This window comes from Streptomyces albireticuli, assembly GCF_021228125.1.
GTDB classification, from domain to species: Bacteria; Actinomycetota; Actinomycetes; order Streptomycetales; family Streptomycetaceae; genus Streptomyces; species Streptomyces albireticuli.
Map to the genome: position 1 here is coordinate 114,625 of NZ_JAJQQS010000021.1, position 52,157 is coordinate 166,781.

General features: G+C 71.7%; 49 protein-coding genes and 5 tRNA genes. 17 read left to right on the forward strand and 37 right to left on the reverse strand.

Going from position 1 to position 52,157, the window contains the following annotated elements:
- Positions 1-23: 23 nt before the first annotated feature.
- Complete coding sequence (gene ftsY / locus LUZ64_RS30805; protein ID WP_095579106.1) at positions 24-1,259, reverse strand: signal recognition particle-docking protein FtsY; 1,236 nt, start codon at positions 1,257-1,259, stop codon at positions 24-26.
- 230 nt (positions 1,260-1,489) lie between these two features.
- Between ftsY and LUZ64_RS30810 the strand changes: the two genes are divergently transcribed.
- Complete coding sequence (locus tag LUZ64_RS30810; protein WP_095579105.1) at positions 1,490-2,959, forward strand: purine-cytosine permease family protein; 1,470 nt, start codon at positions 1,490-1,492, stop codon at positions 2,957-2,959.
- A gap of 439 nt (positions 2,960-3,398) precedes the next feature.
- On the opposite strand, the gene LUZ64_RS30815 is transcribed toward LUZ64_RS30810, so the two are convergent.
- From LUZ64_RS30815 to LUZ64_RS30830, 4 genes are all read right to left on the reverse strand, one after another.
- On the reverse strand, positions 3,399-4,817 hold the full coding sequence (locus LUZ64_RS30815; protein ID WP_095581723.1) for a sugar porter family MFS transporter: 1,419 nt from the start codon (positions 4,815-4,817) through the stop codon (positions 3,399-3,401).
- Between the two features lie 198 nt (positions 4,818-5,015).
- Positions 5,016-8,564 carry a chromosome segregation protein SMC gene (smc, locus tag LUZ64_RS30820; RefSeq protein WP_095581722.1) on the reverse strand — a complete coding sequence of 1,183 codons (3,549 nt, stop codon included), beginning with the start codon at positions 8,562-8,564 and terminating at the stop codon, positions 5,016-5,018.
- 298 nt (positions 8,565-8,862) lie between these two features.
- Entirely contained in the window at positions 8,863-9,069 is a 207-nt protein-coding gene (locus LUZ64_RS30825) for a hypothetical protein (RefSeq protein WP_087926066.1), read from the reverse strand.
- Between the two features lie 437 nt (positions 9,070-9,506).
- Positions 9,507-9,788, reverse strand: a complete 282-nt coding sequence (locus LUZ64_RS30830) for an acylphosphatase (protein ID WP_095581721.1) — start codon at positions 9,786-9,788, stop codon at positions 9,507-9,509.
- Between the two features lie 339 nt (positions 9,789-10,127).
- On the opposite strand from LUZ64_RS30830, the gene LUZ64_RS30835 reads away from it, so the two are divergent.
- Positions 10,128-10,952 carry a CAP domain-containing protein gene (locus LUZ64_RS30835; protein ID WP_232389966.1) on the forward strand — a complete coding sequence of 275 codons (825 nt, stop codon included), beginning with the start codon at positions 10,128-10,130 and terminating at the stop codon, positions 10,950-10,952.
- An 11-nt stretch (positions 10,953-10,963) separates the two neighbouring features.
- Here LUZ64_RS30835 and mutM read toward each other — a convergent pair whose 3' ends face one another.
- The 10 genes from mutM to LUZ64_RS30885 form a co-directional block, all read right to left on the reverse strand.
- Positions 10,964-11,851 (reverse strand): bifunctional DNA-formamidopyrimidine glycosylase/DNA-(apurinic or apyrimidinic site) lyase, encoded by an 888-nt coding sequence (mutM, locus tag LUZ64_RS30840; RefSeq protein WP_095581130.1) that lies wholly within the window; start codon positions 11,849-11,851, stop codon positions 10,964-10,966.
- A 94-nt stretch (positions 11,852-11,945) separates the two neighbouring features.
- The gene (rnc, locus tag LUZ64_RS30845) at positions 11,946-12,749 is read right to left on the reverse strand and encodes a ribonuclease III (RefSeq protein ID WP_095581131.1); all 804 of its coding nucleotides are present in this window, start codon (positions 12,747-12,749) and stop codon (positions 11,946-11,948) included.
- Positions 12,750-12,768: 19 nt separating this feature from the next.
- On the reverse strand, positions 12,769-12,942 hold the full coding sequence (gene rpmF / locus LUZ64_RS30850) for a 50S ribosomal protein L32 (protein ID WP_030087884.1): 174 nt from the start codon (positions 12,940-12,942) through the stop codon (positions 12,769-12,771).
- Between the two features lie 2 nt (positions 12,943-12,944).
- Entirely contained in the window at positions 12,945-13,541 is a 597-nt protein-coding gene (locus LUZ64_RS30855; protein ID WP_211305005.1) for a YceD family protein, read from the reverse strand.
- A 244-nt stretch (positions 13,542-13,785) separates the two neighbouring features.
- A complete protein-coding gene (locus LUZ64_RS30860) occupies positions 13,786-14,916 on the reverse strand; it encodes a cell division initiation protein (RefSeq protein WP_095581133.1) in 1,131 nt (376 codons plus the stop codon).
- Positions 14,917-15,016: 100 nt separating this feature from the next.
- Positions 15,017-15,526, reverse strand: a complete 510-nt coding sequence (gene coaD / locus LUZ64_RS30865; RefSeq protein ID WP_087930387.1) for a pantetheine-phosphate adenylyltransferase — start codon at positions 15,524-15,526, stop codon at positions 15,017-15,019.
- Complete coding sequence (gene rsmD, locus LUZ64_RS30870) at positions 15,523-16,122, reverse strand: 16S rRNA (guanine(966)-N(2))-methyltransferase RsmD (RefSeq protein WP_095581134.1); 600 nt, start codon at positions 16,120-16,122, stop codon at positions 15,523-15,525. Before rsmD ends, coaD begins: the two co-directional genes overlap by 4 nt.
- A gap of 88 nt (positions 16,123-16,210) precedes the next feature.
- Positions 16,211-16,729, reverse strand: a complete 519-nt coding sequence (locus tag LUZ64_RS30875) for a hypothetical protein (RefSeq protein ID WP_095581135.1) — start codon at positions 16,727-16,729, stop codon at positions 16,211-16,213.
- A 131-nt stretch (positions 16,730-16,860) separates the two neighbouring features.
- A complete protein-coding gene (recG, locus tag LUZ64_RS30880; RefSeq protein ID WP_095581136.1) occupies positions 16,861-19,065 on the reverse strand; it encodes an ATP-dependent DNA helicase RecG in 2,205 nt (734 codons plus the stop codon).
- Between the two features lie 37 nt (positions 19,066-19,102).
- On the reverse strand, positions 19,103-20,806 hold the full coding sequence (locus LUZ64_RS30885) for a DAK2 domain-containing protein (protein ID WP_095581137.1): 1,704 nt from the start codon (positions 20,804-20,806) through the stop codon (positions 19,103-19,105).
- A 358-nt stretch (positions 20,807-21,164) separates the two neighbouring features.
- Here LUZ64_RS30885 and rpmB point away from each other — a divergent pair, with 358 nt between their 5' ends.
- Entirely contained in the window at positions 21,165-21,350 is a 186-nt protein-coding gene (gene rpmB, locus LUZ64_RS30890; protein WP_087926075.1) for a 50S ribosomal protein L28, read from the forward strand.
- A gap of 185 nt (positions 21,351-21,535) precedes the next feature.
- Here rpmB and thiD read toward each other — a convergent pair whose 3' ends face one another.
- Entirely contained in the window at positions 21,536-22,369 is an 834-nt protein-coding gene (thiD, locus tag LUZ64_RS30895) for a bifunctional hydroxymethylpyrimidine kinase/phosphomethylpyrimidine kinase (protein WP_095581138.1), read from the reverse strand.
- Positions 22,370-22,379: 10 nt separating this feature from the next.
- Positions 22,380-23,378: a thiamine-phosphate kinase gene (locus LUZ64_RS30900; RefSeq protein WP_095581139.1), complete on the reverse strand. Its 999-nt coding sequence runs from the start codon at positions 23,376-23,378 to the stop codon at positions 22,380-22,382.
- A gap of 137 nt (positions 23,379-23,515) precedes the next feature.
- On the opposite strand from LUZ64_RS30900, the gene LUZ64_RS30905 reads away from it, so the two are divergent.
- Both LUZ64_RS30905 and LUZ64_RS30910 read left to right on the forward strand, forming a co-directional pair.
- Positions 23,516-23,749, forward strand: coding sequence for an Lrp/AsnC family transcriptional regulator (locus tag LUZ64_RS30905; protein WP_087926078.1), 234 nt, complete (start codon positions 23,516-23,518; stop codon positions 23,747-23,749).
- A gap of 20 nt (positions 23,750-23,769) precedes the next feature.
- Positions 23,770-24,270 (forward strand): DUF3515 domain-containing protein, encoded by a 501-nt coding sequence (locus LUZ64_RS30910; RefSeq protein WP_095581140.1) that lies wholly within the window; start codon positions 23,770-23,772, stop codon positions 24,268-24,270.
- Here the strand turns inward: LUZ64_RS30910 and LUZ64_RS30915 are convergent.
- From LUZ64_RS30915 to LUZ64_RS30925, 3 genes are read right to left on the reverse strand one after another with little or no spacing between them, the layout of a single operon-like run.
- The gene (locus tag LUZ64_RS30915; RefSeq protein ID WP_095581141.1) at positions 24,267-25,415 is read right to left on the reverse strand and encodes a D-alanine--D-alanine ligase family protein; all 1,149 of its coding nucleotides are present in this window, start codon (positions 25,413-25,415) and stop codon (positions 24,267-24,269) included. The genes LUZ64_RS30910 and LUZ64_RS30915 overlap by 4 nt on opposite strands.
- 34 nt (positions 25,416-25,449) lie before the next feature.
- Positions 25,450-26,451, reverse strand: coding sequence for an NAD(P)H-dependent glycerol-3-phosphate dehydrogenase (locus LUZ64_RS30920; protein WP_095581142.1), 1,002 nt, complete (start codon positions 26,449-26,451; stop codon positions 25,450-25,452).
- Positions 26,448-27,266 (reverse strand): lysophospholipid acyltransferase family protein, encoded by an 819-nt coding sequence (locus LUZ64_RS30925; protein WP_095581143.1) that lies wholly within the window; start codon positions 27,264-27,266, stop codon positions 26,448-26,450. The genes LUZ64_RS30920 and LUZ64_RS30925 overlap by 4 nt, the downstream gene beginning before the upstream one ends.
- A gap of 139 nt (positions 27,267-27,405) precedes the next feature.
- On the opposite strand from LUZ64_RS30925, the gene cofC reads away from it, so the two are divergent.
- Positions 27,406-28,080, forward strand: a complete 675-nt coding sequence (cofC, locus tag LUZ64_RS30930) for a 2-phospho-L-lactate guanylyltransferase (RefSeq protein ID WP_248289000.1) — start codon at positions 27,406-27,408, stop codon at positions 28,078-28,080.
- A gap of 10 nt (positions 28,081-28,090) precedes the next feature.
- Positions 28,091-28,294, forward strand: coding sequence for a hypothetical protein (locus LUZ64_RS30935; RefSeq protein WP_095581145.1), 204 nt, complete (start codon positions 28,091-28,093; stop codon positions 28,292-28,294).
- 242 nt (positions 28,295-28,536) lie between these two features.
- On the opposite strand, the gene LUZ64_RS30940 is transcribed toward LUZ64_RS30935, so the two are convergent.
- The 4 genes from LUZ64_RS30940 to leuC form a co-directional block, all read right to left on the reverse strand.
- Complete coding sequence (locus tag LUZ64_RS30940; RefSeq protein ID WP_087926085.1) at positions 28,537-29,259, reverse strand: HU family DNA-binding protein; 723 nt, start codon at positions 29,257-29,259, stop codon at positions 28,537-28,539.
- A gap of 125 nt (positions 29,260-29,384) precedes the next feature.
- Entirely contained in the window at positions 29,385-29,630 is a 246-nt protein-coding gene (locus LUZ64_RS30945; RefSeq protein WP_095581146.1) for an SCO5555 family protein, read from the reverse strand.
- Positions 29,631-29,799: 169 nt separating this feature from the next.
- Complete coding sequence (gene leuD, locus LUZ64_RS30950; protein WP_095581147.1) at positions 29,800-30,405, reverse strand: 3-isopropylmalate dehydratase small subunit; 606 nt, start codon at positions 30,403-30,405, stop codon at positions 29,800-29,802.
- Between the two features lie 6 nt (positions 30,406-30,411).
- Entirely contained in the window at positions 30,412-31,854 is a 1,443-nt protein-coding gene (gene leuC, locus LUZ64_RS30955) for a 3-isopropylmalate dehydratase large subunit (RefSeq protein ID WP_095581148.1), read from the reverse strand.
- A gap of 130 nt (positions 31,855-31,984) precedes the next feature.
- Here leuC and ndgR point away from each other — a divergent pair, with 130 nt between their 5' ends.
- Positions 31,985-32,713 carry an IclR family transcriptional regulator NdgR gene (gene ndgR, locus LUZ64_RS30960; protein WP_087926089.1) on the forward strand — a complete coding sequence of 243 codons (729 nt, stop codon included), beginning with the start codon at positions 31,985-31,987 and terminating at the stop codon, positions 32,711-32,713.
- 225 nt (positions 32,714-32,938) lie between these two features.
- Here ndgR and LUZ64_RS30965 read toward each other — a convergent pair whose 3' ends face one another.
- Complete coding sequence (locus LUZ64_RS30965; protein ID WP_095581149.1) at positions 32,939-33,451, reverse strand: DUF4188 domain-containing protein; 513 nt, start codon at positions 33,449-33,451, stop codon at positions 32,939-32,941.
- A gap of 78 nt (positions 33,452-33,529) precedes the next feature.
- Between LUZ64_RS30965 and LUZ64_RS30970 the strand changes: the two genes are divergently transcribed.
- Complete coding sequence (locus LUZ64_RS30970) at positions 33,530-34,168, forward strand: MerR family transcriptional regulator (protein ID WP_211305006.1); 639 nt, start codon at positions 33,530-33,532, stop codon at positions 34,166-34,168.
- 153 nt (positions 34,169-34,321) lie between these two features.
- Here LUZ64_RS30970 and LUZ64_RS30975 read toward each other — a convergent pair whose 3' ends face one another.
- The 10 genes from LUZ64_RS30975 to LUZ64_RS31020 all read right to left on the reverse strand — a co-directional run bounded on the left by LUZ64_RS30975 (position 34,322) and on the right by LUZ64_RS31020 (position 39,693).
- Entirely contained in the window at positions 34,322-35,323 is a 1,002-nt protein-coding gene (locus LUZ64_RS30975) for an anti-sigma factor RsbA family regulatory protein (RefSeq protein WP_095581151.1), read from the reverse strand.
- Entirely contained in the window at positions 35,313-36,206 is an 894-nt protein-coding gene (locus tag LUZ64_RS30980) for an MEDS domain-containing protein (RefSeq protein ID WP_095581152.1), read from the reverse strand. Before LUZ64_RS30980 ends, LUZ64_RS30975 begins: the two co-directional genes overlap by 11 nt.
- Before the next feature lie 86 nt (positions 36,207-36,292).
- Positions 36,293-36,365, reverse strand: a tRNA-Glu gene (locus tag LUZ64_RS30985).
- A gap of 31 nt (positions 36,366-36,396) precedes the next feature.
- Positions 36,397-36,468: transfer RNA gene (locus LUZ64_RS30990), tRNA-Gln, on the reverse strand.
- Between the two features lie 13 nt (positions 36,469-36,481).
- Positions 36,482-36,554: transfer RNA gene (locus LUZ64_RS30995), tRNA-Glu, on the reverse strand.
- Positions 36,555-36,616: 62 nt separating this feature from the next.
- Positions 36,617-36,689: transfer RNA gene (locus LUZ64_RS31000), tRNA-Glu, on the reverse strand.
- Positions 36,690-36,760: 71 nt separating this feature from the next.
- Positions 36,761-36,832: transfer RNA gene (locus LUZ64_RS31005), tRNA-Gln, on the reverse strand.
- A gap of 283 nt (positions 36,833-37,115) precedes the next feature.
- A complete protein-coding gene (gene gltX / locus LUZ64_RS31010) occupies positions 37,116-38,591 on the reverse strand; it encodes a glutamate--tRNA ligase (RefSeq protein ID WP_095581153.1) in 1,476 nt (491 codons plus the stop codon).
- Positions 38,584-39,366: a fumarylacetoacetate hydrolase family protein gene (locus tag LUZ64_RS31015; RefSeq protein WP_095581154.1), complete on the reverse strand. Its 783-nt coding sequence runs from the start codon at positions 39,364-39,366 to the stop codon at positions 38,584-38,586. Before LUZ64_RS31015 ends, gltX begins: the two co-directional genes overlap by 8 nt.
- A gap of 114 nt (positions 39,367-39,480) precedes the next feature.
- Positions 39,481-39,693: a hypothetical protein gene (locus LUZ64_RS31020; RefSeq protein ID WP_095582299.1), complete on the reverse strand. Its 213-nt coding sequence runs from the start codon at positions 39,691-39,693 to the stop codon at positions 39,481-39,483.
- A 485-nt stretch (positions 39,694-40,178) separates the two neighbouring features.
- Here LUZ64_RS31020 and LUZ64_RS31025 point away from each other — a divergent pair, with 485 nt between their 5' ends.
- The 8 genes from LUZ64_RS31025 to LUZ64_RS31060 all read left to right on the forward strand — a co-directional run bounded on the left by LUZ64_RS31025 (position 40,179) and on the right by LUZ64_RS31060 (position 50,756).
- Positions 40,179-44,060 carry a sensor histidine kinase gene (locus LUZ64_RS31025; protein WP_095582300.1) on the forward strand — a complete coding sequence of 1,294 codons (3,882 nt, stop codon included), beginning with the start codon at positions 40,179-40,181 and terminating at the stop codon, positions 44,058-44,060.
- A gap of 9 nt (positions 44,061-44,069) precedes the next feature.
- Entirely contained in the window at positions 44,070-44,483 is a 414-nt protein-coding gene (locus LUZ64_RS31030) for a roadblock/LC7 domain-containing protein (protein WP_170116805.1), read from the forward strand.
- Between the two features lie 104 nt (positions 44,484-44,587).
- The gene (locus LUZ64_RS31035; protein WP_087926098.1) at positions 44,588-44,995 is read left to right on the forward strand and encodes a DUF742 domain-containing protein; all 408 of its coding nucleotides are present in this window, start codon (positions 44,588-44,590) and stop codon (positions 44,993-44,995) included.
- Positions 44,976-45,557 carry a GTP-binding protein gene (locus LUZ64_RS31040; protein ID WP_095582301.1) on the forward strand — a complete coding sequence of 194 codons (582 nt, stop codon included), beginning with the start codon at positions 44,976-44,978 and terminating at the stop codon, positions 45,555-45,557. The genes LUZ64_RS31035 and LUZ64_RS31040 overlap by 20 nt, the downstream gene beginning before the upstream one ends.
- Positions 45,558-45,885: 328 nt before the next feature.
- Positions 45,886-49,146 carry a nitrate- and nitrite sensing domain-containing protein gene (locus LUZ64_RS31045; protein WP_095582302.1) on the forward strand — a complete coding sequence of 1,087 codons (3,261 nt, stop codon included), beginning with the start codon at positions 45,886-45,888 and terminating at the stop codon, positions 49,144-49,146.
- 1 nt (position 49,147) lies between these two features.
- Positions 49,148-49,570 carry a roadblock/LC7 domain-containing protein gene (locus LUZ64_RS31050; RefSeq protein WP_087926101.1) on the forward strand — a complete coding sequence of 141 codons (423 nt, stop codon included), beginning with the start codon at positions 49,148-49,150 and terminating at the stop codon, positions 49,568-49,570.
- An 84-nt stretch (positions 49,571-49,654) separates the two neighbouring features.
- A complete protein-coding gene (locus LUZ64_RS31055) occupies positions 49,655-50,194 on the forward strand; it encodes a DUF742 domain-containing protein (protein ID WP_095582303.1) in 540 nt (179 codons plus the stop codon).
- The gene (locus LUZ64_RS31060) at positions 50,175-50,756 is read left to right on the forward strand and encodes a GTP-binding protein (protein ID WP_095582304.1); all 582 of its coding nucleotides are present in this window, start codon (positions 50,175-50,177) and stop codon (positions 50,754-50,756) included. Before LUZ64_RS31055 ends, LUZ64_RS31060 begins: the two co-directional genes overlap by 20 nt.
- Positions 50,757-50,922: 166 nt before the next feature.
- Here LUZ64_RS31060 and LUZ64_RS31065 read toward each other — a convergent pair whose 3' ends face one another.
- Positions 50,923-51,120, reverse strand: a complete 198-nt coding sequence (locus LUZ64_RS31065) for an acyl-CoA carboxylase subunit epsilon (protein ID WP_087926104.1) — start codon at positions 51,118-51,120, stop codon at positions 50,923-50,925.
- A gap of 12 nt (positions 51,121-51,132) precedes the next feature.
- Positions 51,133-52,157, reverse strand: a 1,025-nt coding sequence (locus LUZ64_RS31070; protein ID WP_276522621.1) for an acyl-CoA carboxylase subunit beta, incomplete at its 5' end; no start/stop codon positions are given.

Here is a 52,157-nt window from a genome sequence, read left to right on the forward strand (position 1 = left end):
TCCGGGTCACTGCCCGGTCGGCGTCACTCCCCGATCAGGGCGTCGACGAACGCCTCGGGCTCGAACGGCGCGAGGTCGTCCGCGCCCTCACCGAGGCCCACGAGCTTCACCGGCACGCCCAGCTCGCGCTGGACGGCGACGACGATGCCGCCCTTGGCGGTGCCGTCGAGCTTGGTGAGCACGATGCCGGTGATGTCCACGACCTCGGCGAAGACGCGCGCCTGGACCAGGCCGTTCTGCCCGGTCGTGGCGTCGAGGACGAGCAGCACCTCGTCGACCGAGCCGTGCTTCTCCACGACGCGCTTGACCTTGCCGAGCTCGTCCATGAGGCCGGTCTTGGTGTGCAGGCGGCCGGCGGTGTCGATGAGGACGACATCGGCGTTCTCGGCGATGCCCTCCTTGACGGCGTCGAAGGCGATCGACGCGGGGTCGCCGCCCTCGGGCCCGCGGACCGTACGGGCGCCGACGCGCTCGCCCCAGGTCTGGAGCTGGTCGGCGGCGGCGGCGCGGAAGGTGTCGGCCGCGCCGAGGACGACGGACTTCCCGTCCGCGACGAGCACCCGGGCGAGCTTGCCCGTGGTCGTGGTCTTGCCGACGCCGTTGACGCCGACGACCAGGACGACGCCCGGCTTCTCCTCGCCGTTCACGCCCACACCGGGCTCGGTGTGGACGCCGCGGTCGGAGTCCGTGCCGATGAGGGTGAGCAGTTCCTCGCGGAGCAGGGTGCGCAGCTCGTCGGGCGTGCGGGTGCCGAGCACCCGGACCCGCTCGCGCAGCCGCTCGACCAGCTCCTGGGTGGGGGCGACGCCGACGTCGGCGGTGAGGAGGGTGTCCTCGATCTCCTCCCAGGTGTCCTCGTCGAGGTGCTCGCGGGAGAGCAGGGTCAGCAGACCCTTGCCCAGGGAGTTCTGGGAGCGGGAGAGCCGGGTGCGCAGCCGGACGAGCCGGCCGGCGGTGGGCTCCGGGACCTCGATCTCAGGGGCGGCCGGGGCCTCGGGGGCCGCCGGCTCGACGACGGGCGCCTCGGCCGCGGGGGCCTCTGCGACGGGCAGGTCCACCTCTTCGATGGGCCTGCGGGGCTCCGCGGTCGGGGTCTCGGCCTCCTCGCCGACGTGTGGCTCGGCGGGCGGCGCGGTGACGGACGGGCTGCTCGGCGGGGCCGGGGGCAGCTGCTTCTTCTTACGGCTGCTGACCACGAGCCCGCTGATCGCGCCGAGCGCGACCACAGCGATGACTACAGCAAGGATGACGATTTCCATAACGCACCCAGTATCGGACACCACGCCGCGGGCGCACGGCCGCGCCGCTGACATGTGACTTGCTACCCAGTTCGTATTTAACGACAAGGACCAAAGGCACTAACCGGCCAAAGTTGGAGCAAAGTACGATGGCGTGACCCTGTGTGACGCGCGTAGAGTCCGCAGCGTCTCTTTCTGCCCAGGCCTCAGCGCTTGACCCGCCCCCGCTTCACCCGCACGGAGCCCCCCACATGGACAACGTCGTCCCCGCCGATTCCGAAGGCGCAATAGAAACCCGCGGCATCGAGCCCGTACCGGATCACGAGCGCCACGGCAGGGTCCGCGAGCTCTTCCCGACCTGGGTCGCCGCCAACATCAGTGTGCTGCTGCTCACCATGGGCGCCGCCCTGGTGGTCTTCAACCAGCTGAACTTCTGGCAGGTCCTCATCGTCGCCGCGTGCGCCGCGCTCGCGTCGTTCGGCATGGTCGGCGTGCTGTCGGTCTCCGGCAAGTGGGGCGGTGCCCCCGGCGCGATGCTCTCCCGCGCGACCTTCGGTGTCCGCGGCAACCTCTTCCCGGGCGCGATCCTCTGGGTCGCCCGCTTCGGATGGGAGACGATCAACGCGGTCACCGGCGCGTACGCGGTGCTGACCGTTCTGGACCTGCTCTTCGGCATCAAGAGCAACAACATCCTCATCGTCATCACGCTGTTCGTGTTCGTCGCCTGCACCTTCCTGGTGAGCGGCATGGGCCGTAAGGCCCTGAACGTGTGCAACACGTGGTCGACGTACCTCTTCGGCATCTTCAGCGTGCTGGTGCTCGGCTACCTGATCGCCAACATCCACTGGGACGACGTCTTCTCCAAGCCCGCCGGCACCACGGCGATGATGATCGCCGGTATCGGCACCATCGCCGCCGGTGGCATCAGCTGGGTGCCCACCGGCCCCGACTTCACGCGCTACCTCCCGCACGCCGCGTCCGGCAAGAAGATCGCCGGTGTGACGATCTCCGGCGCCGGTCTCGTGATGGTCCCGATGGTCCTGATGGGCGCGGTCATGGCCGTGGCCACCCCGGGCCTCGCCGACGCGCCGGACCCGGTCTCCTTCCTCGGCGACATCCTGCCGACCTGGCTGGCCGTGCCGTACCTGATCACCGCGATCGTCGGCATGCTGCTGATCAACAGCCTCTCGATGTACTCCGCCGGCTTCACCGCCCAGACCATGGGCGTGAAGCTGCCGCGCGCGATGGCCGTCAGCATCAACGCCCTGATCTCGCTGGTCGGCGGCCTGCTGCTGATGCTGGTCGCGAAGAGCTTCCTCAGCTCCTTCATCACCTTCCTGATCCTGCTCGCGGTCTCCTTCTCCGCCTGGATCGGCGTCTACGCCGTCGACATGGCCCGCCGCCGGACGCGCGCCGTGCGCTACGACGCGGAGGGCCTGATGGACACCGGCCGCACCAGCCGCTACTGGTACGTCGGCGGTTTCTGCTGGCAGGCGATGACGGCCTGGACCGTCGCGCTGGCCGCCGGTATCTGCTTCACGAAGTGCGACTGGTTCACCGGTCCGCTGGCCTCCACGTTCGTCGGCAAGTACGGCCTGAGCTGGGCCGCGACGATCGCGATCTCGGCGATCCTGATGGCGGTGCTGCCCACGCCGAAGGAGGGCGGCTCCTCCTCGGAGGCGGCTGAGGCCGCTTCTTCTCCGGAGAAGGTCGCGGCGTAGCGCGTAGCGCCTGCGGCGCGCGCCCGCACCTGGTTCACCGAGCGTCCCCTTCGCCGTTGTCACGGCGGAGGGGACGTTTCTGTTTGTTGCGGGACTCTGTTTGTGCGGGACCGTCTGTACGGGCCGCTCCGCGGCGGCCGTCTCCCGGGGGGCGCGGTCGCGGGCACACCGCCGCGCCGCGCCGCGCCGCCTCCGGCGGAACCTGTGGGGGCTGGGGCCGGGGGCGGGGCGCTCCGGGGTGTCGCGGGACTGCTTCGCTTTACGTCCTGCGGCACCCCTGCGCGTCCCGCCCCCTGCGTTCCCGGCTGCCCCGTCCAGGGCCCCGGGGCGGAGCCTGCCCTCCATCGTCACCGGGAGGCGTACGTACACACAAAAGGGCGCTGCCCCGGCTCGTCGGTGAGCCGGGGCAGCGTCCTTTGAGGAGAGGGCAGCGGGGGGGTTAGCCCATCTCCTCCAACGCCTTGCCCTTGGTCTCCTTCACGAACTTCATCACGAAGGGGATCGAGAGCACGGCGAAGACCGTGTAGATCACGTACGTACCGGACAGGTTCCAGTCCGCCAGGCTCGGGAAGCTCGCGGTGATGGCCCAGTTGGCGACCCACTGCGCGGAGGCCGCCACACCGAGCGCCGCTGCGCGGATGCGGTTCGGGAACATCTCGCCGAGGAAGACCCAGACCACGACGCCCCACGAGAGGGCGAAGAAGAGCACGAACGCGTGGGCCGCGATCAGGGCCACCGTGCCCTCGGTGGTCGGCAGGGAGCCGTCGGCGGCCTTGGCGGAGAAGGCCCACGCCTCCAGGGCCAGGGAGACCGCCATACCGGCGGAGCCGACGAGCGCGAGCGGCTTGCGGCCGATGCGGTCGACGAAGATCATCGCGATCACGGTGCCGACGATGTTGATGATCGACGTGGTGAACGAGTAGAGGAACGAGTCGCTCGGGTCGATGCCGACGGACTGCCAGAGGGTGGCCGAGTAGTAGAAGGCCACGTTGATGCCGACGAGCTGCTGGAAGACCGAGAGGCCGATGCCGACCCAGACGATGGGCAGCAGGCCCGCCTTGCCGCCGAGGAGGTCCTTGAAGGTGGACTTCTGCTCGCTGTGCATGGCGAGCTCGATCTCGGTGACGCGCTTGTCGAGGTCGACGGTGTGGCCCTCGACGTCGGCCAGGACGGCCTTCGCGCGGTCGATCTTGCCGACGGAGATCAGGAAGCGCGGCGACTCGGGGATCGCGAAGGAGAGCAGGCCGTAGAGGACGGCCGGGACGACCATGACGCCGAGCATCAGCTGCCAGGCCTCGATGCCCATCACGTGACCGCGCTGGTCACCGTCGGCGAGGTTGAGGATGCCCCAGTTGACGAGCTGGGAGACGGCGATGCCCACCACGATGGCGGCCTGCTGGAAGGAGCCGAGGCGACCGCGGTACGCGGGCGGGGAGACCTCGGCGATGTAGGCCGGGCCGATGACGGAGGCCATACCGATGGCGATGCCGCCGAGGACGCGCCAGAAGGCCAGGTCCCAGAGGGCGAAGGGCAGTGCCGAGCCGACCGCGCTGATCGTGAAGAGCGTCGCGGAGATCTGCATGACGCGGATCCGGCCGATGCGGTCCGCGAGGCGGCCGGCGGTGGCGGCACCGATCGCGCAGCCGATCAGGGCGATGGCGATGACCTGGGCCAGGGCGGCGGAGCCGATGTCGTACTTCCCGCGGATGCCCTCGACAGCGCCGTTGATCACGGAACTGTCGTAGCCGAAGAGGAAGCCACCCATGGCCGCTGCCGCGGTGATGAAGATGACATGGCCGAGGTGGTCCGGCTGGGCCTTGCGGCCCTCGGACCCCTGCGCCGTCGCAGTGCTGGTCAACGTGAACTCCTGAGGCCCGGCGGCATTGCCGGGCGTGGGGGGCTGGCCCTTCAAGTGGGGCATAACTCCTTGGGGCCCACCACTTGAAGGTATTAGCAACGGTGCAGACCTTATGCCTTCATTTTTCTAAGTCAATAGGTCGTAACCAAGAAGTTTCCTCAGCGCTTCCCCAGTGTTGCGTTCAACACTTGAAGACGATCACCGCAGGCGCTGGCTGATGACCTTCGAAACCCCATCCCCCTGCATGGAGACGCCGTAGAGGGCGTCCGCGACCTCCATGGTCCGTTTCTGGTGGGTGATCACGATCAGCTGGGAGCTCTCCTGGAGTTCTTCCATGATCCTGATCAGCCGCTGGAGGTTGGTGTCGTCCAGCGCCGCCTCGACCTCGTCCATCACGTAGAACGGGCTCGGACGGGCCTTGAAGATCGCCACCAGCAGCGCCACCGCCGTCAGCGAGCGCTCGCCGCCCGACAGCAGCGACAGCCGCTTGACCTTCTTCCCCGGCGGGCGCGCCTCGACGTCCACACCGGTTGCGAGCATGTCGCCGGGATCGGTCAGGACGAGCCTTCCCTCGCCCCCGGGGAACAGCCGGGAGAACACGCCCTCGAACTCACGGGCCGTGTCCCGGTACGCCTCCGTGAAGACCTCTTCGACGCGCTTGTCGACGTCCTTGACGACCTGGAGCAGGTCGCTGCGGGTCTTCTTCAGGTCCTCCAGCTGTTCGGAGAGGAACCGGTGACGCTCCTCCAGCGCCGCGAACTCCTCCAGGGCCAGCGGGTTCACCTTGCCCAGCTGCTGGTACGCGCGCTCGGCCGCCCGCAGCCGCTTCTCCTGCTCGGCCCGCACGTACGGCACGGTCCCCGGGTCGTCCGACGGTTCCTCGCCGTCGGCCGGAGCCCGCGGTACGGGCCGGTCCGGCCCGTACTCGGCGACCAGCGCCGTCGGCTCCACGCCCAGCTCCTCCAGGGCCCTGGCCTCCAGCTGCTCGATGCGCAGGCGCTTCTCGGCGCCCAGGACCTCGCCCTTGTGCACCGAGTCCGTGAGTTTGTCGAGCTCGCTCTTGAGCTCCCGGCCGCGGTTCCGCTCGGCGACCAGCTCGCGTTCCCGTTCGGCCTTGACCGCCTCGGCGTGGGTGCGCTCCTGCTCGGCACGGACGAGGGACACCTCGACGTGCGCCAGCAGCTGACGGGCACCGGCCGCCACGGCCGAGGCGACCCGCTCCTCGTGCCGCAGCCGGGCGCGCCGCTGCTCGGCGCGCGCCCGGGCCTCCCGCTCGGCGCGCGCCGCCCGGTCGAGTCCGTCCGCCCGGCCGGCGAGCGCCTTGACCCGCTCCTCGTGCGTACGGACCTGGAGGCGCGCCTCCATCTCGGTCTGGCGGGCGTTGGCCCCGTCGGCGGCGAGCCGGTCGCGGACGGCGGTGTCGGGCTCGTCGGTGTCCTCGGGGGCCGCCTCCTCCGTCACCGCCAGCTGTGCGGCGAGTTCACCGGCCTCCTCGGTGGCCCGGACGAGCGCCTCCTCGGCCCGGGTCACGGCCGCGGCCGTCCTGCCCGCCTCGTCGGCCGCCGCGCGGGCCCGGCCCGCGAGCCGCCCCAGCGCCTGGGCGACCTGGGACTTCTCACGGTCCGCGACGCCGCGCCGGGCCGCCAGCTCCTCCACGCGCGCGGCGCATGCCGTCCGTCGTTCGCCGGCGGAGTGCTGAGCGGCCGCCAGCTCCGCGCAGCGGGCGTCCAGTACGGCGAGTTCGGCCGTGGCCTCGTCCACCGCCGAGTGGACCTCCAGGAGGCTCGGGGCGCCGCCGGAGCCGCCCTGTGCGAAGTGGGAGCCGAGCAGGTCGCCCTCGGCGGTGACGGCGGTGAGCTCCGGACGCGCCGCGACCAGCTCCTCGGCGTCCTCCAGCGTCGCGACGACCACGACGTCGCGCAGCAGCCGCGCGACCGCGGCCAGCGGGCCGGCGGGTCCGTGGACGAGGTCGGCGGCGGGCACGGCGCCCGCCGGCAGACCGGCGGGCCGCGGCCCGGGAACGTTCCCCGGGGTGGCGATCAGGAGTGCCGCCCGTCCCGCGTCGTCCTTACGGAGCAGCCGTAGCGCCCCGGCCGCCGTCGCCGTGTCCGTGACGGCCAGGGCGTCGGCCGCCGCTCCCAGCGCGGCGGCGACCGGCAGCTCGTGGCCGGGGGTGACGGAGAGCAGTTCCGCCGCCGGTCCGAGCAGTCCGCCCAATCGTTCCTGCGCCGCCAGCAGCGCGCCCGTGCCGTCCTTACGGCGCAAGCCGAGCGCAAGGGCGTCGCGGCGGGCCGCGGTCGCCGCGCGGCGGCGCTCGGCGGTCGTCGCCGCCTCTCGGGCCTCGGTCAGCGCGGCCTCGGCGGCGGCCAGCTCCCGGCGGGCCTCCTCGTACAGGCCGGTGAGCTCCGCGTCGCCGGCGTCGAGCCCTTCGACCTCGGCGCGGTGGCGCTCGTACTCCTCCTGGGCGGCGGTGGCCCGCTCCAGGGCCTCGTCACGGGCGGTGGCCAGCCGGTCGATCTCGGCCTGCGCGGAGGCCGCCCGGCCGTGGGCCGCCGTCACCTTTCCCTGGAGCCGGGCCAGGCCCTCGCGGTGGGCGGCCACGGCCCGCGCGGCGTCCCTGAGCCGCCGTTCCTCCGCCGCCAGGCGGCGCTCCAGCTCGGCGCGGTGTTCCGCCGTGTCCTCCAGCGCGCGGCCCGCCGCCTCCAGGGCCGCCTCCAGCTCGGCTTCCTGCTCACGGACGCGGGCCGCCTCGCGCTCCAGGTCCTCCGGGTCGCGGCCGCGCCGCTCCTCACCGGGTGCCGAGGTGGCGCTCGTGACCCGCTGATCGGCGAGGCCGATCGTGCCGCGCACCCGTTCCGCGAGCCGGGACAGCTCGTACCAGGTCTGCTGGGCCCGGGCCAGGCGCGGGGCGAGGGTCCGGACCTGCTCCTCCAGCTCGGCCTCCCGCAGCGCCGCCTCGCGGAGACCGGCCTCGGCGGCCTCCTTGCGGGCCTTGAGCGCGGCCTCGTCCGCGAGCTCCGCGCGCAGCGCTTCCCGCAGGGTCACGAGGTCGTCGGCGAGCAGCCGCAGCCGGGCGTCGCGCAGATCCGCCTGGATGACCGCGGCCCGGCGCGCGACCGCGGCCTGCCGTCCCAGCGGCTTGAGCTGACGCCGGAGTTCGTCGGACAGGTCCTGCACGCGCGCGAGGTTGGCGCGCATGGCGTCGAGCTTCCGCAGCGCCTTCTCTTTGCGTTTGCGGTGCTTGAGTACGCCCGCGGCCTCCTCGATGAAGGCCCGGCGGCCGGTCGGGTCGGCGTGCAGGACGGAGTCGAGCTGCCCCTGGCCGACGATGACGTGCATCTCGCGGCCGATGCCGGAGTCGGAGAGCAGCTCCTGGATGTCGAGCAGCCGGCAGGTGTCACCGTTGAGCCGGTACTCGCTGCCGCCGTTGCGGAACATCGTCCGCGTGATGGTGACCTCGGCGTAGTCGATGGGGAGCGCGCCGTCGGAGTTGTCGATCGTGAGGGAGACCTCGGCGCGGCCCAGCGGAGGGCGGCCGGTCGTCCCGGCGAAGATGACGTCCTCCATCTTGCCGCCGCGCAGCGACTTCGCGCCCTGCTCGCCCATGACCCAGGAAAGGGCGTCGACGACATTGGACTTGCCCGACCCGTTGGGGCCGACGACACAGGTGATGCCCGGTTCGAAGCGCAGGGTCGTCGCGGAAGCGAAGGATTTGAACCCACGCAGGGTCAAGCTCTTGAGGTGCACGCGGAAGAACTCTACCGGCCGGGCGGCCAACGCCACGGCGTCGCCACGTCCCCTTGCCGCCGGGTCGCCGGCCTGCGCCCGTTTCCCTTTTTGGTTTCACGCCGGAACGTCCCGGGCACATCAGTGTCGTGAGGGGGGCAAAGGAAAAAACGACAAAATCGACCGGAATCGGCTGACGGTCATACGGTCGGACAGGCACGGCCCGGCGGGATACGACGAAGGGACGCCGAAGCGTCCCTTGCAACTCTCAAGCGGCTGACAGTGCAGCCCGACCAGGCCCCCGGGGCAGGGCTGGCGGTCAGGCGAGCGCAGGCTCCGCGTGGGATACGTCGATGCTGTCGAGCAACGAGTCGCCGTGGTGAGCGGCGGCAGACAGCGCGTCGTTCTCGGCCTGCATCCGGATGAGCTCGGATTCCAGGTCCTGGACACGCTGCTGAAGCCGTCGCATCTCGGAGAGGACTCGGGGGTCGGAGCCGCCGACGTAACCGAGAAGCGCCTTTGCCATGATGGATGGTCCTCCACACTGAGTGACCGACCGAAGCGGTGTGGGTCGTGAGGGATTCGCACCCGCGGTGTCTGCCATCGCTACACAGTCTTCAATGCCAAACAGCTAAGGTGCGCGGGGCTTCCAGAGTCTCACCAAAAGTTTTGACGGTCAACACGATCACACCCCGTATCCGCAGGCGTCCCAAGGGTGCGCGGCGCGGAATGCGCGGCGACCGTCCCACCTGGGGCCCGGAGGGGCTGTGGAGATCATCCGTTGAGTGGCAGCCTTCCACGCCCGGGCCGAGTTGGCAACCATCAGGGAATTTCTGTCCTGTGAATATGCCATTGGCATATCAATAAGGTCATCGCGACCCATGCCACCCCTTCTTCACGAACCCCGTCTCCGACCTTCTCCCGCCTTCCCGGGAGAAGATTCGTTTTTTTGATCGGTAGGGGTCAACGAATCTCGAAACCGTCATAACCCCCTCGCGGCGTACCCCAGAGCTCGGTGACACCGTCCACGCGGCCGGGCGTGTCACCCTCACGCAGCCAATCGAGCAATTGTTCGCAGCTCGGGCGATCCCCCTCCGCGACGACCTGCACCCGTCCGTCGGCGAGATTCGAGGCGAAGCCGGCGAGCCCTCCGATACCCAAAGCGTTCTCGCGGGTGAACCAGCGGAAGCCGACACCCTGCACATGGCCGCGGACCCAGGCCGTCAGACGGACATCTTCGTTCATGTCTGCACGCTAACCGGCCAATTGCGTGCGCAGCACTTTGACCCCGTCCCTATTGCCGTACAGTCGCCGCTCAACAGGTCTAGCCCGTACGAGTGACGCACGACAACGCCGAGCACGTAAGGAAGGCAGCGGATGGGTCGCCATCGACGCTCTGCCCCACAGACCCCCCGCCGCACACCGGCGACTCCCCCCGCGGCCCCGGCTCCCCCGCCCCGCAGGACGGCCGGTTCCGGCCCCCCTCCCCCGACGACCCCGCTCCCCACGGCATCCGCCAGGCCCGCCGCACCCCCCGCGTCACAGGCGTCACCGGCCTCCTCGCGCCCCCGGGCCAAGGCACCCGTGCGGACGGGGCTGCTGGGCGCCTCCGCCGCGATGGCGATGGGCGTGGTCGCCGTCGCCTCCGGCTTCTTCTCCGGCGGTGACGCCCTCCAGCTCGGCAGCGGCCCGGGCGGCCCCGGCGGCGGGCAGGTGCGGACCGACGAACCGCCCGCGCTGGAGACCGGGGCCGAACCACCCGTCGTCCCCGCCCCCGGGCGCGGCCGGCTCCCGGTGGGCCAGGGCGTGGACCGCCCGCACGGCCACACCGCTCCCGTCGCCCGGTTCGACACCCCCGCCCCCGCCCCGGCCGACTCCGGGGCGCCCGCGCGGCCGGCCGCCGACCCCTCCACCCCGGCTCCCCCGGACGAGGCCCACGGCCCTCCGAGCCCCGTCGCCGCGGCCACCCCGGCCGTCGCGTACGGCTCCACGGGCGCCCGCCACCCGGAGCCCGCCGCCGACACCCTCCGGGCGGGCCCGGTGGCCCAGATCCTGGCCCTGGTCAACGAGGAACGGGCCAGGGCGGGCCTCAATCCCCTGGTCGCCAGCCACCGGCTCACCGTGCTCGCCCAGTCCTTCAGCGACGACATGGCCCGGCGCGGCTTCTTCTCCCACACCGACCCGGACGGCCGGACGCCCTGGGACCGCGCCGCCAAGCGCGGCATCGGCAATCTCGGCGGCGAGAACATCGCCCGCGGCCACCCGGACCCCCGCGCCGTGATGGAGGCGTGGATGCGCAGCACCGGCCACCGCGCCAACATCCTCAACCGCACGTACCGCACCCTCGGGATCGGGGTGAACCTCACCGGTGCGAACGGCCCTTGGTGGACCCAGGACTTCGGCTATTGAGCCGGCGCCCGTCAGACCGGGCGCGGCGGGCGCTGGCAGCGCGGGCAGAAATAGCTGGACCGGTTCATCCAGGGCCGCCGGCGCATGGCCGTGCCGCAGCGGCGGCACGGCTCGTCCTCGCGCCCGTACGCGTCCAGCGAGCGGTCGAAGTAGCCCGACTCGCCGTTCACATTGACGTAGAGACTGTCGAAGCTGGTGCCGCCGACCGCCAGGGCCTCGTTCATGACCTCGCGGATGTGCGTGAGGAGCTCGGCGCTGCGCGGGCGGGTCAGCGTGGCCGTCGGGCGGTCGTAGTGCAGCCGGGAGCGCCACAGCGCCTCGTCGGCGTAGATGTTGCCGACGCCGCTGATCAGCGACTGGTCGAGCAGGGCACGCTTGACGGTCGTGCGGCGCCGGCGCAGCGCGGCGTGGAAGGCGGCCTCGTCGAAGCCGGGGTCCAGGGGGTCGCGCGCGATGTGCGCGATCACGTCGGGGAGGCCGTCGGGGTCGCCGGGCACGGTGTCGTGCAGCGACAGGCCGCCGAAGGTGCGCTGGTCCACGAAGCGCAGCTCCGTGGGGGTGGAATCGGCGAAGCGGACGCGGACGCGCAGGTGCTTCTCGGCCGGGGCGTCGTGCGGCTGGACGAGGAGCTGACCGCTCATGCCCAGGTGCGCGAGGACGGACCGGTCCGGAGCCCGGCCCTCCGCGGGGTCGGTCTCCAGGGGCAGCCAGAGGTACTTGCCTCGCCGGTGGGCCACGCCGAGGCGGCGGCCGGTCAGCTGGGCGGCGAAGTCGTCGGGGCCGGCGAGGTGCCGGCGGATCGCGCGCGGATGCAGGACCCGCACCTCCGCGACCGTACGCCCGCAGATCCATCGCTCCAGGCCGCGCCGGACGACCTCGACCTCGGGCAGTTCGGGCACGGTGCTCCTCCGGAAGGGGCCTACGGGTACGGCGCCGTCATCGCGATCGCCGGGTGGCCACGAGGGCACACCCGGCGATCGGACGACGCGAACGTCACGAAGTGGCGTCGGCCTCGGCCGCTGCCTTGGCCTCGGCCGCACGGGCCTCCGCCGCCTCGTGGATGGCGCGCCAGGCGGCTTCCGCCGCCTGCTGCTCCGCTTCCTTCTTGCTGCGGCCGGTGCCGGTGCCGTACGCGACACCACCGACGCGGGCAGCAGCCGTGAAGGTCTTCTCGTGGTCGGGACCGGTCTCGGAGACGAGGTACTCCGGGACGCCCAACCCCTCGGTGGCGGTCAGTTCCTGGAGGCTGGTCTTCCAGTCCAGGCCGGCGCCGAGGTTCGAGGACTTCTCGATCAGCGGATCGAAGAGCCGGTGCACGAGCTCCCCGGCGGCTTCGAGGCCCTGGTCCAGATAGACCGCCCCGATCACCGCTTCCAGGGTGTCCGCGAGGATGGACGCCTTGTCGCGGCCTCCCGTGCCCTCTTCACCGCGGCCGAGCCGGATGAAGGAGCCCAGCTCCAGTCCGCGGCCTACTTCGGCCAGCGCACGGGAGTTGACCACCGCGGCGCGCAGCTTGGCGAGCTGGCCCTCGGGGAGGTCGGGGTGGATGCGGTAGAGCGTGTCCGTGACCACCAGACCGAGCACGGAGTCCCCGAGGAACTCCAGTCGCTCATTGGTGGGCAGCCCGCCGTTCTCGTACGCGTAGGAACGGTGAGTCAGCGCACGCACCAGAAGGGCGGTCTCGAGTCTGTACCCGAGCCGCCCTTCCAGAAGCGTGTGAGACGAGGCCGTGTCCGTCGGCGCCTTCGGTTCCGGTTCGTTCCCGCGAGTGCGGGACGACCTGGTGGCGTCTGACATGAAGCCTGTCACCCGCCGATCAGACCTCGAGGACCTGGCGCTTGTTGTAGGTGCCGCAGCTCGGGCACGCGATGTGCTGGAGCTTCGGCTCGTGGCAGCTAGCGCATGCCACCAGGGTGGGGACCGCAGCCTTCCACTGCGACCGGCGGTGGCGCGTGTTGCTGCGCGACATCTTCCGCTTCGGAACAGCCACGGCTACTTCTCCTGTGAGTCATCCCCGTTGGAACGGGGTGCGTTGTCCTTCTCGCCGTCCTGGGGTGAACCGGCGAGGCCCTGCAGTGCCGCCCAACGGATGTCGACGGACTCATGGTGGTGGTCCGGGTCGTCCGCCAGCCGTGCTCCGCACTCGGAGCACAGGCCAGGGCAGTCTTCCTGGCACACCGGCTGCAGCGGCAGTGAGAGCACCACCGCATCCCGCAGCACGGGTTCGAGGTCGATCATGTCGTCCTCGAGGAAGAGCGTGTCCTCCTCGTCTTCCTCGGCGTCGTCGTCCGTGGCCGCGAGGCGGCTCCGGGCGTCGGCGTCGGGGTAGGAGTACATCTCCTGGAAGTCCGCGTCGAGCTCTCGCTCCAGCGGCTCCAGACACCTTACGCACTCCCCTGTCAGCGGTGCACGGGCGGTGCCTGTGACAAGCACCCCTTCCATGACCGACTCCAGACGGAGGTCGAGCTCCACCGTCGCGCCCTCGGCGACCCCGATGACCTCGATACCGAGATCGGCGGGGGCCGGGACGGAGCGGGCGACCCTCTTCAGCGCGCCGGGACGCCGGCCCAGCTCACGCGTGTCGAACACGAGAGGGGAACGGTGATCAAGGCGGGCGTTCAGGGTTTCCTCTTTCTACGCTGCGGTGTCGGCCGCACCCGACGCTCGGAGGCGTCGCGGGCAGCCCTGATCGCGAATGCACACGCGACCGATGAGCCAGGATACTGGACCGGCCGCCGTAGACCCAATCGGCGGCCGGGCGGGGGCCGGGTACCGGCTGCTCAGCGCCGGACCGCGGGCCGCTCCGAGGGCCGGCCGGCCTACGGCGGGCCCGTCAGAGCCCCTGTTCGTACCGGCGCAGCTGATCGAGGTCGATCATGCTCGTATCGAAGAGGCTGGTCTCGTCGAGCTGGGGCCTGTGCGTCTGAGGGGGCTGGTGGGCCGCCTGCTGCTCCTGGTGCCGGGGCTCCGGCACATAGCCGCCCTGCGCCGCGTAGCCGTCCGTGGCGGCCTGCGCGGGCCAGGCGTAGGGGTCGTGCTGGGTGTAGCCGCCCTGCGGGGCGTACGGGTCGGCCTGCGGGGCGTACGACGGGTAGGCGTACGGGTCCGGCTGGTGGGCCGCCGGGGCGTAGGGGTCGGCATAGCCGCCCTGGCCGGTCCAGTCGGGCTGGGCGGGCAGCGACGTCACGGAGACGACCTCCGGCTCGGCCGGGCCCGCCGGGGCGGCGGGCCCGGCGTGACCGGTGGGCGCGGCCAGCTCGGCGAGGAAGTCGGCGTCGCTGGTGCGGTGACCCGCGGGGAGCCGCTCCTGGGCGGCCATGTGGGCCCCCAGCTCGTCGGCCGGACGGGCGCCGAGCAGCTTCTGGCGGCCCTTGCCGACGGCTTCGAGGGTGCCGGCGAGAACGGCCGCGACGGCGCCGAGCCGGGCGTCGGCGTAGGCGTCGACGCGCTCCTTCTGGACGCGCGGGTCGGTGCTGGGCTCCGGGACGTCGTCGAGCGTGCCGTCGGGGTCGGCGGCGCCCGGGCGGCCCAGGAGCTTCTCCCGGCCCCGGTCGATGGAGCCGAGGGTCTTGGTGAGGACGACCTCGAAGTTGGCGAGCTTGCTGTCGACGTAGTCGTCGGCCTCGGCGCGGATCTCCTCGGCCTCGCGGCGGGCCGCCGCGAGGATGCGGTCGGCCTCGTCCTGGGACTGCCGGGCGACCTCGGTGTCGGAGATGAGCGAGCCCCGGTGGGCGCGGGCGGACTCGATGATCCGCTCGGCTTCCTCGCGGGCGTCGGCGACCATCCGCTCCCGGCCGCCGACGATCTCGTCGGCCCGGGCCAGGGCGTCGGGCAGCGCGGACCGGACCTCGGCCAGCAGGGCGAGCAGCTCGGAGCGGTTGACCACACAGGAGGCCGACATGGGCATGGACCGGGCTCCGGAGACGGTCGCCACGATCTCGTCGAGCTTCTTCCGCACGTCCACCTTGACGCTCGCCGCTCTCTCTTGGCCGATGGGAACGAACGGGGACGACTGTACGGCCAGTCGGCCCCCGCCCGACACCTGTTGACGCGCTGTCAGCGCGTCAGCGGTCGCCGAGCCGTTCGGTGAGCGCCTCCAGCACCAGCGGCGGCACCAGGTGGGAGACGTCGCCGCCCCAGGCCGCGACCTCCTTGACCAGGCTGGAGGAGAGGAAGCTGTAGGTGGGGTTGGTGGGGACGAACAGGGTCTCGACGCCCGAGAGGCCGTTGTTCATCTGGGCCATCTGGAGTTCGTAGTCGAAGTCGCTGACGGCCCGCAGCCCCTTGACGATCGCGGGGATGTCACGCTGCTTGCAGAAGTCGACGAGCAGGCCGTGGAAGGACTCCACCTGCACGTTGCCGTACTCCGCGGTGACCTGGCGGAGCAGGTCTATCCGCTCGTCGACGGTGAACAAACCCTGCTTCGACTTGTTGATCATCACCGCGACGTGTACGACGTCGTACAGTCGGGAAGCGCGGGCGATGATGTCGAGGTGTCCATTGGTGACGGGGTCGAAAGACCCCGGACAGACGGCGCGGCGCAACAGTGGTTCCTCGCTCTCCGGTCCATTCATGACGCGCATGGCGATGTCTCTGCGGTGCACGTCGAGGCGGCGCGACCGTACCAAAGCGTCCCCTCGCCGTAGCGACGGGCCCTCAGTGCCGCGAACCCGTCCGGCCAGGGGAATTCCCCGCCCCTGGTGCTGCGCTCCACGGTGACCAGCGCCTCGTCGGCAAGCCAGCCCTGGGTGCGGAGTGTGAGGAGAATCTCGCACAGCGCGGCGTCCTCGACCACGTAGGGCGGGTCGAGGAACACCACGTCGTACGGGTGGGTGGGCGCGGGACCGGCGACGACCTGCTCGGCCTTGCCGGCCCGGACCTCGGCACCCGGCAGGCCGACCGCGCGGATGTTGTCCCGGATGGTGCGGACGGCGCGGGCGTCGGCCTCCACCAGCAGGGCGTGCGCGGCGCCGCGCGAGAGCGCCTCCAGGCCGACCGCGCCGGACCCGCCGTAGAGGTCCAGGACGCGCGCGCCTTCCAGGGGGCCGTACAGCGACTCCCAGGTGGAGAACAGGCCCTCGCGCGCCCGGTCGGAGGTCGGGCGGGTGCCCGTGCCGGGCGGCACGGCGAGGCGGCGTCCGCCGGCGGTGCCGGCGATCACGCGGGTCATCGGTCCTGGTGTCCTTTGTGCTGGGTGACGGGGCGGCGGCCCGGTACGGGCGGCCGCCACCCCATCAGCCTAGGCCGTCGGCGCGGGGTCAGCCCTGCGCGGTGTCCCTGGCCGCTCCCACCAGGGCCGGCGAGGCGTACCGCGACCAGGACATGCAGCCGTCGGGCGGGCAGTACTCCGGGCGGCGCGGGTCGTGGCCGAGCTCCCGGAGCTTGGTGCGCACGGAGTCGGGCGTACGGCCGAAGCGGGCGGCCGTCCGGGCGATGCTCTCACCCGCGTGGAAGCGCTGGGTGAGGTCCTCCTCGTGCTGCGGGATCCACGGGGCGCCGTGGCCGGGGAACAGCTCGCGCAGGACGTCGCGGTCGGGGATCGGCTCGGCGACGTCGGCGACGAGGGCGAGGGCGCGCAGGGCGCGGTTGAGCGCGATGCGCAGCGGCGGGACGTCGGTGAGGGGCAGGGTGAGCGTGCCGGAGGCGAGCGGGGTCTCCGGCGCGTCCTCCTGCCAGCCGGTGAGGGTCAGGGTGACGGTGGTGTCGTCGTCGCTGGCGAGCTCGATCCGGAAGATCTTGTCGCCGAGCGGCAGTTCATTGATGTGACGGAACGACATGAATGAGCCCCCAATGGTCCAAGTCCGCCCATCCGTTTATGGATTGGCTCGGACTGTGTCCATTCTCCCAGGGGGGTCTGACAATCGACCGGGTCCGAAGGGCCCCGGAAGGGCCCTTCGGGGAACCTCTTTCAGCCCTTCTCCAGGTACTGCTCGCGGTCCTTGTCGAGCAGGGCGTCCAGGGCGGTGCGCAGGTCGGGCAGGCCGGTGAGCTCGGGGTCGGCGGCGACCACGGCGGTGGCCTCCTCGCGGGCGGCCGCGATGACCTCCTCGTCGTCGATGACGGTGAGCATCCGCAGGGAGGACCGGACGCCGGACTGCGCCTGGCCGAGCACATCGCCCTCGCGGCGCTGCTCCAGGTCGATGCGGGAGAGCTCGAAGCCGTCCAGGGTGCCGGCGACCGCGGTGAGCCGGGCGCGTGCCGGGGACGCCTCCGGCATCTCGCTGACCAGCAGGCACAGGCCGGGGGCGGAGCCCCGGCCGACGCGGCCGCGCAGCTGGTGCAGCTGGGAGACGCCGAACCGGTCGGCGTCCATGATCACCATGGCGGTGGCGTTGGGGACGTTGACGCCCACCTCGATGACGGTGGTGGCGACCAGGACGTCGGCCTGCCCGGCGGCGAAGCGGCGCATGACGTCGTCCTTGGCGTCGGGCTGCATCCGGCCGTGCAGCACCTCGACGCGCAGTCCGGCGAGCGGCCCCTTGGTGAGCTGCGCGGCGATGTCGAGGACGGCGAGGGGCGGGCGCTTCTCCGCGTCGTCCTCGGCGGACTTCTTCTTCGGCGTGTCCTCCTCGTCGCCGATGCGCGGGCAGACCACGTACGCCTGGTGGCCGCCGGCGACCTCCTCGCGCACCCGCTCCCAGGCGCGGGCCAGGAAGTGCGGCTTGTCCTTGGCCGGCACGACATGGGTGGCGATGGGCGAGCGGCCGGCCGGGAGCTGGTCGAGGACGGAGGTCTCCAGGTCGCCGAAGACGGTCATGGCGACGGTCCGCGGGATGGGGGTCGCGGTCATCACCAGCAGGTGCGGGGGCTGCTTGCCCTTCGAGCGGAGGGCGTCGCGCTGCTCGACGCCGAACCGGTGCTGCTCGTCCACCACGACCAGGCCGAGGTCGTGGAAGCGCACCTTGTCCTCGATCAGGGCGTGGGTGCCGATGACGATGCCCGCCTCGCCCGTGATCAGGTCCAGGAGCGCGGCCCGGCGCGCGGCGGCGCCCATGGAGCCGGTGAGCAGCACCACCTTGGTGCCGCGCTCGGCCCCGCCGAGCATGCCGCCCTCGGCGAGCTCGCCCATCATCTCGGTGATCGACCGGTGGTGCTGCTGGGCGAGCACCTCGGTGGGGGCGAGCATCGCGGCCTGGCCGCCGGCGTCCACGACGCCGAGCATGGCGCGCAGGGCGACCATGGTCTTGCCCGAGCCGACCTCGCCCTGGAGGAGGCGGTGCATGGGGTGCTCGGTGGCCAGGTCGTCGAAGATCTCGGCGGAGACCTTGCGCTGGCCGTCGGTGAGGGTGAAGGGCAGCTTGGCGTCGAAGGCGGTGAGGAGGCCGTCCGCGGCGGGCTTGCGGGCGACGGCCGGGAGCTGGCCGTCGGCGTGCCGGCGGCGGGCGAGGGCGACCTGGAGGACGAACGCCTCGTCCCACTTCAGCCGGGCCCGGGCGTCCTCGATGTCGGCCTTCGAGCCCGGCCGGTGGACCTTGCGGAAGGCGTCGGCGAGCTCGGCCAGGCCCCGGCCGTCGCGCAGCGCGGCGGGCAGCGGGTCGACGATGTTCTCCCAGTGCTCGGCCTCGAAGAGGTCGAGCAGGGTGTCCACGGCCTTGGTGAGCTTCCAGGACTGGAACTGCTTGCAGGCGGGGTAGATGGGCAGCAGCCGGCCGGCGAAGGACTCCACGGCCCCGGCGGAGGTGCCGCCGTCCTTGTCGAGCAGTTCGTAGTCGGGGTGGAGGAGCTGCCGGGTCCGGTTGAAGACGGAGACCTTGCCCGCGAACATGCCGCGGCGGCCGGGCAGCAGCTCCTTCTCCCGCGCGTAGGCGCCCCGGCCGAAGAAGACCAGGGTCAGCGAGCCGCTGCCGTCGGTGACGACCACTTCGAGGCGGACGCCCTTGCCGTGGTTGAACGTCTTCATGGCGGCCTTGGCGACCTGCGCGACGACCGTGACGTGCTCGTCGAGCGGCAGGTCGGCGAGGCGGGTCAGCTCACCGCGCTCGGCGTAGCGGCGCGGGTAGTGGTGCAGCAGGTCGCCGACGGTGTGCAGGTCGAGGTGCTCGGCCATCACCTTCGCGGTGTTGCCGCCGAGGATCTTCTTCAGGGGTTCTTGCAGCGCGGGCACGCCGTCCATTGCACACCATGGGTGTGACAGAGCGGGGCACCCGCCGTCATTCGATGCCGATGAGCAGCGGCGCGGACTGCTGCCCGCCGCGGTAGACGACGGTGTCCACGGCGAGGTGGCCGTCGCGTACGTACCGCTCCAGGCGGTCGGCGACGGCGCCGGGGACGCCCGCGCCGAGGACGAGGGTGACCAGCTCGCCGCCGGCGGCGAGCATCCGGTCGAGGACGGTCTCGGCGGTGGCGGCCAGCTCGGCGCCGATGACGGCGACGTCGCCGTCGATGAGGCCGAGCACGTCCCCGGCCTGGCAGACGCCGGCCATGGTCCAGGACTGCCGTTCGGCGACGGCCAGCTCGGCGTAGCGGGTGGCACCGGCGGCGGAGGTCATGGCGACGACGTCCTCGTCGAAGCGGCGGCCCGGCTCGTGGACGGCGAGCGCGGCGATGCCCTGGACGGCGGCGCGGGTGGGGATGAGGGCGACGCGTACGCCCTCGGCCCGCGCCTGCTCGGCGGCGGCGGCCGCGGTGTGCCGGAGCTCGGGGTCGTTGGGCAGCAGGACGACCTCGCGCGCGTGCGCGCGCCGGATGGCCTCCAGGAGCTCCCCGCTGGCGGGCGGCTCCCCCGGGCGGGTCGCGACGACGGTGGCTCCGGCCTCCGCGCACAGTCCGGCCAGGCCCTCCCCGGGCACGACGGCCACGACGGCCCGCTGCGCGGGCTCCCGGGTGCGGGGGGCGGTGGCGCCGCCGGAGCCGAAGTGGGTGATGCGGATCCGGTGGGGGCGGCCGGCGTCGACGCCGGCCTCGACGGCCGCTCCGGCGTCGTCCACATGGACGTGGACGTTCCAGAGGCCGTCACCGCCGACGACCACGAGGGAGTCGCCGAGCGCGTCGAGCCGGGTCCGCAGCCGGGCCACGGCGGCGTCGTCGGCCTCCAGGAGGTAGATCACCTCGAAGGCGGGGGTGGTGCCGGTGCCGCCCGCGGGCTCCGGACGGCAGGCTTCCGCCGCCCCGGGTTCCGGGACGGTCCCGGTCATCGCCTGCCACGCGCGGGGGGCGCGGCCGTCGGGTGCGCCCTTCGGCGCCGGTGCCCCCGAGAGCGCCCGCGCCAGCGCGCCGAGCACCTCCACGAGGCCGAGGCCGCCGGCGTCGACGACCCCGGCGCGGCCCAGGACGTCGAGCTGGCCGGGGGTGACGGCGAGTGCCGTGCGGGCCGCCTCGTCGGCGGCGCGGGCCACCGTCGCGACGTCGCCGGGGGTACGCGAGGCGGCCTCGGAGGCGGCCGTGGCGACGGTCAGGACGGTGCCCTCGACGGGGCGGGCGACCCCTTCGTAGGCGGAGGCCACGGCCCGGCGGAGCCCTTGGCGGAGCAGTTCGGCGTGGTCGGAGGGGGCTGTGGGGGCGGTGAGGACCTCGGCCATGCCGCGGAGGAGCTGCGCGAGGATGGTGCCGGAGTTGCCGCGCGCGCCTATGAGGGCGCCGTGGGCCATCGCCCGGACGGCGTCGGGGAGGGTGGGGTGGGAGGCGGGGCCCGCGGTGGCGTGGCCGTCGAAGACCGCCTCGACCGCCCGGGCCGCGGACTCGACGGTCAGGTAGAGGTTGGTGCCGGTGTCACCGTCCGCGACGGGGTAGACGTTGATCGCGTCGATCTCCTCGCGGGCCCGGCCGAGCGCGTCGAGGGCGAGGGCGCACCAGGTGCGCACCACCTCCGCGGCCTGGGGGCACCCCCGGACGGAGTCTGGGGGAGAGTCCGGCACCTGTGTCCTCCTGGGGGCTTCGGGGCGGTGGTCCTCGGTGATCCGCAGCGTAGCCCCGGGCGGGCGGCGGGAGCCCGGGGTGGCCGACCGTGACCGGTCCGCGGCGGGTCCGTGACCGGTCGGGGGCGGCTCGGGGGCGGGCCGCGACGGGTCCGCGGCGGGACCACGACAAGAACAGCCATGGTAGTTTCGTTGTACGGGAGCGGTCGTTGTATGCTGCTCCGGTTGCCCGATGAAAATCGGGCCATACCCCCCTGACTTTGCCGGTCACTGCTTCAGAGATCTCGGCACGCAGGGATTCACCGTACGTGCCTGTTGTCCCCGCGTGAGCGGGGGTGACCCGTCTTTGGAGTAACCCGTGGCTGCCAACTGCGACGTCTGCGGCAAGGGGCCGGGCTTCGGCAACGCTATTTCGCACTCGCACCGCCGTACCCCCCGTCGTTGGAACCCCAACATCCAGCGGGTGCGCGCAGTGATCGGGCGCACGCCGAAGCGGATCAACGCCTGCACCTCTTGCATCAAGGCCGGCAAGGTCTCGCGCTAGCGAGTGGTTCTCCCCGCGCAAGCGGGGGTGAGTCGGCCCCGCGGTGACGTTCGCGTCGCGCGGAGCCCCCTCCGGTTGCCTTGGAAGCCGGTCCACCTCTTGGTGGGCCGGCTTTTCGCATGCCCGGGCGGCCCCGAGGCGGCGGTGCGGGACCGCCGCCGTGGTGCCGGGTACGCGGCGCGGGGTCAGGCCCGGAAGCGCCAGCCGTGGTCGACGGGGCCGATGCCCTCGCCCAGCGGGAAGCCCGCCGCGATGGCCCCGGTGACGTACTCCTTGGCCGCCGCCACGGCTTCGGGGACCGTACCGCCCTTGGCGAGCCCGGAGGCGACGGCGCTGGCGAGCGTGCAGCCGGTGCCGTGGGTGTGGCGGTTGTCGTGACGGGGTGCCCGGAACCAGTGTTCCTCGGCGCCGTCGGTCAGCAGGTCCACGGCGTCGTGCCCGCCGGGCAGGTGCCCGCCCTTGATCAGCGCCCAGGCGGGTCCGTGGGCGAGCAGGGCCTCGGCCGCCCGGCGGAGGCCGTCCTCGGTAGTCACGCGTACGCCCGTGAGCCAGGCGACCTCGTCGAGGTTGGGGGTGGCCACGGTCGCGGCGGGCAGCAGCTCGCGCCGGACGGCGTCCAGGGCCGAGGCGTCGAGCAGCGGGTCGCCGTGTTTGGAGATGCCGACGGGGTCGACGACCACGGGGACACCGGAGGATTTGATTCCGGCGAGGAGTCCGGCGACGGTCTCCACCAGCTCGGCGGAGGCGAGCATTCCGGTCTTGACGGCCTGGACCCCGATGTCGTCGACGACACTGCGGAACTGCGCCCGCACCACATCGGCGGGCAGCGGCCAGGCCCCCTGCACCCCGCGCGAGTTCTGGGCGGTCACGGCGGTGAGCACGCTCATCCCGTGCACGCCGAGCGCGAGCATGGTCTTCAGGTCGGCCTGGATGCCCGCACCGCCGCCGGAGTCGGATCCGGCGACGGTCAGCACGCGCGGGGGCACCGGCGGTGCCAGGGGGAGGCTCGGTATCGGCATGCGGCCGAATCTACCCCGCGGGGCGGCCGCTTCCGGAGGGGTCCTCGGGCTCGGCGTCCCCGAAGTGGTCCCAGCCGCCGGCCTTGTCCCAGGGCGCGCCGTCGACGGTGACCTGGGGCAGGGCGGAGGGGTTGACCACCTCGCCGATGACCTTCCAGCGCGCGGGCAGCTTCACGTCCGGCGGGAAGGTCGCCACGATGGCGTGGTCCTCTCCCCCGGTCAGCACCCACTGGAGCGGGTCGACGCCGACGGCCTGTCCGATGTCGGACATCTGGGTCGGTACGTCGATCGCGGCCGTCCGCAGGTCGATCCGGACCTTGCTGGCCTCGGCGATGTGCCCGAGGTCGGCGATCAGGCCGTCGCTGATGTCCGTCATGGCCGTCGCGCCGAGCCCGGCGGCCGCGGGGCCCGCGTGGTACGGCGGCTCCGGGCGGCGGTGGGCCTCGACGAAGGCCCGCGGCGAGCGGAAGCCGCGGGCGAGGACCGCGTGCCCGGCCGCGGACCAGCCGAGCCAGCCGGTGACCGCGACCACGTCGCCCGGCTGGGCGCCGGAGCGGGTGACGGGCTCGTGGTTACGCAGGTCCCCCAGGGCCGTGATGGCCACGGTGATGGTGTCACCGCGCACCACGTCGCCGCCGACCACGGCCGCGCCGGCGACCTGGCACTCGTCCCGGATGCCGTCCATCAGCTCGGTCGGCCAGGTGACCGGGAGTTCGGCGGGCACGACCAGGCCCAGCAGGATCGCGGTGGGCACCGCGCCCATCGCGGCGATGTCCGCGAGGTTCTGCGCGGCCGCCTTACGGCCGACGTCGTACGCGGTGGACCAGTCGCGGCGGAAGTGCCGCCCCTCGAGGAGCACGTCCGTACTGGCCACGACCCTACGGTCGGGCGCAGCCACCACCGCGGCGTCGTCACCCGGCCCGAGCCGGACCGCAGGGGTGGTGGTGAGCCGGGAGGTCAGCTCTCTGATGAGCCCGAACTCCCCCAACTCGCCCACGGTGCCTTTCACTGAGCTCCTCCTAGGAGTATCGGTTGTGACATGCGCCGCGCCGCGCAGGCAGCGCGGGTCTCCCCGCGCCGTACGGCGACGCGGTACCGTGGCGTCTCTTCTCCCCACATGATCCTCGTAGCCGCCCTGGAGGTTCCGTGGTACAGGCGTACATCCTGATCCAGACCGAGGTCGGCAAAGCGTCGACCGTCGCCGAAGTCATCGCAAAGATCGCGGGGGTGATCCAGGCCGAGGACGTGACCGGGCCGTACGACGTGATCGTCCGCGCTCAGGCCGACACCGTGGACGCGCTCGGCCGCATGGTGGTCGCCAAGATCCAGTCGGTGGAGGGCATCACCCGCACCCTGACCTGCCCGGTCGTCCATCTCTAGGTCCCCCGTATGCTCGGCCGGTGAAGTCCTCGCTCCGCCGGTCGCTCGCCCTGCCCGCTCTCCTCGTGCTCTGCGCCGCCGGCTGCTCGTCGGCCGGCGGTCCGGCGGGGCCCTCGGTCCCCACGCCACCGGCGCGGGCCGCCGGGCTCTGCCGGGCACTGCACGCGAAGCTTCCCGATTCCGTGAACGAGCTCCGGCGGGGCACCACCGACCCCGTCTCGGACTTCACGGCCGTCTGGGGAAGCCCCGCGATCGAGCTGCGCTGCGGAGTCCCCAAGCCCGAGGTCGTCACGGAGGGGAACCCACATTACGACCCCAACGCGCCGTCGGTGGAGATCGACGGCGTGGAGTGGCTGGCCGAGCGGCGGTCGGACGGCAGCGTCCGCTGCACCACGGTGCACCGTGAGGCGTACGTCGAGGTGACCCTGCCGAAGAAGGTCACCGGCGACGCCGGCGATCTCGGTGCGCTCACCGATCTCGCCGGCGCCGTCGCCGGGACCGTCCCCATCGGGATCGTCTAGCGCAGGCCCGTGGAGCGGCGCAGTGCCGCCTGGACGAGGGTGTCGATCAGCTCCGGGTAGCTGACACCGCTCTCCTGCCACATGCGCGGGTACATCGAGATGGGCGTGAAGCCCGGCATGGTGTTGATCTCGTTGATGACGAACTCGCCGTCCTCGGTGAGGAAGAAGTCCGCGCGGACGAGGCCCTCGCAGGAGGTCGCGTCGAACGCCTTGACGGCCAGCTCCTGGACCTCGGCGGTCTCCTCGGGCGTGAGCGGCGCGGGGACGATGCCGGCGGCGGAGTCGATGTACTTCGCCTCGAAGTCGTAGAAGTCGTGCGCGGTGACCGGGGGGATCTCGGCGGGGACGCTCGCGCGCGGCCCGTCCTCGAACTCCAGGACGCCGCACTCGATCTCCCGGCCGCGCAGCAGCGACTCGACGATGACCTTCGGGTCGTGGCGCCGGGCCTCGGCCACGGCGTCGTCCAGGCCGGAGAGGTCGTCGACCTTGGTGATGCCCATGGAGGAACCGCCGCGGGCGGGCTTCACGAAGAGCGGCCAGCCGTGCTCGCCGGCGAAGTCCACGATCTTCTTGCGGGCGGCGGCCGGGTCGGCCTGCCACTCGCGGGGGCGGATCACCTCGTACGGGCCGACGGGCAGGCCGAAGGAGACGAAGACGCGCTTCATGTACTCCTTGTCCTGGCCGACGGCGGAGGCGAGGACGCCGGCGCCGACGTAGGGGATGCCGGAGAGCTCCAGCAGGCCCTGGAGGGTGCCGTCCTCGCCGTACGGGCCGTGCAGCACGGGGAAGACCACGTCGACCTCGCCCAGCGCCTTGGGCACCGCGCCGGGCTCGGAGTAGACGACCTCGCGGCTGGAGGGGTCCACCGGGAGGACGACGGTGCCGTCCGGCGACTGGGCGAGCTGCTCGACGTTCGGCAGCGCGCGGTCGGCGATGGCCATCCGCTCGGGGTCGTCGGCGGTCAGCGCCCAACGGCCGTCGGTGGTGATGCCGATCGGCAGCACGTCGTACTTCGTGCGGTCTATGGCGGCCAGCACGGCGCCGGCGGTGACGACGGAGATCGCGTGTTCGGAACTGCGGCCGCCGAACACGACCGCGACACGCGGCTTCCGGTCAGGGCTCTGGGTGGAGGTCTCGCTGCTCATATCGCGACGAGACTACCTCGTGGTACGGCGTGGGTCAGTGCCGCTCCGGCTTGGCGCTGCGCGACATCAGCTCCTTGAGGGCCACCAGCGGCGGCTTCCCCTCGTGGACGATCTCCACCACGGTCTCCGTGATCGGCATGTCGACGTCGTGCCGGCGGGCCAGATCCAGCACCGACTCACAGGACTTGACACCCTCGGCGGTCTGCTTGGTGACCGCGATGGTCTCGGCCAGGGTCATCCCGCGGCCGAGGTTGGTGCCGAAGGTGTGGTTCCGGGAGAGCGGCGAGGAACAGGTCGCGACGAGGTCGCCCATGCCCGCGAGACCGGCGAAGGTGTGCGCGTCGGCGCCCATCGCGAGGCCCAGCCGGGTCGTCTCGGCGAGCCCCCGGGTGATGAGGGACGCCTTGGCGTTGTCGCCCAGGCCCATGCCGTCGGCGATGCCCACGGCGAGCGCGATGACGTTCTTCACGGCGCCGCCCAGCTCGCAGCCGACGACGTCGGTGTTGGTGTACGGGCGGAAGTACGGGGTGTGGCAGGCGGCCTGGAGGCGCTTGGCCACCGACTCGTCCCGGCAGGCGACGACGGCGGCGGCCGGCTGCCGGTCGGCGATCTCCTTGGCGAGGTTGGGGCCGGTGAGGACGGCGACCCGGTCCGGGGAGACCTTGGCGACCTCCTCGATGACCTCGCTCATCCGCTTGGCCGTGCCCAGCTCGACGCCCTTCATCAGGGAGACCAGCACGGTGTCGGAGGGGAGCAGCGGGGCCCACTCCGAGAGATTGCCGCGCAGCGTCTGGGAGGGCACCGCGAGCACGGTGAACGCCGCTCCCTCGGCCGCCTCGGCGGGGTCGGTGGTGGCCCGCACGGCCGCCGGGAGCTCGATGCCCGGGAGGTAGTCGGGGTTGACGCGGGTGGTGTTGACGGCGTCCACGAGGGACGCCCTGCGGCCCCACATGGTCACCTCGCAGCCGGCGTCGGCGAGGATCATCGCGAAGGCGGTGCCCCAGGAGCCGGTGCCGTACACGGCGCACTTCGTCACTTGCCGTCCCCCTCTTCCCGCTCTTCGCCGCCCGCCGGCCGCTGTGCCGTTTCCGCCGCCTCCGCCGCCCGCTTCTCCTCGCGGGCCTTGCGGCGGGCCTCGGCCAGCGCCTTCCGCGGGTTGTAGGGCGCGGCGGGGGCGGGCTCGCCGCGGAGTTCGGCGAGCTGCGCGGTGATGGCGGACATGATGTCCTCGGTGGCCGCGCGCAGCACCTCGGCCGTCGGTTCCTTGCCGTAGTACGCGGACAGGTCGACGGGCGGGCCCGCCACCACCCTGAGCGTCTTGCGGGGGAACAGCCGGAGCTTGTTCTCCTTGGCGTACGGCGGCATGGCCTCGTTGGCGCCCCACTGGGCGACCGGGATGACGGGCGCCTTGGTGAGGAGGGCGACGCGGGCGGCGCCGGTCTTGCCCTCCATGGGCCACATCTCCGGGTCCCGGGTGAGGGTGCCCTCGGGGTAGAAGGCCACGCACTCGCCCCGGTTGATGGCGTCGACGGCGGACCGGAAGGCGGTGGCGGCGTCGGTGGACTCGCGGTAGACGGGGATCTGGCCCGTGCCGCGCAGGATCGTTCCGACGAAGCCCCCCTTGAACAGGGCGGCCTTGGCGAGGAAGCGCGGGACGCGCCCGGTGTTGTACTGGAAGTGGGCGTACGACAGCGGGTCGAGATAGGAGTTGTGGTTGACCGCGGTGATGAAACCGCCGTCGGCCGGAATGTGCTCCATTCCTCGCCAGTCCCGCTTGAACAGAACCACGAGCGGCGGTTTTGCCAACACCGCCGTAAAGCGGTACCAGAAGCCGATTCTGTGGCGGGACACTCGGACACCCTTCTCTTGGGACCTGGGGGCTGTATGAACCCGGGGGCCGCACAAGTGTCGCCCCAGGTACCCGGTCTGTCGAGAACACCGTAACCCCGCGCTCCCCGGGCGGCTGCGGCAGCGGGTGACAATGTGGCTGATGCGAAGAGAGGGGGCGGATGTGGTCTGGACCCTGGTGGTGCCGCTGAAGCCGCTGGCACTGGCCAAGAGCCGACTCGCCGCGGGGACCGGGCCGGCACCACGGCCCGCGCTCGCGCTGGCGTTCGCGCTGGACACGGTGGCCGCGGCACTGGCTTGTCGGACCGTGGGGGATGTGGTGGTCGTCACTGACGACCCGGTGGCGGGGGCCCGGCTGGAGGCGCTCGGCGCGCGGATCGCGCCCGAGCCGCCGGGCGCGGGAGGGCTGAACGGCGCCCTCGCGCACGGTGCGCGACTGGTGCGGGAACGGGCCCCGCGCACGGCGGTGGCGACGCTCAACGCGGATCTGCCGGCGCTGCGCCCGGTGGAACTCGGCCGGGTGCTCGATTCGGCCACCGAATTCCCCCGGGCATTTCTCGCCGACGCGGCGGGAATCGGGACGACGCTGCTGGCGGCGGCCCCGGGAATGGAATTGGCTCCGGCGTTCGAGGGACGTTCGCGCGCCCGTCACCGCGCTTCGGGGGCCCATGAGATCGAGCTGATCGGCGTGGATTCGGTGCGCCGGGACGTGGACACGGCGGAGGATTTGCGGGCGGCCCTGGCGCTGGGTGTGGGGCCGCGGACGTCGGCCGCGGCCGACGGGCTGCTGACCCCCGGTGTCGTAGGGGCCGACTAGGCTGCCCCGTATGCAGGCCACCGCGTACACCTACGACCCTCAGACCCGCTCCGGGAGCGTCCTCCTGGACGACGGCACCCCGGTGCCCTTCGACGCGGCGGCCTTCGACGCGGGCGGGCTGCGCCTGCTGCGGCCCGGCCAGCGGGTCCGGATCGTCCTCGAGGACGCCCCGGAGGGCCGCCGGATCACGCTGGTGACGCTCCAGACCTTCTGAGGGCCCGGAACCTTCTGACGGCCCGGACCGCGCTCCGGCCCTCATGGGAGCCGGGCCTTCCCGGGCCCGGACGCTTCCAGGGCCTCGCCGGACCGGCCGGAGGCCGTCCCGGGGCGCCCCGGACACGCCGAGGGCCCGCCCCGGCCCCGGACGGGACCGCGCGGGCGCCCACGGCGGGCCACACACCGCGGGCCGGGCTCCCCGAGGGGAGCCCGGCCCGGCGCGTGACGCCGTCCGCTGCCTTACTTCTTGGCGGCGGCCTTCTTGGCGGTGGTCTTGCGCGCGGTGGTCTTGCGCGCCGGAGCCTTGGTCGCCGTGGCCTTCTTGGCGGCGGGCGCCGTCTTCTTGGCGGTCGCCTTCTTCGCCGTGGCCGTGGTCTTCTTGGCCGGCGTGGCCTTCTTGGCGGCGGCGGCCTTGGTGGCGGCGGCCGTCGTCTTCTTGGCCGGCGTGGCCTTCTTCGCCGCGGCCTTCTTCGTGGTGGCGGTGGCCTTCTTCGCGGCCGCCGTCGTGGTCTTCTTGACCGCGGTCTTCGCCGTGGTCTTCTTGGCGGTGGTGGCCGTGGTGGCCTTCTTCGCCGTGGCCTTCTTGGCGGTGGCCTTCTTGGCCGCGGCCTTGGCGGTGGTCTTGGTGCCGCCCGAAAGGCTGCCCTTGGGCGCCTTCTTCACCGCGACGTCGTTCTTCGGCAGCTTCTTCGAGCCGCTCACCAGGTCCTTGAAGCCCTGACCCGCGCGGAAGCGCGGCACCGAGGTCTTCTTGACCCGCACGCGCTCACCCGTCTGCGGGTTGCGGGCGTAACGGGCCGGGCGGTCGACCTTCTCGAACGAGCCGAAGCCGGTGACCGAGACCCGGTCGCCGGCGACAACCGCACGGACGATCGCGTCGAGCACCGCGTCGACGGCGTCTGCGGCCTGCTGACGGCCGCCGAGCTTGTCGGCAATCGCTTCAACGAGCTGCGCCTTGTTCACGTCTTCCCCTTCGGAGACATTGCTGGAACGAATGCGTTCCAGCCTTTTCGCACGTTAGGCAGATATATACCGCAAATCAAACACGAAACGGTCTAATCACCCTTGTGCCGCAACGAACTCGACCATCACGGAGTTCCGTCACGGTCGGGCTCTTCGGGGAAACGGCCCTCGTCGAGGTCGTTCATCAGCCGGTCCAGACGCATTGCCGCGCCTGAGAGATCGTGCTTTGCCGCGGCCGTGATGGCCAGCAGCTTCCGGGACAGCGCCATCCGTACGCCCTCCGGGACTTGCAGTGCGCGCACCCTTGTGTGCGCTTCCTTGAGTCGGTCGGCGACGAGCCGGTAAAGCTCGAGTTGGCTGTCGCGTTCCATGCACCGATTGTGCCATCTGAGGCGAGTTGTCGCTTCACAGGGCCTCAACAGAGCGATGCGCCCCCTGTCCGAAGACAGGGGGCGCATCATGTCAAACCCTGGGTGAGCAGCGAAAATCCGGGTCCCCGACCGGTTGCCCGGAGCTCCTGGAAACTGCCGGAAATCCGTGTCAGAACTGGGCCCCGAGGGGGGTGGTGGAGGGCTTGAAGGAGGGCCGGCGGGCCTCGTAGGCGGTGATGTCGTCGGCGTGCCGCAGGGTCAGGCCGATGTCGTCCAGCCCCTCCAGCAGCCGCCACCGGGCGTTCTCGTCAAGGGCGAAATCGGCCGTGATGCCCTCGGCCCGGACCTGCCGCCCGACGAGGTCCACGGTCACCTCGGCGGCCGGGTCGGTCTCGGTCAGCCTCCAGAGGGCCTCGACGGTCTCCTGGGGCAGGACGACGGTCAGCAGTCCGTTCTTGAGCGAGTTGCCCCGGAAGATGTCGGCGAAGCGGGAGGAGACCACGGCCCGGAAGCCGTAGTTCTGGAGCGCCCACACCGCGTGCTCGCGGGAGGAGCCCGTACCGAAGTCGGGTCCGGCGACCAGAACCGAGGCACCGGCCCGCTCCGGACGGTTCAGGACGAACTCCGGGTCCTTGCGCCAGGCCTCGAAGAGCCCGTCCTCGAAGCCGTCGCGGGTGACCTTCTTCAGCCAGTGCGCCGGGATGATCTGGTCGGTGTCGACATTGCCGCGGCGCAGCGGTACGGCACGGCCGGTGTGCGTGGTGAATGCTTCCATGACTGCTCAGGCCTCCACGGGGGTGCGGACGTCGGACGCGCCGGTCCGGCCGGCGAGGTCGGCCGGGGAGGCCAGATGGCCCAGTACGGCGGTGGCGGCGGCGACCTGCGGCGAGACCAGATGGGTCCGGCCGCCCTTCCCCTGCCTGCCCTCGAAGTTGCGGTTGGAGGTCGACGCGCACCTCTCCCCCGGCGCGAGTTGGTCGGGGTTCATGCCCAGGCACATCGAGCAGCCCGCGTGCCGCCACTCGGCGCCGGCCGCGGTGAACACCTTGTCCAGCCCCTCCTCGACGGCCTGGAGCCCCACCCGCACGGAGCCGGGGACGACCAGCATCCGGACTCCGTCGGCGATCCGGCGGCCGTCGAGGACGGCCGCCGCGGCGCGCAGGTCCTCGATGCGGCCGTTGGTGCAGGAGCCCACGAAAACGGTGTCCACAGTGACGTCGCGCAGCGCCTGACCCGCCGTCAACCCCATGTATTCCAGGGCTTTTTCGGCGGCGAAGCGGTCCGACGGGTCGGAGTACGAGGCGGGGTCGGGAACGGCCGCCGACAGCGGCGCGCCCTGGCCCGGATTGGTGCCCCAGGTGACGAACGGGGAGAGCCCGGCGGCGTCGATGACGACCTCGTGGTCGAAGACGGCGTCGTCGTCGGTGCGCAGGGTCCGCCAGTAGGCGACCGCGGCGTCCCAGTCGTCGCCCGCGGGGGCGTGGGGGCGGCCCTTCAGATAGGCGAAGGTGGTCTCGTCGGGGGCGATCATGCCGGCCCGGGCGCCCGCCTCGATGGACATGTTGCAGACGGTCATCCGGGCCTCCATCGAGAGCTTCTCGATGGCGGAGCCGCGGTACTCGATGACGTAACCCTGACCGCCGCCGGTGCCGATCCGGGCGATGACGGCGAGGATCAGGTCCTTGGCGGTGACGCCCTCGGGCAGTTCACCCTCCACGGTGACGGCCATGGTCCTGAAGGGGGCCAGCGGCAGCGTCTGGGTGGCGAGCACGTGCTCGACCTGGCTGGTGCCGATGCCGAAGGCCAGCGCGCCGAACGCGCCGTGCGTGGAGGTGTGGCTGTCGCCGCAGACCACGGTGGTGCCGGGCTGGGTCAGTCCCAGCTGCGGTCCCACCACGTGGACAACGCCCTGCTCGACGTCGCCCAGCGGGTGCAGCCGCACGCCGAACTCGGCGCAATTGCGGCGCAGGGTCTCCAGCTGGGTGCGGGAGACGGGGTCCGCGATGGGCTTGTCGATGTCGAGGGTGGGGGTGTTGTGGTCCTCGGTGGCGATGGTGAGGTCCAGTCGGCGGACCGCGCGGCCGGCCTTGCGCAGGCCGTCGAAGGCCTGCGGGCTGGTCACCTCGTGGAGCAGGTGCAGGTCGATGAAGAGGAGGTCGGGCTCGCCTTCGGCGCGCGTGACGACGTGGTCGTCCCAGACCTTCTCCGCGAGTGTCCGTCCCATCGCTGTCCCTCCGGCCGGCGCCGTCGCCGGACCAAGTAGTCGTGCCTGTGGGGTGCTGTGCTTCCCAGGTTGGCGCGTCTCCGGAGAATTTGAACTTGCGTTTCACAGTGTGAGACGCAAGTATCGTTTCATGGACAACTCTGGTGGCGCCTCGAGCGGTGTGGGCGTTCTCGACAAGGCGGCTCTGGTTCTCAGCGCTCTGGAGTCCGGTCCGGCCACACTGGCCGGGCTGGTCACGGCGACCGGGCTGGCGCGCCCCACGGCGCACCGGCTCGCGGTCGCGCTGGAGCACCACCGGATGGTGGCGCGTGACATGCAGGGCCGTTTCATCCTCGGCCCGCGGCTGAGCGAGCTGGCCGCGGCGGCCGGCGAGGACCGCCTGCTGGCCACGGCGGGCCCGGTGCTCACCCACCTGCGGGACGTGACGGGCGAGAGCGCGCAGCTCTACCGCAGGCAGGGCGACATGCGCATCTGCGTGGCCGCGGCGGAGCGGCTGTCCGGACTGCGGGACACCGTGCCGGTCGGCTCCACGCTGCCGATGAAGGCCGGCTCCGCGGCACAGGTGCTGATGGCCTGGGAGGAGCCGGAGCGGCTGCACCGCGGCCTCCAGGGCGCGCGCTTCACGGCGACCGCGCTCTCGGGCGTACGGCGCCGGGGCTGGGCCCAGTCGATCGGCGAGCGGGAGCCGGGCGTGGCCTCGGTCTCGGCGCCGGTGCGCGGCCCGTCCAACCGGGTCGTGGCGGCCGTCTCGGTCTCCGGACCGATCGAGCGCCTGACCCGCCACCCGGGCCGGATGCACGCCCAGGCGGTCATCGACGCGGCCGTGCGGCTCAGCGAGGCGCTGCGCCGCAACGGCTGACGGCAGACGGCAGACGGGAAGTCGCCCGGCCACGCCCGGGTGGCTTCCCCTCGGCCTTACGGTGCGCCACTTCGGCCCTGACGACGCACCGCCCCGGCACGCACCGTGCCGCTCTCGACCCTTACGGCGCGCCGCTTCTCCCCGACCGTGCCGCCTCAGTCTTTACGAGCGCAGTGCGCTCGGGCCCCCGCCGGGCCGCCTCAGCCCTTACGGGCGCCACCCCCCCTACGACGCGGCCTCGACCCTTACGGTGCCGTGTCCGAACCGCTCGGCGGCGCGCTCGCCGCGCCGCCCCACGGGTTCGACGCCGAACGCCTCGCCGAGACCCTCCACCGGCATGCCGGAGTAGAGGGACTCGACTGAGCTCGCCGGGACGACGAACGTCTCGTGCCAGATCCCCACCAGGCCCCTGGCGCCCCGCGCGCGGCGGTTGAACGCCGCCCACGCGGGGCGGTGCTCCTTGTCGGCGGCCGAGGCGTACGCGAGGAGCTTCTCGCGCGACTCCCAGTACTGGATCATCGTGAAGACCCGCGGCCCGCCGCTGAGCCGCCGGGCGGCCAGCAGCCCGCTGTCCTTGTCGCGCCGCAGCTCCTGGACCATGCGCGGCATGGCGAGGAAGGCGGGCAGCCAGTGCCGGACCGCCCGCCACCTGTTGATCCGCATCCCGATGAGGAAGACGACCACACCGTCCTCGGTCTGTGCCGTGACCCGTTCGGCGACCGGTTCCGTAGCGCCCATGAGAATCCCCGATCCATATTGGATAGCGGCGCTATCCATGCTTGGATAGTGACACTACCTAACAAGGGACGCAAGAGGATGCGACTGGCGGAGTTGAGCGAACGCAGCGGGGTGTCCACCGCGACGATCAAGTACTACCTGCGCGAGGGCCTCCTCCAGCCCGGCCGCAGGATCTCCGCCACGCAGTCCGAGTACGGCGAGGACCACCTGCGCCGGCTGCGGCTGGCACGGGCGCTGATCCAGATCGGCAAGGTGCCGGTGGCCACCGCCCGCGAGGTGATCGCCGCCGCCGAGGACGAGTCGCTGGACCACCACGAGCGGCTCGGCGCGGCGACGCTGGCCCTGCCGCTCGGCCCCGAGCCCGCCGCGGACGACCCGGCCACGGAGACCGCCCGCCGTTCGGTGGCGGAGCTGCTGCGCCGGCTCGACTGGCCGTTCGAGCGTGGCCTGGACGAGCCCTCCCCCGCCCACCGGGCGCTGATCGCCGCCGTCGCCGCGCTCGTCCGCCTCGGCTACCCCGGCGACGTGGAGCAGCTGCTGCCGTACGGGCGGCTGGCGGAGCGGCTGGCCGTCAGCGACCTCGACCTCGTGGAGCGGGAGAAGACCCGGACGGAGCAGATCGAGGCGGCCGTCGTGCTGACCGTGCTCTACGAGCCGGTGCTGCTGAGCCTGCGCCGGCTGGCGCACGCGGAGGAGTCCGCCCGCCGCTTCCTCTGACGTAACGGACGCCGCTCACGGAAGCCCGGCGACGGGCCGGGCGCCCGGCACCCGGCACCCGGCACCCCACGAGCTCCCCGCGCCCACGCGCGTCCGGCTCCCGCACCTCTTGAGCTCCCCCGCGCCCACGCGCGCCGGGGGACTCCCCGGCGCTCAGAGACGCTCGGCGTCCCGCGGGCCCGCGACACGCAGGGTGATCAGCGTCGCCGGGCCCGCCGTCCGCACGTCCAGCCACTCGCTGAGACTGCGGGCGAGCCAGAGGCCGTCCTCGGCGCCCGGGGCGCCGCCGGGCGGCTCCGGCGGCCGGAAACCGGCGAAGGGCGGCACGGGGGCACCCGCCGGATCCGGGCGCGTCAGCTCGTACAGCACTGCCCCCGGCTCCTCCCAGGCTCTCAGCCCCACATGGGCGCCCTCGGCGCTCAACAGGTGGTTCGCGGCCTCGCAGACCGCCAGCTCGGCCAGGGACAGCCGCTCGCCGGTCAGCCCCGCGGCGGCGGCCCGCTCCCGGGCGAACCGGCGCACCTCCGCGACCCGGCCGGCCGGACCGGCCACGACGGCCGTGGGCGGCGCGGTGACCGGCGCGGGCCGGACGGCCTCGGCGTAGGTACCGGGGTCCGTGTAGGCCGCGCAGGGCGTCAGCCGTTCGCCCTCCAGCCGCGCCGGGTGGGTCGCGCAGGCGGCCTCCGCCACGGCCGGGGAGACCACGCGGGTGTCGTACGGGCAGATCATCCACACGGGCAGCGCGGCCAGCAGGACGTTGAGCCCGGACTCCATCCGCTGCCACTCGGCGATCTGCCGCTCGGACCGGCCGCCCCAGAGCGGCTCGGCGATCATCCGCATCCGGCGGCCCGGCCGGGCGCGGCGGTCGTGGTACCGGAGGAAAGCGGAGACCCGCTCGACGGGCCGCCGGCCGAAATACGCGGTCTCGGCGGTGTCGAGGGCGTACGCGCGCTCCCCCAGGGCCTGCCGCAGCAGGTCGATGTTGGCCGGCGTGGTCGCGGCCAGGACGGGCTCCTCCGCCTCCAGCCCGGCCCGGACGAACGGCAGCGCCGTCGCGAGGAAGTCCTCGTCGCTGCCGTAGAGACAGGCGTGGTGGACGAAGCCCCGGGCGCGTCCTGGTGCGGGCGCGGGCCCGTCGGCGTGGTCAGCAGGCATGCGCGGCCCCCAGCCGGAGGCCCGGGGTGCGGTCCCAGCCGATGAGCGTGATGACGTGCAGGAGGTGCGGTGGCAGCCCGGTCAGTTCGACCGTGCAGTGGCGGGCGGCGCGGGCCCTGGCGAAGGTCATCAGCAGCCGCAGCCCCGCGAGGTCCAGGAATTCCACCCGGGACATCTCCAGGCGGACGTCGCCGCGCACGGAGGCGACGGAGCGCAGGGCGTCCCTGACCCGGCGGTGGGAGTCGGCGTCGACCACGCCTTCGATCCGCAGACCTGGCGGGCTGTAGGTGCGGACGACGGTCAGTTCGGCCGTGCGGACGAGCGGGTCCACTTCCACACTCCTGAGGTGGGCCGAGGTGAAGGCGTCCAGGGCCGTGGGATCGCAGCGCCGGATGTCGTACTGGCACACCGCGAGCGTCCGGCCGGAGCTGAACTCGGTGGCCAGCAGGGTCTCGTAGCGCAGCAGCCGGGAGAGGTCCGGCCCGTCGCGCAGGACGGCGCACAGATCTCCGGTGACCCGCAGCGCGCGGTAGCCCTCGCTCCGGGAGCGGTCGGCGGCGTCCCGCAGCCGGCCGAGTAACGCGGCGGGGTCCAACTCGCCCTGTCCCGAGCCGAGCTCGGCGGGTCCGAGGACCTCCAGCTGCCCGGCCAGGCCGCCGGGCAGTCCGGCGAGCCGGCACTGCTCCAGGAGCGCCTGGGGACCTGGTGGTCCGTCCGCTCCCGCGAGATAAAGGATCTTGTGCTCGGCGTCAAGGCCCCCGAGGACGAATCCGCGCAGGATCGAGGTCCGCTCCTCGTCCGACGCGAACAGCAGGCACGCGTGGTCGCCGGGCCGGAGATCACCGACGTGGACCCGGCGGTGCACGCCGTGAGGAGGGACCATGCGTGGATTATCGGGGCAGGCACCGGCGGGCGGAAGGCCGCATGAAAAAATGCCCCCCGCTGCTGCGGAAGGCATTTCTTCGCTTGTACCCCCGACCGGATTCGAACCGGCGCTACCGCCTTGAGAGGGCGGCGTGCTAGGCCGCTACACAACGGGGGCTAGCTTGCTTGCAGAGCTATTGCTCTCTGCGCTGGGATACCAGGACTCGAACCTAGACTAAGGGAACCAGAAACCCTCGTGCTGCCAATTACACCATATCCCATGGTGACTACCAGTACCCCCGACCGGATTCGAACCGGCGCTACCGCCTTGAGAGGGCGGCGTGCTAGGCCGCTACACAACGGGGGCCCTAGCGATCCATTCGTCGTCGCCTCCAGTGATTACCTGGATGGTGACGGATTCAGGATCTGTACCCCCGACCGGATTCGAACCGGCGCTACCGCCTTGAGAGGGCGGCGTGCTAGGCCGCTACACAACGGGGGCTCGCACTGCGCTTTACTGCTTGTTACTGCGTTTCCTACTTTATCAAAAGAAATCCGAGTGAATTTCTTTTGCTGGGGTACCAGGACTCGAACCTAGACTAAGGGAACCAGAAACCCTCGTGCTGCCAATTACACCATACCCCACCAGAACTCGACCCTTTTGAAGGGGTCTTGCTCGGGCTTGCTCCGTCCGTTCCGGCCTCTCGGCCCTCTCGGGCGGCGCAGGAAGAACATTACCCGAAGGTGGTCGGGGCTCCAAAACCGATAACCCGCCACCGCCGCCCGGGCACCGCCGACGGCCACCTGAACCGGTCCCGAACGGCCCCGAACGGCCCGTAGCAGCCCCTGAACAGGCCCTGGGCATACGCGTGGGGCCCGGCGGCCTGGAGAGGCTGCCGGGCCCCACAAGGGCGTCAGAGGCCGGACATCAGGCCGTGAGCTTCGCCAGGGCCGCGTCCACGCGGGCCAGGGTGCGCTCGCGCCCCAGGATCTCCAGGGACTCGAACAGCGGCAGACCGACCGTACGGCCGGTGACGGCCACCCGGACCGGGGCCTGGGCCTTGCCGAGCTTCAGGCCGTGCTCCTCGCCCGCCTCGACGACCGCCGCCTTGATGGCGTCGGCGTTCCAGTCGGCGGCCGCCAGCTTGGCCCGGGCGGTGCGCAGCAGCGCGTCCGAGCCCTCCTTCATCGCCTTGGCCCAGGAAGCCTCGTCCTCCACCGGCTCGTCGAGGAAGAGGAAGTCGACGTTGGCGGTGATGTCGGAGAGGACCGTGACGCGGGTCTGGGCGTACGGGGCGATCGCCTCCCAGGCGGCCTGGTCGAAGGCCTCGGGCGCCCAGTTGGCGTGCGGGGCCCGGAGCCAGGGCGCGCAGGCGTCGGCGAACGCCTTCGCGTCCAGCAGGCGGATGTGGTCGGCGTTGATCGACTCGGCCTTCTTCAGGTCGAAGCGGGCCGGGTTGGCGTTCACGTCCGCGAGGTCGAACTTGGCGACCATCTCGGGGATGGTGAAGACGTCCTGGTCGGCGGAGAAGGACCAGCCGAGCAGGGAGAGGTAGTTGAGCAGGCCCTCCGGGAGGAAGCCGCGCTCGCGGTAGAGGTTCAGCGACGCCTGCGGGTCACGCTTGGAGAGCTTCTTGTTGCCCTCGCCCATGACGTACGGGAGGTGCCCGAAGGCCGGGATCTCCTTGGCGACGCCCAGCTCGATCAGCGCCTTGTAGAGCGCGATCTGGCGCGGGGTGGAGGACAGCAGGTCCTCGCCGCGCAGCACGTGCGTGATCTCCATCAGGGCGTCGTCGACGGGGTTGACGAGCGTGTAGAGGGGCGCGCCGTTGGCCCGGACGATGCCGTAGTCCGGAACGTTCTCCGGGGTGAAGGTCAGCTCACCGCGGACCAGGTCCGTGAAGGTGATCGTCTCGTCGGGCATCCGGAAGCGGACGATCGAGGCACGGCCCTCGGCCTCGTAGGCCGCCCGCTGCTCGGGGGACACGACCCGGCACTTGCCGTCGTAGCCGGACGGCTTGCCGGCGGCTCGGGCGGCGTCACGGCGCTCCTCGAGCTCCGCGGCGGTGCAGTAGCAGTGGTAGGCGTGGCCGGCCTCCAGCAGCTTCCGCGCGACGTCCTGGTAGACGTCCATGCGCTGCGACTGGCGGTACGGGGCGTGCGGGCCGCCGATCTCGGGGCCCTCGTCCCAGTCGAAGCCCAGCCAGCGCATGGAGTCCAGGAGCTGCTCGTACGACTCCTCGGAGTCGCGGGCCGCGTCGGTGTCCTCGATGCGGAAGACCAGGGTGCCGCCGTGGTGGCGGGCGAACGCCCAGTTGAAGAGGGCGGTGCGGACCAGACCCACATGGGGGTTGCCGGTCGGCGAGGGACAGAAACGTACGCGTACGGGAGTTGCGCTAGCCACGCTTGATCACCTTATTGGTGAGAGTGCCGATGCCTTCGATGGTGACGGCGACCTCGTCGCCGACGTTCAGGGGTCCGACGCCGGCCGGGGTGCCGGTGAGGACGACGTCGCCGGGGAGCAGCGTCATCGCCTCGGTGATGTGGACGATCAGGTCCTCGATGGAACGCACCATCTCGCTCGTGCGGCCCAGCTGGCGCTGTTCGCCGTTGACCGTGCACATGATCCCGAGGTCGCTCGGGTCGAGCTCGGTCTCCACCCAGGGGCCGAGGGGGCAGGAGCTGTCGAAGCCCTTGGCGCGGGCCCACTGCTGCTCGCTGCGCTGGATGTCACGCGCGGTGACGTCGTTGGCGCAGGTGTAGCCGAGGATGACGTCCTTCACCCGCTCGCGGGGGACCTCGCGGCACATCCGTCCGATGACCACGGCCAGCTCGGCCTCGTGGTGCACCTCTTCGGAGAAGGAGGGGTACGCGATGGGGTCGCCGGGACCGACGACCGCGGTGGACGGCTTGAAGAAGGTGACGGGGGCCGCGGGGACCTCGTTGCCCAGCTCCGCGGCGTGCTCGGCGTAGTTGCGGCCGATGGCGACGACCTTGTTGGGCAGGACGGGCGGCAACAACCGCACCTTGCTCAGCGGGATCTTCTGCCCCGAGCGCTCGAATTCGGCGAAGGGGTGACCCTTGATGATGTCGAGGAGGGGGCCGCCTTCTGTGGAGGCGTCCCCTTCCACGACGCCGAAGGCGACGTTGCCGTCGATGGAGAACCTGGCGATGCGCACGGGAAGCTTTTGCCCCTATCTGATCCGGCCGGAGTCTGACACCTCAGGCTATCGCGGGGGGCGTGCGCGGCCCGTGCGCCGCGGTTTCCGGCCGGGGGCGGCCGGAAGGGGGGCTCAGTCGAGGGGGGTGACCACGGGGGCGGTCATCAGCACGGTGCGCCGGGGGTTGGCCGTGACCTGGGGCAGCTCCGTGGCGTGCTCCCGGGCGGCGGGGCGCAGCGCCTCCGCGTCCTTGAGGTGCGCGAGCGTCGTACGGCGCGGGTTGGCGGTCTTGCGGAGCGCCTTCGCCTTGTTCTTCGCCGTCTTCGTCGTCTTCGTGGTCTGCACTTGCTGCCTCGCGGTGTCGGGGTGCGCGCTGTCGTTCTCGCGTCTTGTGTAAAGGACCAGGCTAGGCGCGCCTATCCCCACCCGTCCGCGAGAGAAGTCATGAGTTGCTTGTGAGTTTACTCACGAGCGCGCCGAAAAAAGCCGCATAGCGGTCGCTCTCCAGGCCTCCGCGAATCGGACATCGCTGGACTGAATCAGATATTCCGCTCCTGATCATGAAGACTGGGACACCGGACGGGCGACCGGCTTCCCAAGGAGGTTCGTCCAAATAAGTCCCATATAAGGGCTCTGGTCCTCTACGCCCAGTGACCATGCCCGGCACTGAGCGTCACCCCCTCCCCATGGGTATGCACCGGCCTTGTTGGGAGATCCGGCACTGTGCTGGAATTCCACGGACCGCCAGGGGGCAACCGCGGTCCCCCCACGACTCGACACCGTCCCGCCGCTCAGCCGGTGGGACGCCTGGTCCAGAGGTTGCGACGCTAGTGCAGGGACGTTTCAAGAGGGATGGCAGCGCTGCGGCGGAGCCGGAGCCGCGCGGTGCGACCGACCGCGGCACGTCCGCCGACGCGCCGACCGGCGGCGAGTCCGCCGAACGGTCGAAGTCCAAGACCAAGGCGAACAGGACGAAAAGTCCTGGTGGGCCGGGTGCGCGAATAGCCCTGCGCAACTGGCGCATCTCCACGCGACTGGTCTCCCTGCTGGCACTCCCCGTCGTCGCGGCGACGACGCTGGGTGCCCTGCGTATCGACAGCTCGCTCGACAACATCGACCAGCTCGACCACATGAAGCTCCTCACGGAGATGACCGGTCGGGCCACCGCGCTCGCCAGCGCCCTCCAGGAGGAGCGCGACCGCTCGGCAGGCCCGCTGGCCGCCGGCTACGGCCCCTCGGACGACCGCGTCGTGGCGACCCGGCAGAAGTCCGACCGGGAGATCAAGGCCTTCACCGAGGCCACCAAGGACGTGAAGCCGACCGACACCACGATGGTCGGTGTGCAGACCACGCTGGTCGACATCTCCCGGCAGCTGCGGAAGATCGACGAGGTCCGCAAGACCGCCTACAAGGACCGCGACTACATCGCGCAGACCGTCAACAACTACGACGGCCTCATCAACTCGCTGCTCTCGCTCTCGCAGGACATGGCGCAGGCCACCAGCAGCAGCGAAATGATCACCAGCACCCGCGCGCTGGCCACGTTCTCCGCCGCCAAGGAGTACGCGTCCATCCAGCGCGCCGTGATCACCGCGGCCCTCGCCGCGAAGGGCGGCCCCCGGCTCTCCCCGAACGACAGCCAGTACGGCCAGGAGGCGCTGGGCGCGGAGATCGAAGCGATCAAGCGCTTCACGGCCATCCGCTCCGGCGACGCCAAGCAGCTGCTGCTCTCGCTCAACGGCGGCATCTCCGACATCACCGCGGCGAACACCTTCGCCGACCGCGTCTTCGGCAAGACCGACGGTCTCAAGAACGACGCGCCGTCGTGGATGGACTGGTCCGACCAGTCGACCGTCAAGCTCAACGAGATGTCGAAGATCGAGCAGACCCTGCTCAGCCAGATGGACCAGAAGGCCCGCGAGCTGCGTGACGAGGCGCAGCAGGACGCGATCCTCAACGGTGTCCTGATCATCCTGGTCCTCGGTATCTCCCTCATCGGCGCCTTCGTCGTGGCCCGCTCGATGGTGCGCTCGCTGCACCGTCTGCAGCGCACCGCCCAGCGCGTCGCCCAGGAACGTCTGCCCGAGCTCGTCAAGCAGCTGTCCGAGACCGACCCGCAGGACGTCGACACCACGGTCGAGTCCGTCGGTGTGCACAGCCGTGACGAGATCGGCAAGGTGGCCGCGGCCTTCGACGACGTGCACCGCGAGGCGGTCCGCCTCGCCGCCGAGCAGGCGCTGCTGCGAGGCAACGTCAACGCGATGTTCACCAACCTCTCGCGCCGCAGCCAGGGCCTCATCCAGCGTCAGCTCTCGCTCATCTCCGAGCTCGAGAGCCGCGAGGCCGACCCCGACCAGCTCTCCTCGCTGTTCCGTCTCGACCACCTCGCGACGCGTATGCGCCGTAACGGTGAGAACCTCCTCGTCCTCGCGGGTGAGGAGCCCGGCCGCCGGTGGACCCGGCCCGTGCCGCTCGTCGACGTGCTCCGCGCCGCCGCGTCCGAGGTGGAGCAGTACGAGCGCATCGAGCTGTCCGGTGTGCCGCCGACAGAGGTCGCCGGCCGTGTGGTCAACGACCTCGTGCACCTCCTCGCCGAGCTGCTGGAGAACGCGACCTCGTTCTCCTCCCCGCAGACCAAGGTCAAGGTCACCGGTCACGCGCTGCCCGACGGGCGGGTGCTGGTCGAGATCCACGACACCGGTATCGGCCTCTCGCCGGAGGACCTCGCGGCGATCAACGAGCGGCTGGCCTCCCCGCCCACCGTGGACGTCTCGGTCTCGCGCCGCATGGGCCTCTTCGTGGTCGGCCGCCTGTCCCTGCGACACGGCATCCGCATCCAGCTCCGCCCGTCCGACTCGGGCGGTACGACCGCGCTCGTCATGCTTCCGGTCGACGTCGCCCAGGGCGGCAAGCGGCCGATGCCCGGTGCCGCGGGCGCGACCCCGATGGGCGGCGCCGCGCCGCAGGGCGGTATGCCCGGTGCCGGCATGTCCAGTGGGATGCCCGGCGCCATGTCGTCGTCCGGCCCCGGCGTCGGCCTCATGGGCGGCGGCTCCACGCCGCGCCGTCCGGCGGCGCCCGCCTCCGGTCCGCGCCCCGCGCTGCCCGGCCGCCCGGGTATGACGGAGGCCGGTCTGCCGACGCGTCCGGCCCCGGCGTCCCGGCCCGAGCCGGGTGCCGGTTCCGGCGGCAGCCTCTTCGACGCGCCGCCGCGCGGTGCCGCGGACGCCAAGGGCGCCCCGGGCGCCGACGGCCGTCCCTCGCTGCCGACGCGCGGTGCCGGCGGTCCGGCCTCCGTGCCGCCGCCGTCCGAGGGCGTCCGCCGCCCGAAGATGCCCAAGCGCCGCGGCAACGGCCCCGCCTCCGAGATGGCGGGCCGCCCGGCCCCGAGCTGGGGCAACCAGCAGCCTCCGGCGGCCCCGAAGGCCCCGGCCGACGACTGGCCGGCGGCCGACCCGGCCCCGCGTGCCGCGCAGGACACCCCGCGCGGTCACGAGGATCCGGAGTCCACCGGCGGGTTCGCCCGGCCGGCCGAGGCGCCGCGGGGCGGTGGCGACACCGCTCAGTTCCCCGCGCTCCCGGCCTCGTCCGAGCCCGAGCCGCGCAGCAGCACGTCCGGCGAGTACGCCCGGCCCGACGGCCCCGGCGGCACCGGTCAGTTCGAGCTGCCCGGCGGCTCCACGGGTCAGTTCGCGCGACCGGACGGTCCCGGCGACACGGGTCAGTTCGCACAGCCGAACAGCACCACGGGCCAGTTCGCCCGCCCCGACGGTCCCGGCGACACCGGCCAGTTCGCACAGCCCAACAGCACCACGGGTCAGTTCGCGCAGCCCGAGAGCACCACGGGCCGGTTCCCCCGCCCGGACGGCCCGGGTGACACCGGCCAGTTCGCACAGCCGAACAGCACCACCGGCCAGTTCGCGCAGCCCGACGCCGCCGAGACGACCGGCCGGTTCGCGCTCCCGAGCGGCGACACCGGCGGGTTCGCCCGCCCCGACGGCCCGGGTGACACCGGTCAGTTCGCGCGGCCGGCCGCGGCCCCGCAGGCCCCGGCCGACGACTGGCCGACGGCCGACGCCGCCCCGCGCGAGCCGCGCCCGACCCGTACCGGCACCGGCCGCTTCGCGCTGCCCGAGGGCCGGCCGGGCCAGGACGCCCGGAACGGTCAGCAGGCTCCGGCCCAGCCGCCGGCGGCCGGTACCGACGCCGTCACCGGTGCCGGTGACGCGCGGACGCCGCTCTTCGACGAGATGGAGTCCCACTGGTTCCGGGGCGCGGCGGGCGAGGCCGCGGCTCCGGAGCGGTCGGCCGGTATGCCGCAGCGGCTGCCGCGCCGTGAGTCCCGCCAGCCCCTGGGCGACGCCCAGGCCGCGCAGACCCCCGAGGCCGCCCCGGCCCCGCAGGGCGCGCAGGACGCCTGGCGTGACACCACCAATGACGAGCGCTGGCGCCGGGCCGAGCAGGTCCGGGAGCCGGCGGCGGGCGGTACCACCTCCTCCGGTCTGCCGCGGCGGGTGCCGCGTGCGAACCTGGTCGACGGCACCGCCGAGCAGCAGCAGTCCACCCCGGTCGGTCCGCAGGTCTCGCGCGCGCCCGACGACGTACGCGGTCGCCTGACCAACCTGCGCCGGGGTATCCAGCAGGGACGCCAGGCCGGCAACACCCCGACCGGTAATCAGAACCTTGGCCCCACTTACCAGCAGGAGCGTTAGTTGAGTCCGATGAGCCAGGCGGCGCAGAATCTGAACTGGTTGATCACCAACTTCGTGGCGAACACCCCGGGGGTGTCCCACACCGTGGTGGTCTCCGCCGACGGACTTCTTCTGGCGATGTCCGAAGGCTTTCCGCGGGACCGCGCCGACCAGCTGGCGGCGGTCGCCTCCGGCCTGACCTCGCTGACGGCCGGTGCCTCCCGGATCTTCGAGGGCGGCGCCGTCAACCAGACCGTGGTGGAGATGGAGCGCGGCTTCCTCTTCATCATGTCCGTCTCCGACGGATCCTCCCTGGCCGTCCTGGCGCACCCCGAGTGCGACATCGGCCTCGTGGGATACGAGATGGCCCTCCTGGTCGACCGCGCGGGCACCGTGCTGACGCCCGACCTCCGCGCCGAGCTCCAGGGCAGCCTGCTGAACTGACCGATGTTTCCCGCTGATCCCGTCCGACCGTACGGCCGAAAACCCCCCACCGGCCCGCGCTCGACGGCATTATTGCCAGTCCTGCTGTCCCGTCCGGAGGATTCATGACCCCGCCCGCCTCGCCCGGCCCGTACGGCGCCTCTCATCACGCGCCGTACGGGAGTGAAGGCGAAGAGCCGCTGATCCGCCCCTACGCCATGACGGGTGGCCGCACCCGGCCCCGCTACCAGCTCGCCATCGAGGCGCTGGTCAGCTCCACGGCCGACCCGGCCCACCTCGCGGGGCTGCTCCCCGAGCACCAGCGGATCTGCCACCTGTGCCGGGAGGTCAAGTCGGTCGCGGAGGTCTCTGCGCTGCTCAACATGCCGCTGGGCGTGGCGCGCATCCTCGTCGCGGACCTGGCGGAGGCCGGCATGGTGGCCATCCACCAGCCGGGTGGCGGCGGAGAGTCCGGCGGGACGCCGGATGTGACACTGCTCGAAAGGGTGCTCAGTGGACTTCGGAACCTCTAACGGGGGCGTCGGCCGTTCCACCACGTCAGCGAAGATCGTGGTGGCCGGCGGCTTCGGCGTGGGCAAGACCACGTTCGTGGGCGCGGTCTCGGAGATCAGCCCGCTGCGTACCGAGGCCGTGATGACGTCCGCGTCGGCCGGGATCGATGATCTGAGCCATGTTCAGGACAAGACCACGACCACCGTGGCGATGGATTTCGGCCGTATCACCCTCGACGACGATCTGATCCTGTATCTGTTCGGTACGCCGGGTCAGGACCGTTTCTGGTTCATGTGGGACGACCTGGTGCGCGGTGCCATCGGCGCCGTCGTGCTCGTGGACACCCGCAGACTCGCGGACTGCTTCCCGGCCGTCGACTACTTCGAGAACAGCGGCCTGCCCTTCGTCATCGCCCTCAACGGCTTCAACGGGCAGCAGCCCTACGGGCCGGAGGAGGTGCGCGAGGCGCTCCAGATCGGACCGGACACGCCGATCATCACGACGGACGCCCGGCACCGCAATGAGACCAAGAGCGCGTTGATCACGCTTGTCGAGCACGCTCTGATGGCCCGACTGAAATAACGTTGCGCACACCACCCAGGCATGACAAATGGGTTGTGGCATTGGCCACGGCACGGCACATGCTTCATAACGTTTCGACAGAGAATCGGCCGGACGCGACCACTCGGTGCGTTCGGCCGACTTCACTGTGCGCACATATGGCCCGGCATTTGGCGCCGCTCGCTCTTAATGCCCGTTTTATGTCGGGCAAATCGCTTCGCCCGGCCGTCATGTCCAGTGTTTGGAATGCACACGGCTGACGTGCTGGAATTCCAGGAACTGAGCAGTAACGGCTCAGCCGAAAAACGGCACACAACGCAGGTGCCGACGCCGAGAGGTTGTTGGTCGAGTGACGCGCAGAAAGACGGGCGCCGCACAGCAGGCGCGGGACGAGCGGGGAAACTTCACCCCGCCGTCGCGCACAGCGGTGCCGCCGCCTGCCGACGTCCCCGAAACTCCCGCACCGCCCGCCGGCCGTGGTGGTCGGTTCTCGCCGCGCAACTGGCGGGTGCCGGTCCGGCTGAACGCGATCCTGATGATCCCGGTGCTCGTGGCGCTGGTCTTCGGCGGTCTCGACGTGAAGAGCTCGGTCGACACTTGGACCGAGGCGAAGGACGCCGCGAACACCGCGCGTCTGGTCCGCTCCGCGGCCACCTACGCGCACGCCGTCATCGACGAGCGTGACCTCATCGCCGAGCCGATGCTGAAGGGCCAGCGCGACACCCCCGCGATCAAGAAGGCGCAGGAGGCGACGGACGCCGCCCGCGAGGAGTTCGACAAGGCCGTCCAGCAGGCCCCGGACACCCTGAGCCTGCGGCGCCGCATCAAGCTCTTCCGCGAGGCGGAGCAGACGCTGCCCAAGCTGCGCAAGATCGCCTACACCCCCCAACTGGACGGTGTGAAGACCGAGGACGGCTACGGCGCCATCCAGCGTCCCCTCATGGCCTTCGCCAACGAGCTGGGCCTGGGCACCGGCAGCAACTCCTACGGCCGTATGGTCTACGCGATCGAGCTGGCGAAGGCCGCCGAGTCGCTCCAGCGCTCCATCGGTACCCACCTGCTGGTCAAGCCCGGCGCCTCGGCGTCCAAGACCAACCCGGCCGGTGCGGCCGGCTCCGCGGGCTCCGCCGAGGCCGCGACCGGCTCGGAGCACGAGGTGCAGGTCACCGCGTTCTCCTCCTACAACTTCCTGGAGTACATCGCCCGCGGCGAGTACGACGCCGCCGGTGGCGAGGACGACATCAGCCGGCTCAACGACATCATGGCCACCAAGGCCAAGATCTCCGAGCAGGACAAGATGTTCGCCGCGATCTCCTCGGGCAAGACGCCCAAGCAGCTGGCGGAGGCCGGGGTCACCCCGGACGCGTGGTTCACCGCCGCGACGGCGAAGTTCGACGCCTACCGCGAGGTCGAGAAGGAGCTGGCCGACAAGGCGGTGGACGAGGCCGAGCTGGTCTCCTCCAACGCCCAGCGCGACGCCATCCTGCACTCCTCCATCATGATCGTCGCCCTGCTCATCGCGTTCTTCGTGGCCGGGATGATGGCGCGCTCGATGAGCCGCAACATGCGCCATCTGCGGCGCGCGGCGTTCGACGTCGCCGAGCAGCGGCTGCCGGCCCTGGTCGACCAGCTCTCGCGCACCGACCCCGGCCGTGTCGACACCCGTATCCAGCCCATTCCGATCACCACCCGGGACGAGATCGGCGAGGTCGCCCGCGCCTTCGACCAGGTCCACCGGGAAGCGGTCCGGCTGGCCGCCGAGCAGGCGCTGCTGCGAGGCAACGTCAACGCGATCTTCACCAACCTCTCGCGCCGCAACCAGTCCCTGATCGAGGGCCAGCTGACCCTGATCACGGAGCTGGAGGAGCACGAGGCCGACCCGGACCAGCTGGAGAACCTCTTCCGTCTGGACCACCTGGCCACCCGTATGCGCCGCAACGGCGAGAACCTCCTGGTCCTCGCCGGCGAGGAGCCGGGCCGCCGCTGGGACCAGCCGGTCCCGCTGGTGGACGTGCTGCGCGCCGCCTCCTCCGAGGTGGAGGCGTACGAGCGCATCGAGCTGTCCGGCGTCCCGGACGCCGAGATCCACGGCCTGGCCGTGACCGACCTCGTGCACCTGCTCGCCGAGCTGCTGGAGAACGCGACCACGTTCTCCTCCCCGCACACCAAGGTCCGAGTGACCGCGACCCGGCTGCCCGACGGCCGCGTCATGGTCGAGATCCACGACAAGGGCATCGGCCTCACCGCCGAGGACTTCGCGGACATCAACCACCGCCTGGCCAACCCGCCGAGCGTGGACGTCGCCATCGCGCAGCGCATGGGCCTCTTCGTGGTCGGCCGACTGGCCACCCGGCACGGCATCCGCGTCCAGCTCCGCCCGTCGGGTGAGCAGGCCGGCACCACCTCGCTGGTCATGCTGCCGGACGCGATCACGCACGGTGGCGGTGGCGAGGACGAGCTGTCGGGCGACGACTTCACGGTCTCCCGGATGGTGCCCGAGCAGCAGTCCGCCCCGGCGGCCCGGCCCCGCACCGCGGCCGAGCTCGGCTTCGACGACTCCCGCTACGAGCCCGGCCAGGAGGCGCCCTCCGGTGCCCCCTCGCTGGACCCGGTCGGCCGTTCGCGGCTGCGCGAGGAGCGGCGTGCCGCTCTGGAGGCGCAGCAGCAGGCCGCCGAGAACCGTCCGCTGTTCCGTGACGAGGTCCCGCAGCCCCAGCAGGCACAGCCGTACGACCAGCAGTCCTTCGACCAGCAGTCCTTCGGCCGGCAGTACGAGCAGCCCCAGCAGGCGCAGCCGTACGAGCAGCGGCCCGACCAGGACACCGGCCAGCACGCGCAGCACACCGGCCAGCACGCGGTGCCGCAGCACGACCAGCAGGGCTACGAGCAGTCCTACGACCAGTCCCACCAGCAGCACGCCTATCCGGACGCGGGTTATCCGGAGCAGGGCTACGCGGAGGCCGGTTACCCGGAGGCGCAGGCGCCCTTCGGCGGCCCCGGCGCCTCGGCGCAGCAGGCCGGCTGGCAGGACTCCGGTGCGTACCAGGACGCCGGCCGGCAGGCTTACGGAGCGGATTCGGAATCCCTGCCGCCCGCTGACACGGCGCAGCCCGAGCGCGTAGAGTTCGACCGTCCGGGCCCCGCTTCGAGCGGCTCCCACTCGCTGACCGGGGCCGGTCTGCCGCGCCGCGCGAAGCAGTGGCAGGAGCCCGAGTCAGTCGAGGAGGCCACGGGGGCCGGTGTACCGGAGCCCCAGCAGGACGTCCCACAGCAGCCCCAGGAGGGTGAAGAGTCCGACTGGCGATCGACGAACGACGAGCGCTGGCACCGTGCCGAGCAGCTCCGTGAGCCGAAAGCCGGCGGTATCACTTCCTCCGGTCTGCCGCGCCGAGTGCCCAAGGCCAATCTGGTCGAGGGCAAGGCAGCGCAGACCCCCCAGGACGGGCCCCAGATCTCCCGTGCCCCGGAGGACGTACGCGGCAGGCTGAGCAATCTGCGCCGCGGGGTCCAGCAGGGGCGCAGCGCGGGTAACGACACCACCGCGCACGAGCAGCATGAGCAACACGGCCAGGGCTTCGGCCCCGGCGGTACCTACGATCAGGAGCGTTAGTGTGAGCCCGATGAGCCAGGCGGCGCAGAACCTGAACTGGTTGATCACCAGTTTCGTGGAGAACACCCCCGGGGTGTCCCACACCGTCGTGGTCTCCGCCGACGGACTTCTTCTGGCGATGTCCGAAGGGTTCCCGCGGGACCGCGCCGACCAGCTGGCGGCGGTCGCCTCCGGCCTGACCTCGCTGACGGCCGGTGCCTCCCGGATCTTCGAGGGCGGCGCCGTCAACCAGACCGTGGTGGAGATGGAGCGCGGCTTCCTCTTCATCATGTCCGTCTCCGACGGATCCTCCCTGGCCGTCCTGGCGCACCCCGAGTGCGACATCGGCCTCGTGGGATACGAGATGGCCCTCCTGGTCGACCGGGCGGGCAGTGTGCTGACGCCCGATCTCCGTGCCGAACTGCAGGGGAGCCTTCTCAACTAATAAAGAGGCAGTGCGTTTCGCGCCACCGCGCCATAGGGTGCGGTGGCGCGACCAGCAGCAGACAGGCAAGTCGGAGGAGGAGACGTGGCAACGCCCCCAGGCGGTTACCCGTACGGAAATGATCAGCAGGCTCAACCCCCGTTGAACCGCTTCAACTTCCCCTCCGCGCCAAGCCACCAAGCGCCCGCGGGACCTCCGCGGCAGCCTCATGCCCCGGCGCAGCCGCCCCAGCAGCACCGGCGCGCCGCGAGCTCCCCTTCGGGGGGCAAGTCCGGGGGCAAGCACAATCCTCTGGTCCGTCCGTACGCGATGACGGGTGGCCGGACCAGGCCGCGGTACCAGCTCGCCATCGAGGCACTGGTGCACACGACGGCCCAGCCGTCACAGCTCCAAGGGCAGTTGCCGGAACATCAGCGCATCTGCCATCTGTGCCGTGAGATCAAGTCGGTCGCCGAGATCTCGGCACTTCTCTCCATTCCCCTCGGCGTCGCCCGAATCCTCGTCGCCGATTTGGCGGAGGCCGGGCTCGTCGCCATCCATCAGCCCGGCGGCGACGAGTCCGCCGGCGGCCAGCCTGACGTGACACTGCTCGAAAGGGTGCTCAGTGGACTTCGGAACCTCTAGCGGCGAGGCGGTCCGCTCCACCACCTCCGCGAAGATCGTGGTGGCGGGTGGATTCGGCGTGGGCAAGACCACGTTCGTCGGCGCGGTCTCGGAGATCAACCCGCTGCGCACCGAAGCCGTGATGACTTCCGCGTCGGCCGGGATCGACGACCTCACCCACGCGCCGGACAAGACCACGACGACCGTGGCGATGGACTTCGGCCGTATCACCCTGGACCAGGACCTGATCCTGTACCTCTTCGGTACGCCGGGTCAGGACCGTTTCTGGTTCATGTGGGACGACCTGGTGCGCGGTGCCATCGGCGCCGTCGTGCTCGTGGACACCCGCAGACTCGCGGACTGCTTCCCGGCCGTCGACTACTTCGAGAACAGCGGCCTGCCCTTCGTCATCGCCCTCAACGGCTTCGACGGCCACCAGCCGTACACGCCGGACGAGGTCCGTGAGGCGCTCCAGATCGGTCCGGACGCGCCGATCATCGTCACGGACGCCCGGCACCGGAACGAGGCGAAGAGCGCGCTGATCACGCTGGTCGAACATGCCCTCATGGCGCGCCTGCGGTGAGCCGTCGGCCGCGCCGACGCATAAAGGTCCCCACACTCACGAGGAGTGCGGGGACCTTCTGCGTTGCTGTGGCCTTCCGCCTCGCCGGACGGTGCCGGGTGGTGGCGCGGCGGGCGGGCCTGGTCCGGTGGGCCCCGGTGGGGGCCCGTCGGGGGACGGCCGGTGCTCAGCCCTGCCAGCTGTGCGGCGCCCGGAAGCCGGAACTGCGCTCCAGGCGGCGCCAGCCGGCGGCGGTGCGGCGCGGGCGGGCCGGGGCCGAGTGGTGGCCGACGGCCGCGGCGCGGGCCAGGAGGACGGCGGTGACGGCCGCCACTTCCTCGGCGTCGGCGGTGCCCTTCTCTACGCGTACGAGGGTGTTGTCCATGCGGGTACTCCCTTACTGGGGCGGGTTGCCGTGCTTGCGGGAGGGCAGGTCGGCGTGCTTGGTGGCCAGCATCGCCAGCGACTTGATCAGCACCGACCGGGTCTCGACCGGGTCGATCACGTCGTCGACCAGGCCGCGCTCGGCGGCGTAGTACGGGTGCATCAGCTCGGCCTTGTACTCCTTGACCATCCGCGCCCGCATCGCCTCGGGGTCGTCGGCCTCGGCGATCTGCTTGCGGAAGATCACGTTGGCCGCGCCCTCGGCGCCCATGACGGCGATCTCGTTGGTCGGCCAGGCGTAGGTGAGGTCGGCGCCGATCGACTGGGAGTCCATGACGATGTAGGCGCCGCCGTAGGCCTTGCGCAGGATGACCGAGATCCGGGGCACGGTGGCGTTGCAGTAGGCGTAGAGCAGCTTCGCGCCGTGCCGGATGATCCCACCGTGCTCCTGGTCGACGCCCGGGAGGAAGCCCGGTACGTCCAGAAGGGTGATGATCGGGATGTTGAAGGCATCGCACATCTGGATGAATCGGGCGGCCTTCTCGCTGGCCTCGATGTCCAGGACCCCGGCGAGGGACTGCGGCTGGTTGGCGATGATGCCGACCACCTGGCCGTCCAGCCGGGACAGCGCGCAGATGATGTTGGTGGCCCAGCGCTCGTGGACCTCCAGGTAGTCGCCGTCGTCGACGAGCTCCTCGATGACCTTGCGCATGTCGTACGGGCGGTTGCCGTCGGCGGGCACGAGGTCGAGGAGGACCTCGCCGGTACGGTCGGCCGGGTCCTCGCTGGCCACGCGGGGCGGGTTCTCCCGGTTGTTCTGCGGGAGCAGCGAGAGGAGGTAGCGGACCTCTTCGAGGCAGGTCTCCTCGTCGTCGTACGCGAAGTGCGCCACGCCCGAGGTCTCGGCGTGCACGTCGGCGCCGCCGAGGCCGTTCTGGCTGATCTCCTCGCCGGTGACGGCGCGGACGACGTCGGGGCCGGTGATGAACATCTGGGAGGTCTCGCGGACCATGAAGACGAAGTCGGTCAGCGCCGGGC

What these genes read in the sequence shown, in the direction of transcription:
- LUZ64_RS30875 (WP_095581135.1), bottom strand. Translation starts at nt 16,729, where the DNA reads ATGTCGTTCCGTCACATCAATGAACTGCCGCTCGGCGACAAGATCTTC.
- LUZ64_RS30945 (WP_095581146.1), bottom strand. Translation starts at nt 29,630, where the DNA reads ATGGAACGCGACAGCCAACTCGAGCTTTACCGGCTCGTCGCCGACCGA.
- LUZ64_RS30975 (WP_095581151.1), bottom strand. Translation starts at nt 35,323, where the DNA reads ATGCCTGCTGACCACGCCGACGGGCCCGCGCCCGCACCAGGACGCGCC.
- LUZ64_RS30980 (WP_095581152.1), bottom strand. Translation starts at nt 36,206, where the DNA reads ATGGTCCCTCCTCACGGCGTGCACCGCCGGGTCCACGTCGGTGATCTC.
- ftsY (WP_095579106.1), bottom strand. Translation starts at nt 1,259, where the DNA reads ATGGAAATCGTCATCCTTGCTGTAGTCATCGCTGTGGTCGCGCTCGGC.
- coaD (WP_087930387.1), bottom strand. Translation starts at nt 15,526, where the DNA reads ATGAATGGACCGGAGAGCGAGGAACCACTGTTGCGCCGCGCCGTCTGT.
- LUZ64_RS30935 (WP_095581145.1), top strand. Translation starts at nt 28,091, where the DNA reads ATGCAGGCCACCGCGTACACCTACGACCCTCAGACCCGCTCCGGGAGC.
- LUZ64_RS31065 (WP_087926104.1), bottom strand. Translation starts at nt 51,120, where the DNA reads ATGGACAACACCCTCGTACGCGTAGAGAAGGGCACCGCCGACGCCGAG.
- LUZ64_RS31035 (WP_087926098.1), top strand. Translation starts at nt 44,588, where the DNA reads ATGACCCCGCCCGCCTCGCCCGGCCCGTACGGCGCCTCTCATCACGCG.
- leuD (WP_095581147.1), bottom strand. Translation starts at nt 30,405, where the DNA reads ATGGAAGCATTCACCACGCACACCGGCCGTGCCGTACCGCTGCGCCGC.
- leuC (WP_095581148.1), bottom strand. Translation starts at nt 31,854, where the DNA reads ATGGGACGGACACTCGCGGAGAAGGTCTGGGACGACCACGTCGTCACG.
- LUZ64_RS30965 (WP_095581149.1), bottom strand. Translation starts at nt 33,451, where the DNA reads ATGGGCGCTACGGAACCGGTCGCCGAACGGGTCACGGCACAGACCGAG.
- LUZ64_RS30810 (WP_095579105.1), top strand. Translation starts at nt 1,490, where the DNA reads ATGGACAACGTCGTCCCCGCCGATTCCGAAGGCGCAATAGAAACCCGC.
- rsmD (WP_095581134.1), bottom strand. Translation starts at nt 16,122, where the DNA reads ATGACCCGCGTGATCGCCGGCACCGCCGGCGGACGCCGCCTCGCCGTG.
- LUZ64_RS30825 (WP_087926066.1), bottom strand. Translation starts at nt 9,069, where the DNA reads ATGGCAAAGGCGCTTCTCGGTTACGTCGGCGGCTCCGACCCCCGAGTC.
- ndgR (WP_087926089.1), top strand. Translation starts at nt 31,985, where the DNA reads ATGGACAACTCTGGTGGCGCCTCGAGCGGTGTGGGCGTTCTCGACAAG.
- recG (WP_095581136.1), bottom strand. Translation starts at nt 19,065, where the DNA reads ATGGACGGCGTGCCCGCGCTGCAAGAACCCCTGAAGAAGATCCTCGGC.
- thiD (WP_095581138.1), bottom strand. Translation starts at nt 22,369, where the DNA reads ATGCCGATACCGAGCCTCCCCCTGGCACCGCCGGTGCCCCCGCGCGTG.
- LUZ64_RS30915 (WP_095581141.1), bottom strand. Translation starts at nt 25,415, where the DNA reads ATGAGCAGCGAGACCTCCACCCAGAGCCCTGACCGGAAGCCGCGTGTC.
- LUZ64_RS30830 (WP_095581721.1), bottom strand. Translation starts at nt 9,788, where the DNA reads ATGAACGAAGATGTCCGTCTGACGGCCTGGGTCCGCGGCCATGTGCAG.
- LUZ64_RS31030 (WP_170116805.1), top strand. Translation starts at nt 44,070, where the DNA reads ATGAGCCAGGCGGCGCAGAATCTGAACTGGTTGATCACCAACTTCGTG.
- LUZ64_RS30970 (WP_211305006.1), top strand. Translation starts at nt 33,530, where the DNA reads ATGCGACTGGCGGAGTTGAGCGAACGCAGCGGGGTGTCCACCGCGACG.
- cofC (WP_248289000.1), top strand. Translation starts at nt 27,406, where the DNA reads ATGCGAAGAGAGGGGGCGGATGTGGTCTGGACCCTGGTGGTGCCGCTG.
- rnc (WP_095581131.1), bottom strand. Translation starts at nt 12,749, where the DNA reads ATGTCAGACGCCACCAGGTCGTCCCGCACTCGCGGGAACGAACCGGAA.